Origin of the sequence: Stieleria sp. JC731 (assembly GCF_020966635.1) — a bacterium.
In the GTDB taxonomy this organism is placed as follows: domain Bacteria; phylum Planctomycetota; class Planctomycetia; order Pirellulales; family Pirellulaceae; genus Stieleria.
On sequence record NZ_JAJKFQ010000005.1, the window covers coordinates 461,370 to 519,040 of the forward strand.

Here is a 57,671-nt window from a genome sequence, read left to right on the forward strand (position 1 = left end):
AGGCTTGCAATAACGCTAAAGTCGAATCGTGCGTCGAGCGGTAGTCTTCGAAACCTTGGGTGCTGATGGCGTTGCGTTCATAAAGCTTCTTCGCACGATCAAAACGCGCTCGCGCTCCGTCATATTGTGCTTGCGCGGATTCAGCCTCTTGTCGTGCCGCATCTATTTCGCTCTGACGGGCTCCGGCGACAAGTCGCATCCGTCTTGCTTGTGCTGCTTCCAATTGAGCAGCAGCTAATTCGCGTTGTGCTTCATAGCGTCTGGCATCCAAACGGAACAAGGTCGTGCCTTCGGCAACACGGTTTCCGCGTTCGACAGGAATCGAATCGACTCGTCCGGGGAATTGTGGGCGAATAGAGATTGCTTCTGAACGACCTTCGACCCGACCCGCTGCATGGATTTGAGGGCCAATGGCTGAGGGATCGATTCCCAAGTTCAATGGCTGCAGGCGAGGCGGCAAATGTGACTGCTGTTGGTCAATCGCGATCATCAGTCCAGTGCCAGCAGCGGCAATGGTCGCGGCGAGGATCAACTGTTTCATATGAACCTCCCGTTTTCCATTTCGCAGATGCGGTCCGCATAGCTATAAATCCGCGGGTCATGTGTCACGACCACTGTTGATGTGTTGAACTCGTTGGTCAGTTCCTGAAGCAAGTCCATCACGCCTTTTCCTGATTGGCTGTCCAGTGCCGCGGTTGGTTCATCGGCCAAGATTAACTTCGGTTGCCCGACCACAGCGCGGGCTAACGCGACTCGCTGGCATTGCCCAGGACTCATTGACGACGGCAAAGCATTCACGTGGTCACCCAGACCCATGCGAGCGAGCAGTTTTGCTGACGTCTTTCTTGCTTCGTGAAGCGGAGTTCCATGCATCGACAATGGAATGGCGACGTTGTCTTGCGCATCGAGTCCGTCGATCAACTGAAATTTTTGGAAGACGAATCCAATCATTTCTCGTCGAATGATTGTCCTTTGCTGTTCGTCTAAACCATCAACGCGACGATTGAAAAAACAAAGTTGCCCGTCATCTGGGGTCAGCAATAGACCCAGGATTGAAAGGAGCGTTGTCTTTCCGCTTCCAGATGGCCCAACCAGAAAGACGCACTCTTTCTCTTTGACTTGAAAATCGATGCCATCCAAAATCGGACGAGGCGTCCCGCCGATAACGTAGGACTTCGTGATCTGCGAGGCATTGATCGCTGTCCGTTGCTGCGAAGACTTGTCAGTCGTAGGTGGCACGACTGCAGGTGCGATCGTTGATGGGAAAGATGTGTTTGTAATGTTCATGCTTGGAGCGCCGTATGAGGATCAATTCGACGCACTCTTAAGTATGGCAAGCCGGACGCAAACAGGCAGATGCAGAAAATCAGCACTGCACATCCAACATAAAGCATGTTCGGAATTTCGATCGTTGCGCGAGGTGTGCTCAGTAAGGCTTGCAAAATGACGGTAATGGCAATTCCGATGGCGATACCAATGGTTGCGACCGTTGCTGATTGAAGGATTAGGATGCTGAGCAATTCTTGCTCGCTCAGACCGATCGCGCGAAGGGTGGCGTATTCGGAAATTCGGTCCAAGACCATCGCGTAGAGGGTTTGCCCTACCATGACGAGACCGACAAGCAGTCCGAGTAGCGTGGCCGCACCGAAGCTAATTCCGAGTCCTGTTCGGGTCATCCAAAAGTTAATGCTGACCGATGCATACTCATCGCTTGGCATCGCTTCGACATCTGGAAGGATCGCTTCGATTTGGCGGCAGATCGCTGCACTGTCGGCACCGGGCGTGACTCGGGCAAGCAAATACGACGTTCGCGTCGGATCGCTACCCATGATGTCGAGTACACGTTCGTAGTTCGTGAAGATATAGGGCGTGACTAAAAAGCTGAGGATGCCGTTACACTTTGCCGCAATTCGCACTCGACGCCCATTGATCTCACGAGTCTCACCGATTTGAGGACTCATCAATTTGTCATCGTCACAAGCGTCGACCACGATCGCATCGTCGAGCTGCAATGCGTGTGAGGGGCCCTGTTCGATCTCGAAGGCTCTTCCAATATTTGTGGTCTCCGGAACGCCAACCAAAACAACGTTTTCGTAGCCGCCGTTCGGAAGACTCATCTCACTGAATTCAACCCGAAGTGGTTGAACGTCTTCGACTCCGTTGACGCCTTCAACAACATGTCGCCAGCGTTCTGGAATCGAGTGAGCGAAGTCAACGTTGTGCATGCCGCGGTGCCCGATCCAGATATCGGCGTTTCCACGGTCCACGAGCATGCTGGCCTTTTGGATCAGGCCAACGAACAGTCCACCTTGGATGTTTACCAAGACGACGGAGAAAATGACGCCAACCAAACCGGCAATCAACTTACCGCGATCGTGAAATAGTGTCCGGTAAGCAAGATTCCAACGCATCGTTTGGATCGGCCGATTGGCCGTTGATCACTTTATCGAGGGGACTTCGTAGACGGGCCGCTATAGTTCGCCATCGGACACCTATCCGTGGAACTTCAATTGACTCCCTCTTACAAAAGCCAGATGAGGGACGTCCAGCTCGATAAAGTCTAAAGACCGGGATAACCGGTACTTGAAACTGATATGGCATGGCCAGAGGCCGGTCTAGGATCTATGAAACATGAATGTTTCACGGGTTTCGGCCGAGATGATGACGCCAGTATTGGGGCATCGCCCACAGCCCCGTTGATGCTGCATCAGCGATTGATGTAGCGGAATGTGACGGATCAATCGCCGTAGGAATGATGATGTCAGTTCGATCGAATTCACGATGGAATCGGGCGACGACGAGATGACTTGCTTTATTACGGTGGTGAAGGTGTGGTTTCTGTGTTCGAGAGGGCGATTTGCTACCGCTTGGCCTCGGCCTCCAAAACCGACACTCGCTTCTCCAAGGCCTCGACGCGTTTGGTTAGGCGAATGACTACTTGTCGAAGATCGTAATCATTCATCTGTGGTGAGGTTGGTTCATCGGAGCCAGCTCGGAAAGGATTTGGGGCTGGTTCCCAAGCTTGCAATTGTTCCTCAATCGCTTCGATCTTAGCTTCGACTCCCGGACGGTTCGGGTGCTTCGATCCCATCGACTCGAGATTCTTTTTTAGCAGCTTTCGCTCTTCCCACAGCTGTTTGCCGCGTTCGGTTAGCAACGCGGCTTTCGGTGCTTCGTCGTCCGAAGGTGCTTTGCTTCCGATTTGAGCCTTCAAAGCAGAACCGAAAAGCAGCAAAAGTATCGCGACGTTGACGGTATGTGATTTGAACAATCGCTGAATCATTTTTTTATCGCTATGAGAGTGCGAAGACGGAGAGTTTCAGGTAGCCAGTGGAGCCCTTCAGTTTATACGGCAAACCAATAGACGATTAGCTTGACGTACTCAATCCAGATCGGGAGGTGGGTTTCGACGCTTTGGGATGGTGGGGCGGCCGAGTGAATCGAAATCAAACTTTGATCTGCGAAGACTCGCTGAAACGTCAGTAGGCTCCTCCGCGTATGCGGTGGAGAAGTCACGACGATGATCTTGCCGAATTCTTTGTCCAGATTCGCTAACGCGATCGCTTCGTCTCGGGAACTTAGCCAAGTCGCTTGCGCGGGAGGTACAAAATGAATCGCGTCGCTAGGAACGCCTCTCATTTCTAGATAGTCAACTGCTCGTTCAGTTAGCGTGTCATTTTTCTTTCGAATGAAGTTGTAGCACGAGTTGCGATCTTCTCGGAGGAGGAAAATCTTATCGACACGGTGCATGTGATACAGATCAGACGCAGAAAGCAGACGCTCCCAATAAGCTGCTCCATCGGCCATCACATAGGCAATATCACCTCTGGCGTCAGAATCGTGCCTGACCAGTGGGGAGATCAATAGGCCGCGAACGGTATCAGATGATAAGGCGATGTTCCAGCAAACGAAGAGTGCGACGAGGATCCAGAATCTTCGTCTCCACTTCGTTGCAGAGTCGATGGCCATCTATGGAATCCCACGAACAATGGTGGGCCCAATCATTCGTGTGAACCAAACGGGTAGCTTGGTCCAAAGTTCCACAAGGCGTTTTTTGCCTCCCGCATCAGGACGCATTTCATTGGGATCGCCTTTGCGGACGTAGTACTGCCATGTCGCTTGTGAAGGCACTGCACCCCACTGAGCTTTGAACTTGTATGTTCCGCTGTCTTCGCTGCTGCGACCGAAATCAAACGTATGGCTGCCGCGCTCGATCGAGCGTCGCAGTAGATGTCGATACATCCACATGTTAGCACCAAGGCGGTTGAATTCCCGAAGGCTACTTGCGCTGGGGACCTCGCTGACACCACGGTTATGGACCAACAGTCCGGCGGCGATCGCCTTTGAATCTTGACGAACAACGCACAATTCGGCGCTGTCTTTGAATTCGTCTAGGATCGCTTCAAAAAGCTGTTTCGAAAAAACAGGAGTACCGAGGTCACGCATGTTTTGCGCGAAAACATCGTAGTACTCCGGTAAAAGTTCTCGGCCGCCAAAATGAACCGTCGAGCCGTAGCTGCCTGATTTTTTGATTTGGCTTCGCACCTTGGATTTAAACGACTTGTCGAGTTCTTCGTCCGTTGCGGGAAGGGCCAAACGCATGTGAACTTTATCTGTTCGCGCAAAGTTCAGTTTGGCGTGCTCGATCGGTTCTTCGTGGCGTAGTTCTAAATACTTAACGTCATGTTCATCAGCTAACTCACAAGCAGCATCGACTAGGGTCTCGGCCACAGCTTGGTCTTTGGCCCAGACTCCACCTGTGTTGATGTATGGCAGGCTGACTAAAAACTTGCCAAAGATTGGCCCTTTGACCAACACCAGCGGCAGTATGCCGTCGGAATGATTCGATGATTCTGCCTTGATCAAGAAACCACGGTGCTTCAAACCAAGGCAGACGCTGTTTTGCCAGCGGACGTCATGCCCATTAAGGCACGGAATATTTCCGGATTTGATGGTTGGCCATTTGGTCGGCCAAGCTTCAACACGAACTGAGGTCAACTTTACTTTTCCGGCGGCGGAGACACGAAGCGCAAGTCAGGCAAGCAAAGGTTAGCAGCGCACTCGGTTCTGGAACACTAGAAAGGGAAAGGAATGCTCCCGGTGTTCCGGCCTTTGACTCGAAGCCTTGGTATCCTGCCGAATTTGGATATGCCGAGGCTGACCAACTTGATGCGAGGTGGTTTTGGTTGATCAGATGTGGCGCCACAAAGAGACTTTGATCAGGATCCGTTGACGGCCAAGTTGCCGTGTCAATGTTGACCACGTCTGACGCATTGTCTGTCGAAAGTGAGATATGGATGTTGGACGCGCCGTGGAACAATTCAAAGGGAGGTATTCCCGGCAGAAACTCAGGCAACGCCTGGACAAAAAGCGTACCGGCTGGTGTATCGGGCCAATCCAAAAGGAAATTCGCAGCAGGGTTGCTGCCAGATCCAACCGAACCGATGCCTCCAATGCCGGTCGGATTAAACAGGATCATAAAAGAGTTGGGGGCTAGTGCAGTCGCCGTTCCAGATTGTACCTCTGGCAAAAACACCTTCTGGGATTCTGCCCCATTGCTGAATACGATTTCCAACGAAGACAGGTCTTCTGCTGTGGAGCCGTTGTTGTAGATCTCGATCCATTCGCCACTGGTTGAGTCCACATCTAGCATTAACTCGGTGATTGCAAGGCCTGCTTGAGTCAGCTGCCCAACATGAAGAAGAATGATTCCACAAAACGTCAAAAGAGCTCGAAACACGCCAAAACCTCTCGCTATTTGATATCAATCACTATTCCTTGCGTAGGGATACAAACATCCCCCAAGTGAACAGTTTGATCAACACCAGTGCGGGCCGTCTGAGGCGGGGTGTGGCAATCTGCCACGGGGGAGGTTGTGCGGGGTCATCGGATGCTGTTCGCCCCAGTCGACTTAGGAATTGACGTGCCAGGCAAATGAAAGGGGACAACACGAGACAGAGAGTGGCTACGACGATTGCAAAACACTCACCGCCGCGTCATATCCCGCTTGAATCAGGGGATCAGGATTGGTGAAGTCGAACCATGCGACTGAACCGACTTGGGGACGTATGACCAAGTCGGCGAGTCGTAGTTGTTGTTCTCGGATCCGAGACTCAGCGAGTTCCTGGAATCGCATGATCGATTGAATTGCGGTTTTGCAACCTGCGTTTGCGGATTCAGTGGGGCTGACGTCAACAACAAACAGTTCGCCTTGGTTTTGCATCAGTTCGATCGCCATATCGCAAGGAACAGCGTCGTAGACTCCAACGTCACTGAGGCGTCTGCCTTCGATTTCCACTGCGGGAAAAACACCGGGTATCGACATCGACGCGCGTACTGCTTGCCGAAGCGGACCTTCGCTCATTGAAATCCTTTCGCCAGTTTTCAAGTCCACTGCGATCAAGTGAAGTGGCAGCCGGAGGTCTTCGATATTGATGTCTGGAAGTAGTTCTTCGGTGATGATTTCCAGAAGTGTGCTGGGCAACAGCGATTCTGTTCTTGCTGCTCGTGCGATTGCTTTTTGAACCCAGAAGACGCTTCGCCAACGCCGTAGCCAACGGTCGTTGGTTTCGTCTTTGCCGTGCGTGCCTACTGCAGCATCAAGGACTGTCTTTTGAAGTGTTCGGTAGCGGTCCGAAACCAGGAATTCTCGAGCGATAGTTTCCGCACGCTCAACATCACGTTCAGCGGCAATTAGTGCGGCCATTAATGCGCCCATGCTGACACCTACCAATCGTCCGATTCCAGTTCCGGAGTGGCCGATCGCGCGTACCGCACCAAGGTGCGCAAGGCCTCTAGCGCCACCGCCGCCAAGCATTACGGTTGCGTCTGCCCATTCGCTTCGCGGACGGCGAAGCATCAGTCGGCCATGCCAGTGTGTCAGATTCACAAAACCCCCCTGGTCAATCTGATGTCAACAATGACAAACCATAGGTTACGGATGCAGGCCGATGGTGAGGGTTAGCCTGCCATCGCTCAATAAACTTTGGACATCGACCATCACCCCATTGAGGTGGGCAATACTTGTGCAACCGCTATCAACCATCGCGGAAATTAAAACAGAAGGGCAACAGTCATGCGATCTAGGACTCCATTGCGCCGACGGGAAAAGCGGAACCTAGGTTTGCAACGTTGATCGTCCGGGGGGATGACCTTTTCAGTACGCGCTCGTCTCCGCACGCGCACGGAACTCTAATCTCCAAATTCGCTATCATGCGTCCGACGATAACTAGCTCGACGTCCTCGCGCCAGGTCGTTCCATCCGCCAGTGCGACGGCCTGTCCGCTGCTGCCCGATGCGAACAATCGCAAGGAGCAAAAGAAAGCTGCACCGGGGTTGCGTTACGAAATCGCAAACTCGAAAGATGATCTTCGCCAAGCGTTTGCATTGATCTACCAGTCATACTTACGTGCAGGATTGGTCCAAGCGAAAGAGTACGGGATACGCTTGACGCCATTCCATCTCCTCGGCTCAACGGAAGTCTTCATTACAAAGCTTGAAAACACGGTGGTCTCAACGGTCTCGCTTATTGGTGATGGGGAACTAGGGCTTCCGTTGGAATCAATCTATCGTGACAACGTGCGGATCATTCGTCGACGTGGTCTGCGGATGGCCGAGATTGGCAGTCTGGCTGATCGTCGTGAATCACCGGTTCGGTTTATTGAGACTTTCGCCGGTATGGGGCGGTTGCTCGCGCAGGTGGCCATGGCACGTGGATTTGACGGTTTGGTCGCAGCGACTCACCCCAAGCATGCACGCCTCTATTCACGAATTCTTCCGTTCGAACAGATTGGTTGCGAAGTTGCGTGTCCCTATGCCAATGGGAATCCGGCCGTCATGTTGGCGCTCGTCTTCGATGACCATCGCGGCTCGGAGCTCTATGAACGATTCTTCGGTTCACTCAGCCAACGTGGAGACACATCGGCACGACCTTGGACGGATGAGACACGCAGCTATTTTTCAAAATTAGTCGATCATCCGAGCGTTAAAGTTGATGCCGTCGTTGGTCAAACGCTATTAGCTCGATAGTTCGACGTCAGCCTCGATCGGCGATGTGCTTGTGATGACGTCTTGATCTTACGTCAGGGCCAGTTCGTGTCGTTTTCTGCGTCTTTCTATTCAGCGTAGACGGCTTGCACAATCGGTAGGACGCCTCGGACCGTGATAAATGCGAAGACAACCATCGCTAAGGCTAATAGGCTGGCGGAGATAGCCCAGCGGAACAATTGCTCACGAGAAGCTCGTTTGCTGGTCACGGAAATAAGCCGGTCTGTATGAGCGCCCGCCAAGTGGTCCAGGTTTGGCTTTGATTGGTTGATCAATGCGACACTCTGAGGAGGCGGCCCATCATCTTGAGGCGGCGGTGGTGGTGCCGATTTACCAAACCTCCGTGATGACATGTGTCCTTTCTCATTCGCCCAGATATGAAGGTCACCAACCCAGATAGATTCTCCTCCTGGGATCAGTTCCCGGACTAGCGGAGTATTCTCGGCAAGCGTTCTGGGGTTCAATTGAATTGCCCAAATTTTCTCACCTGTCGTGATGATGGCAAGTTCGCAATCGTGAAGACCAACGCCGTGCAATCGCATCAGGCTTGGGTGAGAGTCACCAAGGATTGTGACTGAACGGCTTAGTCGCCTCGTTTGTGATTCTCCTCCCCAATCCAAAATCAGGGTGCCACGAGGATTTTCCGGTTCTGGCTGGGGCAGCTCGCTAACGTCATTGACCGCGTCGCCGGGAGGCGGTGGCGTGGCATGGTCCCATGGATGATCACCGGATTGTGCAGACAGGTTGACTCGGATTTTTCCAATCAATATTTGGCGGCCTGGCTTCAGATTTCCCCAGGTCGGATAGGCAACTGCGCATAACGGCCAAACTTGAATTCTGTCGCCAACGATTGCAACGAAGTACACGACCTCCGGCAAACGCTTGTAGTCTAGACGGACGTGGCACCGCGGATGAGAGCCGATCAGCGCGAAAGGCTGGTCAAGTTCTTGGAAATCTGTTGCTTCGGGTCCGCAGCTGAATCCCCAACGGTTCGAAGGCCAGAGCAACATTGGGAATCGGTTAAATCCAACTGTGAAACGAGTTGAAGAGAGTCTGACGAAGAGGAGGGCGGCTTTTCGTGTCGGAAGCCGCTACAAAGAGTAGCTTGTTGTACCGATTTGTGTGCATTGCGAACGCGGTGTTCTCGTAAATCCGATCTTAGCTGATTTGCTATAACGCGCTAAGGTCGCTGTGAGGGTGATTGGATCCCTTCTGTGGTGCGGGTTCCGGCTGTATGGCCTAAGCAGGCTGGGCTTGCCGCGGCATTTTTAGTGTTCACTTGACTTGGGACGGTGCTTGCATATCCTCAGAGTCGATCTGAGCCCCCGAAATCGAGGGCTACTAAGCTAGGCCTGACGGCTTTGCGTCAGGTATGGCAATGTCCTTTTGGCAAGCTTCTTACGGCAAGCCATGTGCAGTGATTTGTTCAGCAAAAACATTGCTGATTGGACTAAGCGGACACCCCGTCTCCCCGCCCCGGGATACAGCGAATTTTAGATGTCTAAGCGAAAGAAAGTTGCAGCCTCCGCTGGCAAGCGACGTCGAGAACGGCCAACAGTGGCTGAGCAGAATCGAACGCTCGCCAGCGGTCGATCGACGTCGTTGCGTCCTCCTCCAAGGAAGCAAGAGACACTCTATCAAGTAGCTGGTCCTACCAGTTGGCCGGTAGGGGTATGGGCGACTTTGGCCGCCGCATGTCTTGTTCTAGCCTATTCCTACTGGCCCACGTTCAGTTGGGTTGTGGAGAACTGGCAAAATGAGCCTGACTATGGACACGGCTGGTTCGTGCTGCCTCTCGCAATTTACATGTGTTACCAGCGGGCGGAGCTGTTCCCAGGAGCGACTGGTAAAGTTGCTTGGTCCGGATTTAGTTTGCTCATCGTTGCCCTGGCAATGCGTATCATCGGTCGATTGGCATACGTTGACTTTTTCGACGCATACTCAATTATTCCCGCAATCGCAGGCGCGGTCTGGTGCCTAATGGGATTTCGGGCGATGCTTTGGGCACTGCCTGCCATCGTCTTTCTGTTCTTCGCGATCCCACTGCCTTATCAAATGGAAAGCGGCTTGAGTTGGCAGTTGCAGGGCGTTGCCACCGAGTTCAGCACGTTTTTCTTAAGGGCCCTAGGGCTGCCCGCAGTATCTGAAGGGCATGTGGTATGGATCGGAGAGGAAAAGCTATTTGTCGAAGAGGCTTGTAGCGGATTGCGGATTTTCGTTGGTATGGCAGCGTGTGCCTATTTTTGGGCGGTGCTCAATGATCGGCACTGGTCAGACCGCGTGGTGTTGGTGGTTACCGCACTACCGCTCGCATTGCTCGTCAATGCTGTGAGAATTGTGTTGATCGGACTGTTTTACCAATGGGTCGATTCGCCTTCTGCTCGACATGCGATCCACGATATTTCTGGTTACCTGATGATTTTGCTGTCATTTGGGGCACTCGGTGCGATTTCGGCGTACTGGCGCCAAGTTTACAAAAAGGTGCCAGTGATGACCGCAAGGGATACCTTACGGGGCTCGCTCCGGCATTCATGAAAATTGAAAAGCTGGTTGTGGAATCCCGCTACAGGATGGGTATCATGGCCTTAAATCTGTGCGGGGCCAAAAGAAGGAGTACGCGTAGGCAGTTGAACGCAACTTGTGAGACTTCAACTCCACTCGTGACTCCAATGAAAGTAGAACGAAATCGGTGGTTTCCAGTGTATTGGTCACCAATTGATTCGTTTGGAAGTGTGGCAAATGGTTGCTATCCGATCGACTCAAGCATGTGTAGATGCATGTTCACGCGATCGAGATGGAACTTTGAACTGTCACATGAATCGGAATAGTTAGCTCGTCCCCCGACACCATCGGCCCAATTTTTAAGGGTCGATTCCCCGGCGTTTCGCAGATTAGAAAGAATGCATCAACAACATCCGCGACAGAGTCAAGCAGCGTACTACCAGCCAGGTCCTGCAGTAAGTTCAGGTGCTGATAGCTCAAGTTTTGATCCATGGTTGATTTGGGTCACGTTCCGGCGGTGCTGGCACTGGGCTGTTCCGGCCGGATTGGTGCTAGCCGCCATCGCGGCTTTTGCGGTGCTCAATACCTTTGAGCCCCAATTTGAAGCTGTTTACCAGTTGGAAGCGAACAAAGACTGGTTGGTTGATCGGGGTGTGATGCCAACGCCAGACGACCTCGCTCGGACGGAAGGCCCGATGATCACGAACCAGATCGTTTTAACAAGCGTGATGGCGAACGAGGCCCTGCATAAGTTTGCGCTTTCAGATCCTGAAACCCGAGAATTGGCGTTGCAAAAACGCTTGAAGGTAAGGGGGTTGGGAGGCAAGTCAAAGATGGCTGTAAGCTACACCGATTCAAACAAGGAGTTCGCGGCACAAGTTTGTAATGCAGTGGTCGCGGCATATCTTCAAAAACGTGACGAATACGACAACCTCCGAGTGTCACGTCTATCGCAGTATCTAAGCCGGCAGATCGATGAGCTCAAGCGTCGCGTAGATGAACAGAAAAAATCTGTTGAGAAGTACGCAATTGAGACTGCAGGTTATTCTCCGAGCGACGGTGTGGCTGTTATTGAGTCGGCCGAGTCGTTTTCGTTGATCGAAGAGCTGCGTTCGCAGATCTCTGAATTGGAGATCGAATTGGCGATGATCGATGCCGGCGTTGTAATTCGAAACCCGTCATCTGGTGATTCGATCGATCACGCGTCATACGCTCGGTTCGTGCCGCCACATATCACGGTTCGGAAAGGGAAAATTGATGAAGGGCGTCTTCAGCTATTGATCGAGCGTGATGAGGATGTGAAGTTCGCTGCGGAACGCTATGAGCGGTACCGAAAGGTGGCTTTCGATATGGAAACGAGCGGGGCTTGGCGTACATCGCAGCAGTATTTCGCCGAGCAGAAAGCTGAGCGAGACAACTGGAAGGAAAAGCTTGATCTGGCCAAGGAAAAAGCATCGCTCGTCGCTGTAAAGATTCTTGAAGCTGAGTTGGATGAAGAATATCAGCAGCAACTGAAGGATCGGGAAGCCGAGATTGCTCGCCAACAGGAGGAGTTCGAGACACTCGCAAAAATTAAGCAGAAAGAGCTCGAAAATCGTGCTGATTTGATGACCGAGCAAGAATCGGAGGATATCAAGCAGCATCGCTATGAGATCGAGCAGAAGCTCTCTGTTTTACAGAAGAAATATGATGCTGAAGCTGATCGACTTCGCCAGCAAAATAGTAATAGTGTGGCTTTGGATTTTGCAAAAGCTGACCTTGAACAGTCGATGGCTATTTTGCAGAAAGTCAGTGACCGCTTAACTTCGATTCAGTTGGAAAGTCAGCGAGGAAGCTCCGTGGTGAGTGTTTCCGAAGCGACAGCGCCAAGCCGGCCAGTTGAAGATATGCCGTTCAAGAAGATGGTGTTGGCTGGAGGGGCAGGTTTTTTCGTTCCATTTCTTATCGGTTTGCTCTGGGAATTCCGGGTGAAACGGATCACCGATAGTCAGGATCTAGAACGCAGCATGGTGTTGGCTCCCGTAATTGGAGAACTCGCACGTGCACCGAGTGCCAACGTTGGACGCAATTCCAAAGGTCGTCGTGTATTCGAAGAGAGTGTCGATAGTTTGCGGGCTAACTTAGCGCTTTCGAAAGACACGCGAGATGCAAGGTCGTTTGCGATTGTCAGTTCGATGTCTGGTGAAGGAAAAAGTACAGCAACCTCGCAGTTGGCCATTTCGCTGGCGAAGGCCTGTGGAAAGACTGTACTTATCATTGATGCTGATATGCGTTGTCCTGACCAGCATGATGTTTTCGGGTTGCCATTGTCTCCAGGCCTTAATGAAGTTCTTCGCGAAGTGGTTTCGTTTGACGACGCGATCAACAAAGAATTGGGAGATCTCGTCCATGTCCTGCCCGCCGGGAAATTAAAGGCCAGTCCACACCGACTGCTGTCTACCAGTGCGATGCGAGAGTTGCTCGATAAGGCCCTCGATAAATACGAATATGTAATCGTCGATACCGCTCCTGTTCTATCGGCTGGCGAAACATTGGCAGTTGCTTCGAGTGTTGATTCAACATTGGTTTGTGTCATGCGAGATTTGACGCGAATGGAAAGCGTCGTCCGAACGACTCACCGCTTGGAAGCTTCAGGCGCAAACGTGGTTGGGACTATCTTCAGTGGCGTAACGCATCGTCAATACGCGTATCGCTATGGGGATTATCGGTATAGCGATTTCACAGAATTGTTGCCTGCCGGCAGTCCGCAAGAATAGTTCGCTCGCGATAGTGCCTTTTTGTTGCCTCTACTTTGACCGATGTGGAGGTGTCACAGCCGAGATCTTTTTTCTACTAGCAACATGCCAAGCTACCGTTCAACGATGGACAATGAGCGAACTCACAATGGTGACGACGTTGCCAACGATGAGTTCGATTCAGAGGATGCTTCCATCGATGGTGAGCAAGAAACGGATGATTTGCAGGCGGATGCCGTCGGCAATCCTGTTCCAGATGGCCCAGAAACCATCTCCGTCTCACACGCTGAAAAGTTGAATGAGCGTCGCTACAAATGGGTCGTTGACTATCGAAAGCTAGGTTGGGGAGTTGGTTTTTTGCTGGCTCTGACGATTCTTGTTTTTGCCTCATACTTCTTCAATTCAAAGCGGGTCGCGTCGACTTTTATCAATCGAGCCGATGAGGCTGCAGCGGAGAAGCGATTCACCGATGAAGTTCGATGGTTGCAAAACTACTTGCTTCTGCATCCAAACAACTTAGACGTTTTGGTGCGATCGGCGATTGCTGCAGACTCGGCCGCTGATCAAGCAACACGAAGCCAGGCCAATAAGCGTATCGAACTTGCCCGCAAGCGTTTGGCTTTAGCACTTTCGAGTCTTGGGGATGAGCCAAAGGGCAGCTCAGATACAAGCAAGTTGGTACGGGACATTCGCGAAAGGTATATCAACCGGCTATTGCAGCTTAAGGGCTACTTTTTGACGGATGCTCGTGACCAGGTCGTGCTGCTAGATGCAGATAAGGACGATCCGCAAGCACACATGTGGATGGCAGAGGCCGTAGCTGAAATTGTGCTTTCTGACCGATATCGCCCGATCGATCCAGAGAAAGCTGTCGAAATCAGTCAAGGGTACTATCGATGGCTATCGCAGCAGCAGCCAGGCTACATTGTACAGCGCGCAATTGAGCTGAATCCGGATGCGTTGGAAAGCGTTGATTGGCTTTTTCAACTGCTTGGGACATCACCAGATGCGTTTGGTGTTGTGTTGGCCAATGAGGATGTTGGTGTCTTCAGGAATACGCTCGAGGCTATTAAGCGTACCGACACATCGTACTACGAATTTGTTGAGGGAGTGGTGCAAACGCTTGGCCTCGCCAACGGTTCGCATGCGAAGCTGTTGCTGGCCAATTACCACTTAAATATCGGCGATAGCCAGACTGGACACCAGATCTTGATAGACGCCGCGGCTGTGGCATCGCAGTGGATCGAAAAGTTGGGTGCGAACGCGGTTCTAGGTGATGGGGATCAGCTATTCACAGATCCACCTTTCAAGCTAGATCCAGAAATGGAAGCCACGCTGATGGATTACTATTGTATCCTTCGAGCAGCAGGCAGCGTGGCGAATTCGGTCTCTTCTGCAAGCGGTTCTGCGACCAATATGGACCAGGTAACAGCTGCGAAGACTTGGCTTGAGCAGCTTCGATCATTGGAACTGTCGTCTATTCCGGTTCCGCGCTCTTACGTTAAAGAGCTTTACACAAATTCAGGCCAACTTGAGCTTCTGACAAATGATGGTGATCGAGCAGTTGAGCTCTGGCGTGAAGGGATGGAGATTCTCGGGAAGGGCGATTTGGACCTTTCTGGAAACGTGGCGTCAGGGCTTGCGAAAATGTATCTGCGTCAAAGTGAGATTGCTAAGCGAGATGCTGTTGAAAGTGATTTAGATGCGATTTCCAATTCGGCGAAGAAGGCAATCGATGAGTTTGCCAAGGCGATCGATTCCACTGAGCAGCAGTTGCGGCGTCAAAGCAGTGATCAGTTGGGGGCTGTAGGACGCGTCGAGACGGGGTTAGCAATTCGAAGCGCCGAGTGGAGATTGCGGATCGCAAAGGCCATGTTCATTTCTGCTCAATCGCTAAGCCATCAAACCGATATGAAGTTGATTGCTTTGCTTCGAGGGGAAGCTGTCGATGGCCGACAGGTGCTCGCAGGATCGCTTTTAGATCGGGAAATTAGGCTAAGCGATGATTTACGTTTCGCCGGTATTCAGTTGTTGGCATTGGCCTATCAACGTCAAAATGCGTGGGATTTGGTCGGTACGCTTTATTCTGAAGCTTCGGATTACTTCCATCTGAATTTAACACTGGCCCAGTCGTTGGTGCAGCAAAGCGGTAACGCTTGGCAAAAAGCCGGTAATCAATTGTTGGCAACTCAGCAATTTCAACGCGCTCGCCTTTCCGCGGTGCCAAGCATTCGTCTTGCCGCAGTCGAGGCTGACTTCAGGTACCAAACGAGAATTCTTCCCAATCAACGGAACTGGCCCGCTCTGCGATCGCAGATTAATGAGCTGGGTAGGTATCTTGATCAATATGAAAAGCAATTTTCAGAAGACTTAGCTAACGAGAAGGTTCAGTTGCAGGTGTTAGAGGCTCAGCTGCCTCCCGATGACATCTCGATCGATGCGTATCTCGAATCCGTCGAATTGGCAGACAGCATTACAAAACTTGCAGAGAAGAATCCGGACAATTTGCCTCTTCAGGCGTTCGCCGCAGAACGTCTTGCCGCTGCTGGTGAACTGGAGCGGGCCAACAAAGTTGTCGAGAGTCTGCTAGCTGATGAGAAGATGACCGACAACGAGAAGGTATTGCTCCGTGCACGCGTTCTCAGTCAATCAGATGCGCACAAAGAAGCAGCCGAAGTGTTGTTGGAAAGGATAGATAACGCTCCGACGACAGCAGCGGTTTTAGCGCCAGTCGCTGCAGATTTCGCCCTTCGTGCTGGAGATTCGCAATTGGCGGAGCGGATATTGCTTCGCATTCCAGATGGTGAGCAAACACCTGCCAACCTTTATTCGCTCTACCGGATTGCGAATCTTGAGGGACGCGTGAAAGACGCTTTGTCATTTTTGGATCGGTTGCATACGAAGGAAAACTATCGCCAGGGCGGGGCTGAGTCCAGTCAGGCAGTTTACTCATTGCTGATTGATGTTCAGCAGCGGATTGAAGGCTTGCTCGATCGGAAGCAACAGCTTCAATCCGAAGATCCCTCACTTGCGAAGGCACGCGCGCAAATCGCTCGACTGCTATCCATCAGGCCCAGATTGGGTGAAGCTGTCGCGATGAAGGGTTGGGTTGCATTCGCAGAGCAGAACTATGGCTTGGCAGTCGACCTATTAAGAGCGGGGATTGCTTCAGGCGATCGACGCATGAAGACGCGTCAAATGCTATGGCGTGCTTTGATGATTCAAGAGCGGTTTTCCGAGGCTGAGCAGGAGATTCAGCTTGCGAGCCAAGCGATGCAGGCTGATGTTGATCCATATGATGAAGTATCCAATCAAAAGGCCATCCACGAAAATCAATTCGCTCGAGCTTTAGAGTCATCTGAGCAAATTGCAAATGAGAATCCAGAGGATGCTTACGCTTGGCTAACTTTCGCAAAATTTGTCCTAGCCGTCCGCGAGCAGGCAGTGTCAGGGAACGAGGCGGCCGGCGATTTGAACCCGGCTGAATTGCTAGACAGGGCAAAGACTGCGATTCAGAAGGCGGAAGATGTTGCTTCGGACGACCGGCAAAGGTTTGCTGTTGAATCTTCCCGAGTAGCTCTTGCGATCAAATTGGACGATGTGGAGCAACTAGAGTTGGAGCTTGTTCGTGTCGAAAAATTGGAATTGCCTGCCAAGGATCGTTTTTATCTTGAGGCTCAAGTTTTTATCGCGTTAGGCCGTAAGGGCGAGGCGATCGACCGTCTTCGAAAGGCAAACGAACTGGACAAAGATGCGAATGTGCAGCGTCTGCTTGCGGAAATGCTTCGTGCGAACGGAAACCATGACGAATCGGTCAAGGTATGGCGGCAGGCTCTGGCCGCAGATCCTGACAACCCCGTCGTCCGGACACAGCTGGCAACAACAATCGTTTCCAGTGGCAACAATGTTGATTGGGATGAAATTGCTCGATTGCTGAACGACCGAACGAGTTCAACGAATCAGAATCGCTTGGTCTATGCGATGTTGTTGATGTCGAAGGGGGATTTCTTTCAGCGTCTGGAGGCAATCCGGCAGTTGCGTCTTCTGGCGGGAACTTCTACTGCGATTGGAATTGAAGCATCGCGAATGCAAGCTGCGTTATTGGTTGACATGATAAGAAATGTCGAACAGTTGAAGGCTGAGCACCGAGAACAGTTGGATTTGGAAAAGATGGCTGCCGAAGCCAAGCAGATTCTTCAACGTTTGGCAGATCGATCTGACGCCGGCCTGACTGACCAAAGGAACCTTGCAATCTTTTTGATCGGGACTGGAGTCTCTGAAGATTTGGAGAAAGCAAAGGGGATTATCGATACGCTGAAGCGCGACCCAGAGGCTGTCTACGAAGTCCTCAGATTAGAGATGTTGATAGCGCAGTCGAGTGATAGTGCTGACAGTTTGCCATCGGTCGTTGACGATTGGGCTGAAGGGTACGCTGGGCAAGCAGAGCAGGTCGAGGTTGTTGCAGGGGAAGCCTTGATGAGGGCGGGCTTCGTGCGTGAGGGCCTGCAGTGGTTTCGAAAGGCCTATGAGAACGATGAGGCGACCTTTGGCAATTACATCGTTGCGTTGTCACTGGCTCAACAACATAAAAAGGCGGCGGAGATTGCAGCCAATGAATACGAAAAGTCTGCTACCGCAATCAAAGCGGTGTTATTGCTCGAAGCCCTGCTGGCCCTTGATCCAGTGAACGTTTCTGGGCGATATGAGTCGATTATTGAAGATGCTGAAAATCGCTTTCCCAATGATGCAGCGGTTCTCGAGTCGATTGGAACTTGGGCGATGCAGAAAAGGAAATCGGAGCGGGCTATCGCACTGTATATGAAAGTTCTGAGCAGGGATCCGCTCCGCCTTCGTGCACTTAATAACTTGGCGATGATTTTTGCTGAGACACCAGGGCGTGAAATTGAAGGGCTGCAGCCGATCAATCAGGCGATCAAGATCTCGGGTGAAAAACCTGAACTGCTAGATACGAAAGGTACGGTGCTCCTGCGAAGCGGTCGGGTTGTTGATGCAATTGAGACGTTCAAGCAAGCTATCGAACTATCTGATGAGCCACGATACAAGTTCCATTTGGTTCAGGCTTTAGTTGCGCAAGGGAGCTTGGATGATGCGAAGCGAATCTGGAAAGAAATCGACTTTGCGGCGATTGATGTTAAAGCATTGACACAGTCCGAGAGGGAGGACATGCGGAAGCTGCATGAGCAATTCGGTACGAACAACGGAAATGTCGGGCAAGGTCTGAGCACAAACGCAGATTATGAGCGTTATACCGAGAGGGTCGAGTACGTTTCAGCCAGCTGACTATCCAGATTTGAAGCCTGCCGCTTTAAGTTTAAATCATTCTGATCACAATTCTTCAGTTCAATGCCACCCACGTTCAAGTCACGTCTTCCGATCGCCTCCGTGTTAATCGCGACAACACTCCTTACAGGGATTGTTCATGGCTATCTCGATGGTCGCTGGGTTGGACGGGATTCACGAGCCACGCAGGTCGAATTGCTTTCGCAGATACCGACCGAATTTGGCGAATGGAGAATGGTGCACGAAGGTGAGTTGGGAGAAACGGCCCAGAGTTTGCTGAGGTGTTATGGCGCAAGTGTGCGTGACTACAAAAATGTGACCACTGGCGCAACGATCAAGATGGCGCTCACGTTCGGGCCGCGAGGTCCAATCGCGGTTCATACTCCGGATGTTTGCTATACCTCGCAAGGAACGAAGCCGGCTGCCCCGCGATCGGTTCGGTCTTTCAATACCGACAGTGGTAGCCATCGGTTTTGGTCAGTTGATTTTATACAAAACGGTGAGAATGTTCCCTCCTTGAATGTGATTTATGGATGGTCGAGCGGTGATGATTTTGAAGCCGCTGATAATCCTCGGTTTTGGATGACCGACGATCTGTACAAGATCCAGATTGCTGGCGATTTTACTGACGCAGCAGTCATGCCCAGTGAAGCGTTTCTTAAAGCGTTTTTGCCCCACCTAGAGAAACTTACTCAATAAAGGATTTGTCGTGTTAGATTACGTCCCGCCTCACGACGATGATCAGTTCAAAAGCGAAGAAGATTCAACTGTGTCGACTGTCGCACGTGGTGATTCGATCACTGCGTTAAGAGATGAGCAGCCCGTGAAGGCATCACGGAAACTTGCTGTCGCTCGTGCGAGGTACTTCAGACGCAAGTACGCGGCAGAACGGTTTTTGGCGCTAGCGATGTTCGTTGCGACCGGCCCTGTCATTGCCGCATTGATTTTGCTTGTTCGCGTAACCTCCAAGGGTCCGGGCATCTACAAGCAGAAGCGACTTGGGCTGCACGGCGAAGTGTTTGACGTTTACAAGCTTCGTTCGATGTACGTTGACGCGGAGTCCAATGGAAAGCCAGTCTGGTGCACCAAGAATGATTCACGAATCACTCCTCTAGGAGCGTTTTTGCGAAAGAGTCACTTGGATGAGTTGCCGCAATTGTGGAACGTCGTGCGGGGCGACATGTCGCTTACCGGTCCCCGACCAGAGCGTCCAGAAATCTGCGAAAAGCTGGCGGTGATTATCGACGACTACTACAGCCGCAATGCTGTTCGTCCCGGCGTAACCGGGCTTGCGCAGATCAACTTGGAGCCGGACCAAACGGTCGGCGATGTTCGACGAAAACAGTTCTTAGATATGAACTACATCGAAAACGCGGACTTTACCCTCGATGCTCGAATGTTGCTGGCAACCATGCTTCGCGTTGTCGGGATTCGTGGTGGCGTTGCGATGCGAATGCTTGGTTTGTGCAGACTAACATTGGTTAGAGACAACGTTATCGAGCGACCAGGTGACGATTGTCGCTTATTTGCGATCCAGACGCCTGCGAAAGTTGAACCACCTCGTAGTCCTCGGTAGTACCGGCGGCGGTCATTGAATGGATAGTGCGTCGAGGATTTCGAATCGAACGATCCCTGGGGCAGGGTGAGCCTTCGAGGTAGAAATCATTTGCAGCTGTCGTTGCTAAGGCATTCAGGTGTTCGCGGTACACACCGTGGAACCTCTGAGACCGTCAGCGTTTTTTGGGGAGTCTCTGAAGGAGGTGTGAAGGCTCTGTTGCAATTTCGCCACAGCCATTGCAATTTAGATGCTTCCACCCAGAATGCCAGCTGGCTTGACGATGTCCGTTTCGTTGGACAAGTGACGGTCAAGTAGGTGATTGCCTTCACTGGCTTGGAGTCATCGAACGAAATTGTTTGAAGTTTCGAAAGACAAAACCTGCCCAAAATGAAGTCTGTGATTAAGCACGCGTTTACGGTTGACGTTGAAGACTATTATCAAGTGTCCGCGATGGAACACCGTGTCCAGCGTTCGGATTGGGAGCAGCTCGGTGGTCGTGTCGTCAAAAGTACGGAGCGGATCTTGTCGATGCTGGATCGGCACGAAGTGCGCGGGACTTTCTACATTCTAGGTTGGGTGGCAAATCGCTTTCCTTCGTTGGTGCGGCGAATCGCGGAAGCTGGGCATGAAATCGCATCTCATGGCTATTGGCATCGTCTGATCTATCAGCAGACGCCTGAGGAGTTTGCGAAAGATTTGCAGGATAGCATTGATGCAATTGCAAGTGCTTGCTGCATTCGGCCTACCGCCTATCGCGCCCCGAGTTTCTCGATCACTGACAGAAGTTGGTGGGCCCTCCAGATCCTTGTGGAGCATGGATTCACCGATGACAGCAGTGTGTTTCCAATGCGTGGACACAATCGGTATGGCGTTGCGCGAGCCAGCAAAGAAATCCACGTCATCGAAACGGAATCAGGGCCTATCCGCGAATTTCCGCCTGCACCAGGGCAGTTTGGCAAAGCGACGCTGCCGATTGGGGGCGGATATTTTCGGTTGTTTACGCTGAATCTGACATCGGCTGCGATACGATCAATCGCACGAAAAGGGCATCCTGCGATGTTCTATATCCACCCATGGGAAATTGATCCTGATCAGCCGAGGATGAGTGGGTTGAATAGAACGACCAGATTTCGTCACTACGTTGGTCTGAAAAAGACTGAGCACAAGCTGGAAAAGCTCTTGGAGCACTTTTCATTCACGACGATGAGTGACGCGATTGCGTCGTCAGAGACTGCAACCGCTACAGTGTGAAACCTTTTGACAGTTCGGCTGTAAATTAGTCTCGAAATTGTTGTCAATGCGTTGCCTCAATTCTGAATGCACCGAAGATTGGTCGCGTTCCTGAGGGCTCGCCCTTCTCTGTCGCAAGTTCCGGAAGCTTGTAGGGATCAGACTTGTCCATGGATGGTGGCTACCAATAGCTGCTCGTGGTTGGCGTCATTCAGAAATGGCGTCACCCAAGGGGACGAAGTCCGCGCAGAGCACCGACCGTCTCATTTTGTCTGGCTGGAACGCATTTCAATCTGCGTCGTATCGGACTGCTGTAGTGGACACGAGGATCGTGCGGATTTTGAAAATTTTGCGGTTTTGAAGCTCGGCCAAGATTAGTGCGATGAAACTATTAGTCACCGGTGGTGCGGGATTCATTGGCAGCTGCTTTGTCAGGGAGACGCTCGCTCTTGGCTTCGCTGAGATTGTCACGCTCGATGCGCTTACCTACGCCGGCAATTTGGATTCGATTCCGTCGCCGAATGGTCAGCACACGTTTGTACGCGGAGATGTAAACGATTGCGAACTTCTGAGGCAGATTCTTGAGACTCATCAACCAGACGGTGTGATTCACTTTGCAGCCGAGTCTCACGTCGATCGTTCAATCGATGGACCGGCAGCGTTTGTAACCACCAATATCAATGGGACGTTTGCATTATTAAGTGAATCGCTCCGATATTGGCAGTCACTTAGTGGAAATCGAAAGACACAATTTCGTTTGCTTCACGTTTCAACGGATGAAGTTTATGGATCCCTGGGAGAAGAAGGCCTGTTTAGTGAGTCAAGTCGCTATCAGCCTAGTTCACCTTACGCTGCATCGAAGGCTGGTGCCGACCATCTAGTTCGCGCATGGCATCACACATACGGGTTGCCGACCATCATCACGAACTGCAGCAACAACTATGGTCCTTTTCAGTTCCCGGAAAAGCTAATTCCTTTAATGGTGCTATCAGCGGTGCAGGGCAAAACGCTCCCCGTTTATGGTGATGGCTTGAACGTGCGTGACTGGCTTTACGTGAGTGACCACTGTGCAGCGCTCCGGATTGTTTTGCAGTCAGGGGTATCCGGAGAGACGTACAACATCGGTGGTAATTGTGAAAAGACAAACATCGATGTTGTTAGAACGATCTGCAAAGTCGTCAATCAGCTTGATCCGAGTTTGCCACACGACTGCGAATCGTTAATCACATTCGTCAAAGATCGTCCTGGCCATGATCGTCGGTATGCGATCGATTCGACAAAGATCCAAAATGAGCTCGGCTGGAATCCCGAGCATACTTTTGAAGATGCGATCCATGAAACCGTCCGGTGGTATCTCGAGAACGATACCTGGATCCAAAGAGTGCTCAGTGGCGATTATCGCCTGCAGCGGCTTGGCAATTGGTAATTGGCGAGGCTCGTTTGTCGGCGCCCCGAGAATTACTAGCTGGTAAATCATTGGCTGTCTCAGATGGCTAGATACTTGAACAGCGAATCACATGTCTGAGAGCCAGCGAAACAACTTGGCAACAGAAGGTTCGACGACGCGCAAAGGCATCATCCTGGCTGGTGGTGCGGGGACTCGATTGCATCCGATCACTCTGGGTGTTTCGAAGCAATTGATTCCGATCTATGACAAGCCGATGGTCTATTATCCGCTTTCGGTCTTGATGCTAGCGGGAATTCGCGAAGTGCTGCTAATCTCGACATCCGAGGATTTGCATGCGTTTGAGCGTTTGCTTGGCGACGGATCGAAATGGGGAATCGAGATATCGTACAAAGTTCAAGTCGAGCCGAATGGCCTCCCTGAAGCCTTTCTCATTGGAGAGTCATTTCTTGATGGACATCCCTCGGCACTGATTCTTGGCGATAACGTTTTTTATGGTCACGGTTTTTCTGCCCAGCTTCGGCGTGTTAGCGACCAGCAGACCGGTGCGACAGTGTTTGCATATCCGGTGAGCAACCCTCAGCGATATGGAGTTGTGGAGTTTGATCACTGTGGAAAGGCGATTGGTCTTGAAGAGAAACCGAAGGACCCTAAGTCGAAGTTTGCAGTGACTGGACTATATTTTTTCGACTGTAGAGCGAGCGAGATTGCTCGTCGGTTAACGCCGTCGGCTCGTGGCGAGATAGAAATTGTCGATCTGATTCGACACTACCTTTCACTTGAACAATTGGCTGTCGAACAATTCGGGCGAGGGTTTGCTTGGCTCGACACTGGGACTCGCGATAGTCTTCTTGATGCTTGTAACTTTGTCGCCGCAATTGAAAAGCGGCAGGGGCTCAAGATCGGTTGTCCAGAAGAAATTGCTTGGAGAAACGATTGGATCGATGCGAACGAGCTGAAGCGTTTGGGAAGCCAAATGAATAATGACTACGGTCAATATCTCGTTGAACTAGTTAGCGGTTCCTAAGTTCGTTGGATCTTATGGATCTTTGTAGTAGCCCAGTCGTTGCTGTTTGCGTTTGGACGTCAAGGCATTTGATTGCCATGCGTCCACACCGTTTGCAAAAACAAGCTTAATCGTGACCACGCAACTTGTCTCAGGTGACGACACCGCGGAGTCGATGGTGAACGGCTTGCGGCCGAGGTTGTTATTCCTGTGCCATCGTTTTCCGTATCCACCCAATCGTGGCGACCGGATTCGATCGTACAATCAGATTCGCGTCCTCTCTGAATCGTTCGATGTGACGTTGGCTTGTCCTCACGATGAAGTCGTGACGGAGCAACAATTGCAGCACATGCGATTGTATTGCTCCGAAATTTTTTCTGAGCCAGTTGGGCGGTCTCGTTGGGGCAACGCCGCATTGTCGGCAGTAGCCGGCAGAAGCCTAACTGAAGGATTGTTTTCCAATCGGAATCTGAAAAAGCTTGTTGTCGATTCGCAGCAGTCGAAACCCTACGATAGTGTCTTCGTCTTTTGCAGTAGCATGTTTCCCTATGTGGATGACGAAGCATTTAGCCGAGTGCGAAAAGTCATTGATCTCGTAGATGTCGACAGCATGAAGTGGGAGCAGCTCTCTCAAGAGTCGACTTTACTGAAGCGGCCCATTTATGCATTGGAATCACGGCGTGTGAAGCGGCTCGAAGAAAGGCTTGCCAATGAGGCTGATGCTGTTGTCCTGGTAAGCGAGAGTGAGGCTGGCGAGTTCCGCGGACGAGCACAGACTGCAACGCCAATCGAAGGTGTTTCTAATGGAGTCGATACAGACTACTTCTATCCGAAGTGGATAAAGCAGGGTGTTGTTTATGATGACAGCGCATCATCGAGTGATAGACAGAAATCGAATCCAAATTCGGAACGATGCTCCGAATTGAAGTCGAATCCAGCGGTTCAATATTCGACAACAACCTGTCAACTTGTCTTCACCGGGGTGCTTGATTATCCACCCAACGTCGAAGGGATGCGGTGGTTCTGTCGAGAGATACTCCCAAAGCTTCGTCAGCGACTTGATGTCACATTGAACATTGTTGGTCGACGTCCCAGTGCACTCGTTAAGCAACTGTCCGAGATTGAAGGTGTCGTTCTTGTTGGCGAGGTGCCTGATGTGCGACCCTACTCACATGCCGCGAACATTGCGATTAGTCCGCTAACGCTTGCTCGTGGGATCCAAAACAAAGTACTCGAGGCAATGGCGTGCGGATTGCCCGTGGTTTCGACAACGCAGTCGGCTGAAGGTATTGATGCAGTCGATGGTCATGAAATCATCATTGCCAATACGGTAGATGAATGGATCGAGGCTCTCGTTCAATTGGCGGGCGATTCAGAACGCCGAGATTCGATCGGTCGCGCCGCAAGGCAAGCTGTCGTGCAGCGTTATAGCTGGCAGGCGAAACTAGCAAAGTTAAAGACGTTAGTCGCTGGTTGTGAGTTGCCTTGAGCCCCCGCTGCATCAGCGTTGAATCATTGTTTTCAACCGTCGCTAGCGCGATTACGGCTCAGTTCAGTACCCTTGAGCCGCACGGCGTTAGCCGCGGTTTCCCGGTTTCTCAAAACCTACGCACCCAACCGTCGCTATCGCAAATGCGGCTCAGTTCAATCACCCCTGAGCCGTAACGGCGCTAGCCGCGGTTCCCCGATTTCTCAAAACCTACGCACGCAACCGTCGCTGTCGCAAATGCGGCTCAGTTCAATCCCCCTGAGCCGCAACGGCGCTAGCCGCGGTTCTCTGGTTTCTTAAGATCTATGCGCCCAACCGTCGCTATCGCAAATGCGGCGCAATTCAATCACCCTTGAGCCGCAACGGCGCTAGCCGCGGTTAACTGAAACCTCACTGCCGGCCTTTTCAAAACACAAAATCCCTTGTCTGAATCACCAAACCAATCCACTATTCGCGTCGGCTTCGTCATGCACAAGATGCAGGTGGCTGGCGCCGAGGTCTTGGTCGAGCAGATCATCGATCGATTGGATGGAAGGATTGACGCAACGGTGTTTTGCCTCGATGACGTTGGCGAGATCGGATACCGACTTCGGGATAACGGTGTGCCGGTGATCGTATTGGGGCGACGTCCGGGGATGGACTTGTCGGTCGCGAGCAAACTGGCGACGGAAGTAAAGCAGCGTGGCATCCAAGTGTTGCACGCGCACCAGTACACTCCGTTCTTTTATTCAGCTATCGCGCGAATACGCTACGGTGCGAAAGCCAAGGTGATATTCACCGAACACGGGCGACATTACCCCGACGTGGTCTCGTGGAAACGGCGGCTCGCCAATCGGGCGCTGCTGCAGCGGTACGCGGACATCACCACCGCCTGCTGTGACTTCAGCACCAAGGCCCTACAAACGATTGAAGGCTTTCCGAAAGCATTCACGCTGAACAACGGTGTCGACGTCAGTGACTTAGTCCCGCGTGGAGATGCAGCGGAACGCGCAGCACTACGTGATCGATTGGGACTGGATCAAGATCGGCCCTATGCGGCTTGCATCGCCAGGTTTCACGAGGTGAAAGACCACGCAACACTGATCCGAGCCTGGGCCCGAGTCCACGAGCAGCTTCCCGAAGCTGAATTATTGCTCGTCGGTGATGGTGAAGAGCGAGCAAACATCGAAAACCTCATCACCAAACTGTCATCAACGGGGAATTCGCAACTCGCATCTCGAATCTCTCTTCTGGGGATCCGAAATGACGTCCCCGACCTGCTGCGTGCGATCGACGTATTCACACTGACCAGTGTGAGTGAAGCGGCATCGTTGACGTTGCTCGAAGCGATGGCGAGTGAATGTCCCAGCGTGGTAACCGATGTCGGCGGGAACTCCGAACACTTGCGGCACGGCGTCGACGGTTACCTGGCCCCGCGAGGCGACGATCTGAAGTTGGCTGAGTGCCTTTTGGCGTTACTACGCAAGCCTGCGAAGGCGCAGGAGTTTGGGCGGTCAGCAAGAAAGCAAGTTTTGCAAAAGTTTGATCTCAATGACGCGATCGATCAGTACTTAGAACATTTCAAGGCATTGGCGGGCACCGCCTGAACCTCGAAGACGATATCCCCGCTTTTGCAGCAACCTTGACCTGAGCCGCAGCTATGTGCCAACACGATTATGAGCCGCAACGGCGTTAGCCGCTGTTAAGTGATTGCTATTCATTGAATTAACCGTCGCTAGCGCGAAGACGGCTCAAAAACCAAGACCTTAGCCACGGTTTTGCACCAATACCATCCTGAGCCGCAACGGCGTTAGCCGCGGTTAAGTGATCGCTATTTATTGACTCAATCGTCGCTAGCGCGAATACGGCTCAAACACCAAGGCCTTAGCCCCGGTGATGCACCAACACCAACCTGAGACGCAACGGCGCTAGCCGCGGTTATGTGATCGGCATTCATTGAATCAACCCTCGCTAGCGCGAATACGGCTCAAATCCCATGACCTCAGCCACGGTGATTCACCAGCACCATCCTGAGCCGCAACGGCGCTAGCCGCGGTTGCTTGAAACTCAGGAGCCACCTGCAGTGCTCGATCAAAAAAATTTCAACTTCCCTCTAAACGCCGAAATTTTCGATCGACAACCTCTCCCAAGCCGGCTCCTACCCTAACCAATTCAAATTGAAGGAACTTGCAAAACGAATCGTCCGCGGACTAGCGATCGTCGCGGTCTCGCCGCTGCTGCTAACCCACGCGATTGCATCAAAGGTGTCTGGCCGAGACAGTTCGCTCGAATCGCATTCGCAGTTGCTCTCTCTGATCCCCGGAACGCTCGGAAGCTACCTCCGTGTTGGCTTCTATCGTTGCACGATTCAGTACTGCGACCCGACAGCGACGATTTGTTTTGGGGCGTTACTCAGCAAGGCGTCCGCTCGAATCGAAAAGAATGTCTATGTCGGTCCGCGTTGCATGCTCGGGTGGGTCAATTTGGAGCAGGATGTCCTTCTAGGTCCAGCGGTCCAAATCCCTAGCGGTCCACACACTCATGGAATAGAAGATCTTTCCGTCCCAATCCGTGAACAACCGGGCAAACCTCGACGGATCACGATCGCGAGGGACAGTTGGATCGGGGCTGGGGCATTGGTATTGGCCGACGTTAGTTCGCAATGTGTCATCGGAGCCGGAAGTATCGTGACCAAGCCGACCCAGGCGCGGACGATTTCTGTCGGTATCCCCGCAAGAGAGATTGGCAAACGGGGAGAAGCGACTACCTTGCCCGAACGTGCTGCGGTGATGTCACCACCTGCCACCCAGGTGGACGAAGTCCGCGCTGAGACCACGCAATAAGCATCCATCGCCGCTTCAATTGCAAGATTCATCATCAGCCGCAGGACGTTAGTTCGCGGTTCACAACACCATCGATTCGGTCTCCTTTTCTGATTCCCTGTCGGCCGCGCTGCCTCTGGGCGGCGCCCACACCCGCCGTAGTCACCGTATCAGCTACGAAACGCCCCATTTCGCATTTGGGCGATCATCGCAACACTGCTGAAAAAGCAATTCCAACGCAACTGATTTCAAACCGTGTCAACCATCGAAGCACAAACCAACCTGGACTCGTCTGACTCGAACCTCAGCGACGGGCCATCGGCGTCTAGCGGTTACGAGCTGATTATCGAGCCGCGGAAAGGCTTGCAGTTATTTGATTGGAAAGAGTTAGTTGCTTACCGCGACTTATTTCGCTTTTTGATTTGGCGTCAGATCAAAGTTCGCTATGCACAATCGGCGATCGGCATTGGTTGGGCAGTCATTCAGCCACTCTTTTCGATGGTGCTGTTCACGGTCATCTTCGGCAAGCTGGCAGAGATCGATTCCAACGGTGCCCCCTATGCGTTGTTTAGCCTAGCGGCGTTATTGCCTTGGACTTACTTTAGCAACGCGATTACCGATGGGGTGGCAAGTTTGGTGAGTGAAGCGAACATGCTTCGCAAGATCTACTTTCCACGGCTGTTGCTGCCACTGTCGGCAGTGTGTGCAAAGCTTGTCGATTTTGTCATAGCGGCGGTGATGATGGGGATCCTGATGGTGATTTATCAGCATGCCCCGCCGATTCAGATTTTAGTGCTGCCGCTAGCAGCGGCATTGATGATTATCACTGCGAGTGGTGTCAGCGTATGGTTGACGGCGCTTGCGGTTCAGTATCGTGACGTCAAGCATGCGATGAGCTTTTTGGTGCAGTTGGGGATGTACGCCAGCCCGGTGGTATACCCGGTTTCGCTGATCCCGGATCAGTACCGTTTGCTCTACGCCATCAATCCAATGGCGGGTGTGATTGAAGCGTTCCGTGCGGGCCTTTTAGGGACACAGCCGATCCCATGGGATTTACTTGCCGTCGGTACGGTAAGTAGCTCGGTTCTCCTGCTGTCTGGATTGTTGTTCTTCCGTAGCAAAGAGAAAATCTTCGCGGATGTTGCGTAAGTAAATCGAGGCATGTGAAGCGTAGCGGCGGTCTGCTAGTAGAGCTTGGCTCGTGTTCCATTTTCAGAATTTGAAATTGAGATATTCAGCTTTCCGGCTCGACGGATCTCTCGTCGAGCGAATTCAAAAGATCTATCGCGATTCGTGCTTTGGTCGTAGCTATGCAATTGCGTGATGAGATGCCAGGTTGGGGCTTGGCTTGGAGCTGATGTGGCGTTACGCCAATGGTTGTTGTCATCCACTGTCAGACAAATGCTCGGCCGAAGATCATCGTGGCGTCAGAGGCGGACTCACTATGAAACTCTACTATTACCAAAGTAAGTCAGGAAACGTTGGTGACGATCTAAATCCGTGGTTGTGGCCCAGGGTCCTTGATAGAAGGTTGGATGCGGATGGCGATCATCTCTTAATCGGGATTGGTTCGATTCTGAATAACAGGATTCCCGTGGCGCGTGAGTACACAGTTTTGGGAGCTGGTTTGGCAGGGCAGCCACCCCGATTAGACGTAGGACGGTGGGATTTTGTTGCACTTCGTGGCCCATTGAGTAAGGCGGGAGTGGAGGTCGACTCGAACATACCTCTGTTAGACCCCGCGTATCTAATGGTTTCCGAATTTCCTGCTGGCAATCGAGAGTCTTGCGAAGAGATTGGTTATATCCCCCATTTTCGTAGCATTGACATTGGGGCTTGGGAATCTGTCTGTGACTATTCAGGATTAAAGTTTATTGATCCTAGGTGGCATGTTGAAAAGTTCTTGAAAGCCTTGTGGAAATGTGATCGAGTCATAACTGAAGCAATGCACGGAGCGATTCTCGCTGATGCGTATGGAATCCCTTGGTTGGGCGTCAAGGCTCATGGGCAAGTAAATAGCTTTAAATGGAGCGATTGGGGCCAATCGCTCGATCTAGATTTCAATTTGCAGCTCATTCCCGCAACTTGGAAGGGAGAAGGCGGGTTGTCGATCACTAAGCGGTCGAAAATTGAATTGAAACGATTCGCAAAGTTTATTGGGGTATTTCAGGATGGCTGGTCTCCGATTGAATCTCGGAGAACGAAAAGCAGTAGCGAGGAGATAAAAGAGACTGCCTCGCTCTTAAGGCGTATAAGCGAGTCAAGCGATTTCTTGCTTTCCGATCAGCGATTGCGGGAGGCGAAAACTGAGCATTTGCGTGAAGCGATTGTAAATTGGCTAAGGACACGAAGCGAGTGAGTTCAGTTTCGCAGTAGCTGCTGGTACCGCTAAGTTGCAAATCTGGCATGGTAATGAAAGTATGCGTTAATCAATTGCCTGTGCGTGTTTTGTTTGGCTAAAGCCTAGTTTTAGAGTCTAGGCAAGCCGTTGCAATCATTGCCGAATGTGATTTCTAGCCCATTCTTCTGTGATTGTTGGTAACTCCAAAGGCATCGTCGAGAAAGGATAGGACTGGGTTATGTCGTCTAGGATAGGAATCGTGATACCCTTGAAGTCGAGGAAGGTTTCACGGGATTGGGAAGGAGTTTGTGGATCTCTCGCTGCAACTCTGCGCTCTGTGGCCGGACAGGCTTGTCGTGATTTCAGGTGTGCCGTTGTAGGCCACGAAGATCCAGAGTGTGTCGCAGAAGCCGATCCAAATATTATCTTCCATTCAGTCCAGGGATTAGATGTCCCTGATTATTCAGGATGGAAGCCAAGCGATCGGCAACGAGCCATAACAAAAGATAAAAACACCAAAATTTTTGAGGGTGTGAAGCTTCTCGAAGGAAAGGGGATCTCGCATTGGTTTGCACTCGATGCGGATGATCTTCTGCGGAATGATTTTGTGGGGAATGTCCTGGATCGCAATTTGAAGTACGGTGCAATTTTGCAGAGTGGCTACATGCTCGATCGTGCTTCGGGGAAAATTTGTCCAAAGCGAAATTTCTATGAAGCTTGTGGTTCGTCTTGCGTGTTGTCGAGCCGAGTGGTTTTCTCGAAGGGCAAGACGATGGATGCAATTCCTTGGTGTAGGTACTCGCACCTTAAGATTGGTCAGTTTTTCGAGAAAGAGCTGAACGTGCAATGTGAGTGGATTTACGATCCCCTTGTTTGCTATGTCGTTGGTCATGGGGATAACTCCAGCGCAGATTATCGCCGCAGTGCTATCGGGCGCCTGAAACGGAAGGTGTTGTGGGCTACGCTGGGAAGAAAGTTTAGCGGTAGGCGAATGTCCAATTTTTCGCAGGTGGAGTACCCGTTCGTCCCCGCCGAGATGAATGTTTAGCCGGGTTTCAGCATTGATGGTTGTTCTTGTGATTTAGCGTGTAGGTTACAGCTTCCTATCAGTCGTTGTCTGCTGAGTGTGTAGCAGCAGAAGAGTTTTTGCTTTTTGTGTTCACGTTGTAGCGTATGTCGTTAAAGCAACTCGGCTTTTAGAATGGTTGGGGCGCGGTCTGGCCGGTTTCTGTTCCGTCATAGAAAGGCGGTGGTGTGATTTGGTCTTGGTAGGGACTGCCCGAAGTACCAAAGGCGTAGGTCAGTGAGCGCAATGCTTTAGTTGATCCACTTTAGTGGTCGATTTCGAGTGTTGTCTCGATAGTTGTAGGTGTAACGGGCTGGGGTAGCGGCTTCGCGTGCCAGCATTGCGTTTTTTTGAAATCAGTAGAAAAAGCTTCGGTTCGTTAAGAGCGAGCAGAATTGTATGTCAACTCCGATAATATCCGTTGAAAATTTGTCCAAAGCCTATCGAGTCGGGGCGAAAGATGAGATGCCCGATACTCTTGTGGGCGCGGCTAAGGGCATGTTAACTGCGCCCTTGAGAAACCTGCGATCTTTGCGGCAGCTTGATACAGCTAAATCGGGGAAATCGAAGTCGTCTGAAGATACGCTTTGGGCGCTGAAAGACGTGTCCTTCGAGATTAATCGTGGGGATGTTGTTGGGGTAATAGGCCACAATGGAGCCGGTAAGAGCACCCTCCTGAAAATTCTTAGCCGAATTACGGAGCCAACAGAGGGGCGAGCGGTCGTCCGAGGAAGGGTTAGTAGTCTCCTTGAAGTGGGGACAGGGTTTCATCCAGAGCTTACCGGTCGTGAAAATGTATATATGAACGGGACGATTCTCGGGATGACAAAGAAGGAGATTGACCGGAAGTTCGACGAAATCGTCAGTTTTAGTGGTATCGGAAAATTTCTGGATACTCCAACCAAGCGTTATTCAAGCGGTATGCAGGTTAGGTTGGCGTTTGCTGTTGCCGCTCACCTAGAACCAGAGATATTGATTATTGATGAGGTTCTGGCTGTAGGGGATGTTGAGTTTCAGCGCAAATGCTTGGGGAAAATGCATGAAGTCGCGAGGGGGGGGCGGACTGTTGTGTTCGTGAGCCACAATATGACCGCTGTGGAGACATTGTGTACGTCTTGTCATTGGATGGAGTTAGGGCAAGTCAAGGAGAGTGGTGAGACAGGCAACTTGCTGCGCAAATATTTCCAATCGATGAATGAGCGAAGCCAGTCTGGTGCGGCAGAATGCAGCAGGATGGAAAACGGGTTTCAGTGCTGCAGGGTTCAGCTCCGTGACCAGTCCAGCGGCTTTGCCAACGTATTTGATAATGGTGATGAGGTGACCGTTGATATTGATCTGAAATTCGAATTGCCTGATATTCCAGTTGTTCAGTTTGGGTTAGATGTGTTTTCGCCAACGGGAGTGTTGGTCGGTAACTGGAATAACCGATTGGCTGGAGTCGATGAGGTCGTCCCGTCGTCAATGATGAATGTGAAGTGGAAGTTTGGAACGGCAGGATTTACACCAGGGAACTACATTATTGGGTTGCGTGTGAAAGATCCAAGATCTGGTAGGATGATTTCACGAATTGAGAATGCTGCTTCCTTCGAAGTTCTTAATAGGAAGGTGGCTGAGTTGGACCCGTCTTTCGGCAATGGGAACGGTTTCATTTCACTAAATGCTCGAATAGAAGTGGAGAGCGTTTGTGAGTAAAGTCATTGTTGTTGCGGGAATGCATCGGTCGGGGACCTCTCTAGTTTGTCAGCAGTTGGCTGAGTTGGGTGTGCGATTCAATGGAGACCTCCTGCCTCCATCGAAACATAATAAGCGAGGGTACTATGAAAACAAGAAGCTTATTTGTTTCCATGATCGCTTGATTAAAACTCATGCGAAAAGTTGGAGAGACTATCGTTCGCTGCGCTCCTTGAACGCTGGCGAAGTGTTTGATTATGAAGGTGCTGTGTCAATTGCAAGGGAATTAAGAGGGGGGGGCGGGGTTGTTGCTTTAAAAGATCCTCGCATTTGTTTTTTTTTAAAACAATGGGTTGATGTTCTTGGGGACTGTGTCGTTGTCGCGCCAGTTAGGGATCCTTCGGAGGTTGTGGACTCTTTGATGCGCCGGGGAGACTTACTTCGAGAGTATCGTGGGAAAAGGTTGGCAGCGATTCACGCAGGGTATTCGCTTTGGAAAATGTATAATGAAGCGTGTCTTGCGTATTTGCAGGCAGTTCCAGGCTCAGGTTTCCTTGTGAATTCAGGTGCTGGCTTTAGTGTGGCTGCACTTAGTTCAGGTTTGAAGGATTTTGGGTTGGTGTTACCCGGTAGTGGGAATGACTCTGAGTCATCGAGTGTGCTTGACGAGAGTTTGGTAAGTACGCAGCCGCACAGGCTTGTAAGGTTCGTACGGTATCTTCGGCCGGATGTTTTGAGGCTCTATTCAGCGATTCTTGGGATCTGTGATCGTGCGGCTGGTGGCTCGTGAGATATTTGGCTGGAAGGCATTCGATCCAAGTTAAGTGGTTGGGTTGATTTGCGATTCTCCTTATAGTTTTCTTGATTGTCACGAGTTGGTTTGGCCTTTTCTCAGATTGTTAGGTCGGTGTGTTTTAGTTCTTGCGGCAATTGCAGTTCTTACTTTAGATAAACGCTCTTGAAGAAAATCTGCATTTTTCAGCCTTCGGTCAATGTCGCATCGGAGACGTTCATCAAGGCCCATGGTGAGCGGTTGCCAGGTGTCGTTGGTGTCGTGTGGAGTTCAAACGGGCTCCCTTGTCTTGAAGGGAGTGTGTTGCCCAGGCAGTCGGTGAGTCGGCGCGGTGCAAGGAAGCTTTCCAGGCTCGTAAAAGGCGAGGGGTGGAAAGCGGAGGTTGATCAGGGATATTGTGATGCGATCCGGCAAACCGGAGCCGAGGTGGCTTTGGCGGAGTATGGGCCGACGGGCGTTGCGATCGCTGATGCTTGTAGGAAACTTGATTTGCCGCTCGTCGTGCATTTTCATGGGTACGATGCGAGTCAGACTGATACGATTGATCAGTATTCCGATCGCTATAAGAAACTGTTCGATCAAGCTTCTGCCGTAATCGGTGTTTCGCAAGCGATGGTGTCCCAGTTGCAGCGACTGGGGTGTCCTGAAGAAAAGGTTGTGTACAACCCGTACGGAATCGATTGCGATAGATTTCAAGGTGCATCGCCTCTTGATTCGGAACCGGTTTTTTTAGCGGTCGGCCGGTTGGTGGAAAAGAAAGCTCCGTACCTCACGATTCTCGCGTTCAGGGAAGTTTTGGCTCGATGTCCTGAGGCAAGGCTGCGAATCGTCGGAGACGGTCCGTTGATGGGAGTGTGCCGTGACATGGCGATCGGCTGTGAGGTAGAGCATGCCGTTACATTTCTTGGGCCGTTGTCGCATGAAGATGTGCAGCGCGAAATGGGGATGGCGCGTGCATTCGTGCAGCACTCAGTGGTCGCGTCCAGCGGGGATAGTGAGGGCACGCCGCTAGCGGTGCTGGAAGCAGGTGCCACTGGGATTCCAGTTGTTGCGACGCGGCATGCTGGGATCCCTGACGTTGTTGTCGATGGAGAGACGGGCTTGCTGGTTGATGAGCGAGACGTCTCCGCCATGGCTGCGGCTATGGTTCGATTGGCTGAGAACCGCTCGTTGGCTTCAAGTCTAGGTGCTAATGCCGCGAAACACGTACGAAGTCGTTACACCATGGATCATCACATCACTCGCTTGGCAAGCATCCTTGAGCTTTCCGCCACTGGCGGTGATATCGTGGCTGAAAAATCTAAGATATGCCGCGAGCTTCTCGGTGATGCTTATGAGGATTCATTGTTAAGCTCTAATGCAAATTGATATGTTGAATTATGGTGATTCGACGTTTCACGCTCGTATAAAGAACGCTCACTAAGGCTGGAAGTTGCTTTACTCGGAGGAATGGATCGCGCCACCTGGGTTTCGTTTGCCCGGGTTTATTATTTGTGGTGCGATGAAGTGTGGCACAAGTACCGTTCATGCGCTGCTGGAGAAACACCCGGCTGTGTTTGTACCGAAGGACGAGGTCAACTTCTTTGATATTGACGACATCTTTCAGCATTCCGACTTTTTTATTAACGGAAGCGAGCGATGGCATGTCCCAAATATCCTTGATGGCTCAACACGCTATTGGGAATGGTATCAGCGGTTCTTTCAAGAAGCTCCCTCGGATGCGATCTTAGGAGAAGATTCCACTTGCTACCTAGCTTCGCCACGTGCCTTTAAGCGTATCGGGATGCAAGAGCAGCCAATTAAGCTTGTGGTGTGCTTGCGGCAACCTACTCAGAGGGCTTATTCCCAGTACTGGCACATGCTGCGAACAGGACGTGCCATGTTTACGTTTGAGGATACGTTGCGATTTATTCCGTCAATGGTACTCGCACGCAGCATGTACCTTGAGCAGGTCCGGCGGATGCTCGAGTTCATTCCTCGTGAGCGAGTATTTTTCTTTGTTCTGGAAGAATTTGTTTCGGATAAGGCCGGTATCGCGAAGGGGTTGTCTGACTTTCTTGGGATCGACTATTCCCTCTTCCCCTCGGATGCTCTGCAAACACATACAAATAAGGCAAAGTTTCCTCGAAGTGTGCGATTGCAAGCGTTGAAGAATCGGATGTTGCGATCAGCGGGGAACCAGCAGTACGTCGGGCGGTTGCCCTATTCAGTCGATATCGGTTCGCGCCAAATGCCGCTCGCTGCGCGTGCGATCGAATGGGTGCATAATCGTATCAACCCATCGCGGATGGGAGCTACGCCCAAGATGGAAGCGAGTACAAAGGAGTTTCTGGACGACTTCTTCAGGAGGGAGTTGGACGGGCTGTCAGAGCTCGTAGGGAAAGATCTAGAAAAGTATTGGTATTAATCTTAGTCGCGGTATTTTGGCAGCGGGGGGCGTGACATTGTCTTCCCTAGGGCGGAGCCAAGTGCGGTTGTTCTGTTGATGGTCAGTTGGGAAATGAATCGACAAGAGGGTCAGAATACAGAGGAGGGTGTCGCGGTCTCTGTAGTGATCCCCACCTTCAATCGTGGTCATCGCATCGTTCGGGCTGTGGAGAGTGTCCTTGCAAGCGATGGAGACGTTGTAGGCGAAGTAATTGTTGTTGATGACGGTTCATCCGATGGGTCATGTGCAAATCTTGAGCAGATCGACAATAGAGTCCGCTTGGTAACGATTGGAAATCAGGGCGCTGCCAAAGCGAGGCTTGTTGGCGTCGAAAATGCTTCGTGTGATTTCGTCAGTTTTTTGGATTCCGATGATACGTCCTGCGATGGGCGCGTGAAGTATCTTCTAGAAGCCTTGCTTGATTCACCTGGGTGTATTGCAAGTTTTGGAACAATCACTGATAGCCCCGGGGGGTTGCGAGGGATCGCTGAGGAGTTGCCCGGGTTGTCAGCTCAGTCCAATGTGTACGAAGGGTCGTTCGGAAAGCTGCTGAGGAATGGTTGCTTCGTTCCTTCGATGAACTTGTGCACCAGGAAGGTTGTGGCGCTTCGAGCGGCTCGTACCCAAGGCTTTTTTCCATCTGCCAATGACTATGATTTCGTATTAGGGATTGCTCAGCAAGGTGATTTTGCGTTCTGCTCGAAAGCCAAGATCTGCTGCGAGCGTCTGGCGGATGGTATTAGTCTTTCGAATAAAGACACGCAGATGTGTTACGCATTGCTGGCAGGTGATTTTCGTCTGCGGCAATGTGGTTCTGATGCTCGAAGATGGAAAGCGGACTTTCGGTTTAGGGTTGTTCAGCGTTGGCCTCCTGCGTTGGTGCGGTCTTGGCGGGCAGGACGCTACGGTATGGCCGCAAAGGTCGCGGCGATTGGGATCAGATACGGCTTGGCGTCAAGTAATCTCAAGCAGCTGTACTGGAGTTGGGACCACGCACGCCGGACTCGGGGTACCGATTCGGTTCAGAGAATGGTTGATGGATCGGCTGTTGTTGATCGCAGCTCAATTCATGAATCGCAATCCTGATTTCGGGCTCAGGGTTTGAGCAAATGCGGATTGGAATCTTTGTTCAGCCGGTTGCGGTTTCGCAGAAGACAGGTATCAGTCGATACACCGTCGGTCTCGTCGAGGCTCTGTTGGAGCTTGGCACCGACGATCTGTTTTATCTGTACTATCGAAGACAGAAGAATGATCCGGTTAAGGATTGGTTGGCCGGGCATCCACGCGTCGTTCATCGTGGCTTTGCCTTTCCTGATATCGATGAGCGGCCAAAGTGGTGGTGGGATTATTATTTGCCCGCGAGGTTAGTGCTTGACCGAATTTCGGTCTTTCATAGCCCCAGCCACATCGTTCCCTCTTTCGGACCGCCCTCCGTCGTCACCATTCATGACTTGGCGTATTACTTTATGAAGGTGAAGGGCGAGGGGCTCGATCGCTATCTGAAGCGATGGACCGATCGCTCGATGAAGCTCGCAACGAAAGTCACCGCGGTGTCGCAATCAACTGCGAATGATTGCATCGGCCAGGGGGTCGATCGCGAAAAGGTCCACGTCATCTATCAGGGGTTTGAGTCGGCGGTGAGTGATCCGGCCTCTGTCCTGTCAGAGGATTCAGCGTTTCCCGACTCGCAAAGTTTGTTGCAAAAAGGCTACGTGCTGTTCATGGGGACGATGCAGCCTAGGAAAAACGTTCCTTATTTAGTCGAAGAATATGCAAGAGTCGCAAGTCAAGTCTCTTGGGACCTTGTTCTTGCCGGAGCACCTGGTGAATCGAGTGACGACGTGGCCCGATCGATCGATCGATTCGGTGTGGGTGATCGGGTTCACCAGCTCGGCTTTGTCGATGATCAACAGCGGGCAAGTCTGTATCGAAACGCAGCCGTGTTCGCCTACCCGAGTCGCTATGAGGGGTTCGGGCTGGTTGTGTTGGAAGCGATGTCGTATGGCGTGCCTGTGGTTGCTTCCAGCAACAGTTCATTGCCCGAGGCGGTCGGTGGCGCCGGGACCCTTGTCGATGTGGATCGCGAGGGATCCCTGGCTGAAGCAATTTTGGAACTCCATGATCGTGCAGAGCTACGGCACAGTCACGTTGAGAAGGGCTACAAGCACGTGCAGCGGTTTTCATGGGAGGCATCTGCGGCGCAGATGCTGGAGCTGTATTATCAAGCCGCGTCGGCGCGGCGTTAGCCAGTACATTTAGCTAATGGCTTTGCAGCAGAGCCCGCGAAAAGTCAAGGAGTGTTTGTTTGCTCGACAGGTGGCGTGCTAATCAACGCAGACGCTGGTAGTGGATAGTGCACTGGGGGTTCCGGTAGACGCAGTTGCAGTCACCACGTTTCTCCGTCATACCAGTCAGGATTCCAAAGTACCCATCACGCTCCGACGTGATGTCAGTCAAATTCAAAGCAGTCGCACCACCACCAGCAATAGCAAATCTCCAGAACCAAGAGCATTCGCTGCATTAACGCCCAGGCCGATAAGCAATTATTCCCGTAGGCCGCTTAAGGCTGTGTCAATTTTGGGAAATGGTGGCCAGACGCCGGCACTGGGAATCGTGAGCTAATCAGCCGTTCGCTTCACTTGTTGGATAGTTTGGTGTCGTCGGAAATTAGCTCGGCTGAATCGATGTATCTTGATTGTCTCATGCCATAATTCTGTGGCTCGTTGATCAAATGTTTTATTTCTCTGTTTGCCGGATGTGTCTCGTTGGCATCTAAAAAGGATTCGCAGCGTCCCTCGGTCGATTGTCTTGTCGTCTCGGACATCTTCCCGCCTACAATTGGAGGGAGTGGTCGATGGCTGTGGGAAGTGTATCAGCGTCAGGATGAAGGCACATGTGTTGTCGTTGCAGGGTGTGCCGAAAACTCCAAGCGAGTGGATGAGGTTTACCCGCAAACGGTGATTCGTCAAAAGCTGATGATGAAGTCACGCGGAGTTTTGAACGGCAAGGCGCTTCGTGATTACTATCGGATCTCATGGGTCCTGCGGGGGATCGTCAAACAGTATCAGCCGAGGATCATGCATGCCGCTCGTCCTCTGAATGAGGGTTTGGCGTGCCGGTTGACTTCAATGCTAACAGGGGTGCCCTATGCGTGCTATGTGCATGGTGAGGACGTCAATGTCGCCAAAACCAGTCGCGACTTAACATTTGCAACACGTTTCGCGATTAAGGGTGCGGTTGCGCTAATTGCCAACTCAACTTTTACCAAGCAGTTATTGATTGATGACTGGGGCGTGTCGCCGGATCGGATCGTGTTGATGCATCCTGGCGTCGATACGAAGCGTTTTGCCAATGCCAATGTGGCTGTCGAGGGATCGAAATCGCTGAATTTATTGACAGCGGGGCGTCTGCAGAAGCGAAAGGGGCATGATGTTGTCATTCAGGCGTTGCTCGAGCTTATGAAGCTATTTCCCGAGGTCTCCTATACGGTCGCCGGTTCTGGTGAAGAGTTGTCTTCGTTGCAGTCGCTGGCGAAATCGCTTGGGGTTGATGATCGGGTTCGTTTTGCGGGTGAGGTTGATGACCAACAGTTGGTGACCCTTTATCACGAGTGTGATATTTTCGTGCTGGCCAATCGTGCGGTAGGTCAGGATGTCGAAGGTTTTGGGATTGTGCTGTTGGAAGCTCAGGCATCGGGCAAGCCGGTGATCGCCGGGCGCAGTGGTGGAACCGCCGATACGATGGTCGAAGGGCAGACCGGGTTTCTGATTGACGCGACGACACCAGACGAACTGATTCAGTGCGTGCGTGAAAACTTGGCCACAGCAGGTCAGCGCGAGGCGATGGGGCAGGCTGCGGTGCGTCACGTCCAATCGAATTTTGACTGGGAGCAACTTGGAAAGCAGGCCAAAAGCCGTTTTGAAGAGATCCTTGCGAAGTGCTAGTGTTCGCATTTGATGTCAGTCTTGAAGGCGGCGAAAGCGAGCGATCCGAATTGACGCAGATGATTTAAAGTCCAACGCTACTTAAACGTACATGGCGAAATTTCCATTTTTCGTGTTAGGGACCCAGCGGTCGGGGACCACCCTCCTGTACAAGATCCTTTCGGCATCAGGGGAGGTTTTTTGCTGGAATGAGATGTTCTCCGTCCACGAAGCCTTGTTTGGGAGTCAGCAAGGAGGTGTCGATGCCTTCGCTAGGCAGCTTTCGAAGCGTTTGAGGTTTGCGGATGTTCAGGCGGGTGAAAGTCGGACCGACGTGTTTCGTCGGTCGATGGTGCGAGCCGCAGGGGACGCGGGATTCTCACGGTGGTGCTTAAAAGATCCTCGTATCACTTACTATCTGCCACAGTATGCCGAGGCGTTTCCCGATGCGAAGTTTGTCGTTATCGTCCGCGATGGGAGGGCTGTCTGTCGGAGTTACTTAGATACCAGTACTTTTGCAGTCGGGCGTCCTTCGAATGCCGTTGCGGCTGGGATCAAATGGCGAGACGAGGTCAAGCGACAGCAGCAGTTCCTGGGTCAGTATCCGGATCGCACTCTTGTGGTGCGCTACGAAGATTTGATCACTGGGTTTGAAGCCGAGGTGCGGCGTCTGGCTGACTTTCTTGAGCTAGACGAGCTGGATCGAATGCTTCGGTACTACGATCAGCCCTCTGAGACCGCTATTCATGCGGGGAATAAAAACGTGCTAACGCCTCCGGATCCAAACCGGATCCATGACTGGAATTCAAAGCTGAGCGAAAAGCAGATCCGGACAATCGAATCGATTTCTGAAGAAATGTTGACGCAGTTTCAATATGAGCTGCTTTACGAGCCGCGTCAGGTAAGTCGTCTGTATTCCCGCATCGCGTGTCTATCCGATCGCATCGTTCAGGAAATACGCTGGCAAAAGTACAAGCGAAGCCGGTGATCAATCAAAACTATTCTATTCAATGCTCAAAGTGGAGCAGGTTGCCTCGCATCCTAAGTGCGTGACACGGACCGAAAATGTCGATTGGTAGTTTCGTAATTTTTCTATTGTTCTTGTATATCGTCGTGGGGGCGATACGAGATTCGTGGAAGGGCTGTGTCGGCTACAATTTCTGGGCGGTTTTGTGCCCGACATGGAATTGGCGGTGGGCAATACCAATCATTGCGTACCAAAAATACATATCCGCCGCTGCATTTTTGGGGTTTCTTTTGTCTGGGATGAAAAGACAAAAGTTACCTATGTCAGGAAATTTGGCAATTGCTGGGCTAGTTTTGTATTTAGTCTTGTCATTTGTTAGCGCTCAGCAAAGCTTGAATCCTGCAAAGTCTGCATTCTTTCTGGATGTGACATGGAAGATTGTCGTGATGGCAGTTCTCGCGTGTTGGACCATCGATTCCCCAAAACGATTGAATCTGCTTTGCTGGTCGATTGTTTGTGCGCAGGGGTGGAATGCGTTTAATATCAATCAGATGTTTTATCAGTATGGTATTAACGTGACGTATTTTACGTGGAATTACCTTGATAATAACGTTTACTCGATATCGTCAGTTCCCCCGATGGCAATCGCATTCGCTTTCATGCTGACAGAGCGAAAGCGACTTTTGATTGGTCTGTCGGGCGTAGTGTTTGTCTTGCAGATGCACCAACTGATGATCTTGCAGTCGCGTGGAACAATGCTCGGTGCTATCGGGATGGTCGGTGTCGGGGTGGTTGCCATGCCTAAGAATCGCCAAACGTTTAGTCTGGTGATGGCCGGATTGATCGCAGGCGCGGTGCTAGCAGGTCCCTCTGTTGTCGAGGAGTTTTCGTCCGCATTTTCGGCAGAGGGGGAGAGAGACACTTCGGCGGAGAGTCGCTTCGCTTTGTGGAAAGCCGGCGCTGCTATCATGAAAGATTATCCGTTGTTGGGGGTTGGGCCATGGGCAGGGGAAAGAATGGTGCCACGGTACTACGAGGGCGGTTTAACTAGTCAAGCCAAGGCTCTGCACAATTTGATTTTTGAGGTAGGTACTGGTAGTGGTACACCAGCACTAGTAGTGTATCTGGCTTTCTTTTTGCTGCCGTGGTGGGTGCACTTTCGGGTTTGGTGGCGCCACCGGCGTAGTTTTCCGGATTGGTTTCGAACCTGTAATTTGGCAATTCTGGCGGGCGTCCCTGGCTATATGCTTAGCAGTATGTTTTCAAGTGGGGCATTGATTGAGAGTCCTTATTTGCTAATGGTTGTTGGGATAGCGTCGCTCGCGATTTATCGTTTTCATTCTGGTAATCCGGTTTTTGTGCCTGTCCCACCCACAGTGGCTGGGATGGGGCCTGCAGGAAACGGTGGGCCCGAAGACTTGAAGGGTGAAGTTACCGATTCGAGAACGGTACCCCAGCGGAGGCCATAGGATGACTGACTCGAGTACCCCTTATTCCGTTGTCGTGTTTGCGTACAACGAAGAAAAAGCGATCGAACGGTGCGTCGATAGCATTTTTGAAAATGCAGGTGAAGGACTCGTTTCGGTCCGCATCGTCGCCAATGGCTGCCGTGATCGCACCTGTGAATTGGTTCGTGCGATGCAGGGCAAGCATCCTAGTCTTGAACTGACGGAAATTCCGATTGGGGACAAATGTAATGCTTGGAACCAATATGTTCACGAATTGGCAGATCTAAGTGTTCCAGTGCATTTCTTTGCCGATGCTGACGTCTGGTTTACAGGGAATGTGTTTGAGGTGCTTGCGGGAAAACTAGGTCAGTCGTCAACCGCGAACGCAGCGGCTGGTCTGCCAATGTCCGGGCGGAACCAAGATATTTACCGTCAGATGCTAGTCGAGCGCTATTGTCTCTTTGGAAATTGTTATGCGTTGACGGCCGATTTTCTGCGTCTTGTACGGTCGCGTCAGTTTCGTCTGCCGAAGGGTTTGTTGTGGATCGATTCCGCTATTACCAAGGCCGTCAATTCAGATATCGGCGACCCTCATCAAGGGCATAGCGACCGTATCGTTTTTGAAGATGGGTGTGGCTATGCATTCCCAAGCTTATCACCCTGGAAGCTGGGGGATATTTCGGTCTATTTCTCTCGCATCGCCCGGTATGAAGCAGGGAAATTGCAAGAGCGATTGCTACGGGAGCTCAGTTTTGACGACTGGCCGGATCAGTGTAGGGAGATCAATCACAGAGTTCTGGAAAAGATCGATGCGGGGAAATGGAAGACGACTTGGTATCTCCGCAAGATGATTCGTAGAAAGCTCCTTCGCAAACTTTAGGCGAAAGTGAGCGATGGCATTGCGTTGTTTTCTGTAGAGCAATGCAGATTGGGGTAGGCTCGGCGATCGCTCCGTCCCCGAAAGAAAGGTTCTCCTAGCTCTTGATGGGAGGGCCGTCGGACTCAAAATTGGAAAATCAGAAGATTCGCAATCGATGAGCATCGAAAGTACTCCAGTTGAGACGAACACGATCTGGTTCGAGCGAGCAAGCTTTTGGTGCTTGGTCGTTATCAGTCTCGCTTACTTCGCGTTCCCCAATGCACGGCTCGACTTTACACCTTATAACTCACACGATTCTGAGAGCTATATTTCGCTTAGCAAAAATCTGCTCGAGGGGCGTGGTTACACGCGATCTTTGAATCAGGAAGAGTACGTCCCGCACACGCTCTGGCCGCCTGGGATGGCGATCCTGTTGATGCCCTCCGTGGCGGCCAGCGGTGATACGATCAGCTTGCTATTGGTGAAACTCACCATCATTGCAACATCGTTGGCCGGCGTTTGGCTTGCTCGCTTCTATCTCATTCAACTTGCTTTTTCACGCAGTCAGGCGAATGCGATCGCACTCATGGTTTTGCTCAATCCATTTGTCTGGCACTTCAGCCGCATCGCGATGGCCGAGATGCCAGTTTTTACCTGGCAAATATTAAGTTTGCTTCTGATCCACCTTTGTTTTAAGGCTCAACGGTCCATTCTGACCGTTTCAGCGTGCGGCTTCCTGGTCGGGCTAGGCATGTTGATAAAAGGGGCCCTTCTAGGGATTCCGCTTGCGATCCTTCCGTATCTCTATTCACGTGGGCTGTTTAAAAAGGAATCAATCGCAAGGGGGGTGGTTTTTGGCGCTGCGTTCAGCGTGCCTTTCTTTGTTTGGACGATGCGGAATCGGGCAATTGACACCAGCGGACTTGGGCTGGACGGAGTCAACCAAGTTCAGATGATTACCAAGAAGGTGATTGAAGACCCGGATAGTGAATTCAAAACGACGGGTGAGATCATTGCTACGGCAAAGCAGAATATCCTGTGGCACGCCATCTATCATGTTCCTAGGCACACATTGCCAGTAGCCTGGCTAATGGATCTATCAAGGATCCCTGCCGGCAACCTAATCGCTCTTGCCGGCACGTTTGCAGTCTCTTTATTGATTTTGGCTCAATTTCAACGTTTCTCATCCGTCATCTTAAGCGTTCTTCCCGCGATGGCCATTGTGGCCGTCATGACGATTGGCGGCGCCGAGCGATATTGGTTTAGTCTGGTCGGCAGCCTGTTGATGATTGTCTATGCTTCACCGGTGCTGTTTAGGCGACAAAGTACTCAGCGATGTATTTTTGCGACGCTGGCTATTGTGCAGTTCATCTCACTGGGCTTGTTTGTCGTTAGACACGAAACGCATCCCTTTTCTCCGGTTGAAGGGCGAGACGACTTGGCAGCTCTCTTTATGGAGATCGGCGAGTCTCCGCTCGAAAGCTCTGATCCGCAAGCGACGAACGTCTGCACGATAAACAACCACGGCCTACAGCTGACGACTGGACTTCGAGCGTCGATGGTCAATACGAATATCGATCTCGACCCTAGGTTCACTCACGCGGTGCTTGACCGGGAGGCACTTTCGAGTGGAGTGCGCAACCCGCTGATGGAGCGTGGACGTTATATGATCGTCGAGCTTCCCACGAGCATGACACGTAGTGAAATTCGGCAGCGTTATTATCGCAACTCAGAAGCAGTCAGTCGCTAGGCTGCCAAAAGGTTTGGATCCAGTTTTATGCCCATTGGTTTGGTCGTTGCAGCTCACTTGATGTTGCTTCTCAGCGAATTTGGTGAAATACGGTGAATGCGTTAGAGTCCGTACTCGAAACACCGCAAAGCAGTTCCGCTGGAATTCCGCTCTACGTCGACTTGGATGGCACCTTCATCAAGTCGGACATGCTTATAGAGACGTTTCTCGCAGCGGTGAAGCGGAGCCCGTTGGTCTTGTTTCAGTTTGCCTTCTGGTTATTTCGTGGGAAGGCCTTCCTGAAATATCGGCTTGCCGAAGCAGGGGCGTTTGACGTCGCGACGATACCTCTCAATCTTGAAACTTACGAATTTCTCAAGCAAGAGAAGCAGCGTGGCCGTCGCCTGGTTCTCGCAACAGCTTCGACCGAGAAGGTCGCGAAGGCATTTGTCGCCGCCTATCCGATCTTCGATGGCTACATCGCATCTTCGGCAGATCAGAATCTCAAGGGCTCCCGGAAATTAGCAAAGGTACTCGAAGAAACGGCGCGTTTCGGCTATCTCGGGAACAGCAGTGAAGACTATGTACTCTTCGACAAGGCAGAGGAGGCTTATTTGGTCTCTCCGACAAAGCGGGCAGCTCGAGCGATTCCGCATGACAGCTTCTTCAATGGACAGCTTGATACCACGAAGGGGGCTGGTGCCAAAGTCTGGGTAAAGCAGCTCCGAATTTACCAGTGGCTTAAAAATGCCCTGATTTTTGTGCCTTTGCTAGTCTCGGGACGCTACACCGATCTCGCGGCCGTTGGCATTACCTTGATAGCGTTCATTGCTTTCGGCCTTCTGGCGTCGTCAACATACGTACTGAACGATCTCCTTGATTTGGAGCCTGATCGTCGGCACCCCCGCAAGCGGTCTCGCCCGCTCGCCGCATGCAGCATTTCTCTGGTTGCAGGAGCATTGGTGGCGCTCGTGCTCTTTTGGGTTTCGTTGGGACTGGGGGCGTACGTCGCGACGCCCTTCTTGGTGATTCTGCTAGCGTATCTCGTCTTAACGCTTTCATACTCACTTAAACTGAAACGCTTCTTTGGGATGGACGTGATTGCGCTTGCATCGCTTTACACTATCAGGATATTTGCGGGAGCGGCGGTGATCGGAGTCACTGTCTCGTTTTGGCTGCTCGGTTTCTCTATGTTCGTCTTTCTCAGTCTTGCTCTAGTGAAGCGAGGGGCGGAGCTAGTTTCCCTTAGAGAGAAGGGGCAACACCGCGTTTCTGGCCGCGACTACCAATTGGCGGACCTGCATGTGGTTACTAGTTTTGGGACCGCGTCATCGCTTATTTCCCTGCTGATGTTTTGCTTTTACCTTGATAGCGATGTCTTGAAGAATCAGTACCGGGATCCACAGTTGCTTTGGCTCGCAATCCCATGCATGTGTTACTGGCTGATGCGGATGTGGTCAAAGACTCTCCGGGGGGACATGGATGACGACCCAATTGTGTTTACGCTCAAGGATCGTGCCAGCGTTTTGGCGATCGTAGTGGTGTTGTCTCTTACCGTTGTCGCGCGTCTTCCGTGAAGTGTTGTGTGCCATGGAGGCGTTAGAGGCCATGTGTCTTATTCGATGCCTGCCAAGGACGGTTGAGTTTTCTATCGGGTATTCGCTGCAGCCTGCGTAAAAATGAAACTCTGTTTGCATATCGGTAGACACAAGGCAGGCTCTACATCCATCCAGAGACTATCTGGCTGACAATCAGCGTTATTTGCGGGAGGATGGGTTCCTCGTGATCGACTGCCTGGCCTCTTCAGGCATTGGGAAATGGCAGCATGGGCCGGCTACCCCGAGACCGAAATTTACTTTAGTGAAATCTTCAAGGTGTTGACCGGCGATGGCTTTTCGTCGACTCAAGCAATCGTTTGAGTTGGACTTCCTGAACGCCATGCATGAGGAAGCCAACGCGTCGTGCTACCATACCCTCGTTGTTTCCTCAGAGGCTTTTTACGGCCAATGTCTCACCTCTTCCTCGGTTGAAAAAGTCCGAAAGCTAACTAGGCAAGTCTGTAATCAAGCGTCGATCTTGTTTAATTGTTGTGACCAGCCCGAATTTGCGAAAAGTTTTTATGCGCAATTGGTCCACGGCCCGGTAACTCATCACAGAACTCTCCAACGGTACATGGAAAGTATTTCACTCGAAAGCGAGTTCAGCTTCCATAAAAGGCTCGAGATGTGGGGGAGGCATTTTAGTTACGAGAATGTCTTCATTGGTCAGGCTCCGGACTGTCTACGTGGGCCGGCACTGCTTGAGGACTTCATGGAAAAGAATTAGAGCGTCCCAGCTTCGCGACGGTTTTTTCTTCCGGAAGAAACGTTCCAATCGGTCGACAGGTTACAACAACCTCTGCCTGCTGCGTTTATTGAGTCGGTTGCTTGCAGTGTTCCCATTATGTCTCGACTATCGCAATCACATATTCCGGTCGTTGATCAAGCGACTGCCACTCGGTGGGGATTTCCTATCCGGATCTCAGGTCACCAGTCTCGTGCAGGCCGTAAATAGAGCATGTGCCGAAGATTGCGGGTTGCCAAATGGGATAACTGCGAGGAGAGCCGACGGAGTGATTGAAGAAATCGCAAAAGAGTTTCCCGAGGTCTCTCGGCTCAATCGTAATGCTTACACAATGGATGCTTCAGGGCAGACGTGTTTTGCAATTGATGAAAAACTGAGTAAGTATTTTTGCGATTACGGCCACCACACTCTTGCTGGTGCGAAGATTTTCGGCGGCCAGGTAGATCGGCTAAGGCCACTGATTGAATACCATTGATTTTCGCTCATTTCTCATCGCTGCAATGATCTTTGCTAGGGCTGGCGATTTAATGACCTGTGAAAGGAACTAAACGAAGTATGAATTATCGGTCCTATCAAGACTTGAACCAAGTCATTCTGTCGAAGCTACATACCATTCCAGCGGATGTTGATCTGGTCGTTGGGATACCTCGGAGCGGCCTTATTCCGGCTAGTATTATTGGCTTGGCTCTTAATAAACCAATCGCGGATTTGGCCGGGTTTCTGGAGAACCGTCGCTTCGCTTCTGGCACGTCGCGGAAGGCGGACTCACGTTTCCCAAATTCAGTCTACGAGTCGAAACATGTGCTGGTAGTGGATGATAGTATTGGCACAGGGCACTCGCTGGCAAATGTGAAAGACAGAATCAAGAATTCGAATATACCGGACTCGATCAAAATTACATACGCGGTGGCATACGCCGCTCCAGCAACCAAAGATCAAGTAGACATCGCTTTCGAAGTCGTCAAGATGCCTCGAATCTTTGACTGGAACATCTTCCACGTACACGCTCAAGATATTTGCTTCGACATTGACGGCGTGCTCTGCCATGATCCATCCGTCGAGCAGAATGATGATGGTCCCAAATATCGGGAATTCCTCAGCAATGCGACACCGCTAATCCAGCCGCATGGAAAGCTCGGATATCTCGTCACAAGCCGGCTCGAAAAATATCGCAGTGATACGGAGCAATGGATGAAGGCTTCCGGAATCGAGTTCGGAGAACTCCATATGCTCAACCTCGATTCGGCTGAAGAACGACGCCGGACGCAAGCCCATGTCGCCTTCAAGGCAAAGACTTACCAGCGTCTCAGCGGCGCTAGGCTGTTCATTGAGAGTGAAGTTGATCAAGCAAAACGGATCGCACAGCTTTCTGGCAAGAAGGTCTACTGTGCCGGAAATGGAACCATGTATTACCCTGGAACCGGCTTGAAAACTGCTTCGAATGAAATTGCAAATTTCACTTTTCGAATTAAGAGAAAGCTCAAGCAAATTTTCTTTCAGCTGAAGGGCAAATAGAGAGCTTTTGTAGCTGTAGCTCATGTCACCATGTCGCTCATTCAAGTAAAACAGTGTTGCTAGATAGATTAAAGCGAGAACTGCTGGTTAGGTGTGCCGGACAGAAGTTCCAAGTGTCACTTCCAGCATCAGGGGCCACAACACCCTATTCGCTCCCGATTGAGGTCGGCACACAACTCCTACCTGAGGGAGATTGCTGCTGTCGCATTGAAATTGTCCTGCGTAATCCACAGCCGTCTAGCCATCCCGGAGGAAATTGGGATCTTGGAGGGGAGGGTTCGCTGCTGATTGACGAGTTCTCGCTTTCATTGCGTCCTGCGGCGGGTGAACGATTCTCGGATCTGTGCGTCGAACTGTCGCGTGAACAAGGGGCCGTGACGGCCCGTGAATCCATCTCGGTTAAACAGTTTTCAAGTGGCGGTGAAAACTGGCAAAGCAAAAACCACCTCAATCAGCACGGCAAAGTCGACTTGGTCCAGAAAGGCTATGAGGTCGAAATCGACGGTGAAAAATCGACGGGACTGCGGGCCTCGCCGATTTGCCATGTCACGCTGGGAGACGAAGTGGTGTCGGTGTATCTCCGAGACTTCTGGGAATGCTTTCCATCTTCATTGGAAGTCACTCCGGATGGTGTGACTGTGGGGCTTCTGCCTTCCGACGCAGGCTTGACGGAGCTACAGGGCGGAGAGCAGAAGACATTTGAAGTGGTGGTTGAACAGCGGTCTCGCTCAAGCACGTCGTCGATTCAAGATCATTTGGCACTGTCGGTGGATCCCGCTAACGTCGACGATCGTCTTCAATCGATCCTCAAGTTTTTGAAGCCTCGCGGAGAGCAAAGCGATTCTCGCTATGAGTCGCTCGTCGACCTTGCAATCGAAGGTGACGATTCTTTTTTCGCTAAGCGCGAGAAGATCGACGAGTTCGGTTGGCGACATTTCGGTGATGTCTGGGGTGATCACGAGGCGGTCTATCATCGTGGGGATACCCCGATGATTTCTCACTACAACAACCAATACGACTGCACTCTTGGTTTCGGTATTCAGTATCTCAGGACGCGTGATCCTCGATGGCTGGAGCTAATGCTCCCCATGGCGGACCACGCATGGGATATCGATACCTATCACACCAATCAAGATAAGCTGCTCTATAACGGCGGACTGTTTTGGCATACCTATCACTACGCTGACGCCCATACGGCTGCACACCGAAGCTATCCCCGCCAACTACGCGTGAGTCAATCGTTCGATGGAGGAACCGATCTTGAGGAACTGGGGGAAACCGGAGACAAGCTTGCAAAGACCTATCAGGTAGGGGGCGGACCGGCGGCAGCCCACAACTACAGCACCGGTTGGATGCTGGCGTATTGCCTGACCGGTAAAGAACGCTACAAGGAAGCTGCGATCAACGCGGCGGATTATGTGATGCGTATCGATGATGGGGCGCAAACCCCGTTTCGATGGCTTTCGCGATCCGACACCGGATACTCCACTTGCAGTAGTGAAGGCTACTATGGTCCGGGGCGAGCTTCAGGGAACTCAACGCATGCTCTGCTGACCGGTCATGAGTTGACCGGCGAGCGGAAGTATTTAGATCGGGCCGCGTTGCTGATGCGGCGAACCGTTCATCCGAACCAAGATCTCGATGCGTTGGACTTGCTCAATGCCGAGCTGCGCTGGTTCTATACGATGTATCTGCAGGCGCTCGCCAGATTCGTTGACTACAAGTTGACGCTGGGTGAAACCGATGACGACTTTCGCTACGGTGTCGCGTCACTTCGGCACTACGCGCGGTGGATGGCAGCGCACGAGCGGCCGACTTTGGACGAGCCTGAAAAACTGCAGTACCCGACGGAAACATGGGCAGCACAGGACATGCGGAAGTGGCAGGTGCTTGAACACGCGGCGCGATATGAGAGCGATTCAACCTATCGTGAAAAGATGTGGGAGAAAGCCGAATACTTCTACAATTACTGTGTCGACTATCTGAACGAGTCACCGACGAAAACGCTTTGTCGACCGGTCGTTTTGATGCTGAATTTTGGTTGGCAACGGCCTTGGTATCTCCAGCATCGTGATCAGCTCGCGTTTGATCAGCCGATTGAAGATGATTTTGGCCAGCCGGTCGAGTTCGTTCCACAACGAACCATCGCGATCCGGCGATTTAAACAGCTCGTTGTGGCCGGTGGTTTGGTCGGAGTTCTCTTCGTTGTCTTGCTGCTGCTGTGGTTGCTTCAGGGGTAGGTGATGGAATGATCCGCAAGCGATGTCTGACAGCGGCGGCTTGTGAGCGGAGAGTCTGCAATGAACAGCGTCGTTGATCGATCATACCGCTGATCACAGCACATGATCGCGATACGATTCGGTTGATGATCAACAGCGGTTATTCGTTGCAGTGATTGTTTAGCCCCACGGGCTGCTCGTGACTGGCTATGATCAGGGGTATGTCAGATCCCCCTTGGTCGGTGGCGCCGTGTCGTATTTCTTGAAATCTCTTGTTTCGCGACCTCTGCTTCGCGCGTCTTGTCGGTTCTCTCGAAGCAACTGCTTTCAACTGGCGCACGCGGATTCTGGTGATGCGGTCGTCGAGCGTCGCCTGGCAAGCTTGCTGAATCATGCCCGTCAGCACGTTCCGTTCTATGCCGATCGTCTACGCGGTCTGCGGGCTCCGCTGGCACCCGATTCTCCGCTGGGACTCGATTCGCTGCGTGAGATCCCACTGCTTCAGAAGTCTGATGTCGAGGCCCATTTCCCCGAGGGGATCACCGATGGCACTGATCCTGGCGATTGGCGGATGATGTCCACCCGTGGCACGGCGCAAAGGTTGATCTTGATCCAAGGCTTCGGCAAGCGTGACGCCGTCCGTGCCGCCAACTTGCGAATGTTGGAACGATCCGGCGATTACGGTCCAGGGTATCCGATCGTCGAGATTCCACCGGAAGTCTGCGAAGAAGTTTGCGGGGAGCTAGGTGAAATCGAGACAGGCGTTACTTCGCGTTTGTGGCAGATGATCCGAGGCGGCAAGCTTCGCGACGGAAAGTCGATACGCGATTTGCGCGGACAGGTGGAGAGGCATTGGATCTACAACCGCAAAACCTATTCTGGGTTTGGGTTGCATGGGTCCAATCCGCCGGGTGATGTTCTGCAATCCTATGTGGATCGCTTGCGAAAGGACCGGCCCTATGTGCTGAAAGCTCTGGCGACGTATCTGATCGCGATCGCGCGCTATGTCGAATCGACTGGGCAGGACCCACTGCAGATCCCCGTGATCAAAACATCCGGCAGTCGAATCGCACCGTGCTGGATTCCAGAGATCGAACGTGCCCTCGGTGGCACATTTTGGAACGACTATGGCAGTGCCGAATTCGGTTCAATCGCCTGTGATTGCAAGGAACACGATGGCATGCATGTCTTCGACGATTTCTTTATTGTTGAAGTCGTCAATGATGACGGGATCCCGCTTGGCGACAATCAAATTGGCAATGTCGTCGTGACCGATTTGATGAACCACACCATGCCAATGATTCGCTACAAGATCGGCGACTTGGGGCGTCTCGACACATCGCCATGCGTTTGCGGCCAGGCGAGTCCACGACTTACCGTGTTAGGTAGGGAGAGTGATGTCATTCGCGACGGGGCGGGAAAGGTGCGTCTTGCTGATCAAGTGATTGAGCGGATAGAGCAAATCGATGGTGTCCTGGCGGCACAGGTACAGCAAAAGGGGGACGCTTGGTATGCGTTGTCGATCGTTGCTGGTAAAGGTACAGCAGATGGTGGTACAGGTTCTGAACATAGAAGTTCTGAACATACAAGTGTTGATCGTGATCAAGTCGCTGCGGAATTCAAAAACTGGATCGGCAGTGATGCCCGAGTCGACGTCCGTACGGTTCGAACGCTGCGTCCCGAATCCGGTGGCAAGTTCCGGTACGTGAAAAGCCGGTTGAACTAAACGTCAATGTCGCTGTGCGAAGGCAAGTTCGTACCGCCAGCGAACGTATCGCAGTCGACTCTCGCATTCATCAAAACCTCGCGCTCTTATCCCACGATCCCAAATGGATGTTCGAAGTGACTTCCCTGCACTTGATGGCCCCAGAGGGAACGTGTGCTATCTTGACAGCGCGGCGACGACACTGAAGCCAAGTTGTGTGATCGACGCTGTCAATTGGTTTTTGCAGGAGGGGACTTCGGCTGTACATCGAGGGATCAATCCGCGCAGTCTGAAGGCGACGGAACGGTTTGAGTTCACTCGTGAAAGGATCGCGGAGTGGTTTTCTGCGGACGTCGATGAAGTTGTGCTAACCTCGGGCGCCACCGATGCGATGAACCTGGTGCGCCGCGGGATGAGAAACCTGAACTCTGTGATCTTCACCGTCATGGAGCATCACAGCAATTTCGTTCCTTGGATGGATGTTGCGACGAATCGCTGTATCGGTGTCGACGCCGAGGGACGCGTTGACCTTGGGTTGTTGAGCGATCTGCTGGCCGGTGGTGGAGTCGACTTGGTCGCATTGACACACCAGAGCAATGTCCTGGGAGCAATCACCGAGCTTGAGAGCATCGTCGATTTGGTCCATCAGCACGGGGCGATGGTCCTTGTCGATGCGGCTCAGTCAGCTGCTCATGACCCGCCGGATTTTGGTGGCTTGGCGATCGATTTCTTGGCATGCAGTGCTCACAAAATGTTGGGGCCCAGCGGGTCGGGGGCGTTGCTTGTTGCCAGGCATGCACGAGACCGCTTGCAGGCGGTGCGATTCGGTGGCAACATGGTTTCAGCGGTGCATCGCGATTCGTTCGAATTGCAGTCGGCGCCACATTGTTTCGAAGCTGGAACCCCGGCGATCGAAAGTGTGATCGGATGGGGAGCGGCGATTGACTATCTCGATCAATTGTCAACCGCCGCGGTGACGAGGCATCTATCGAATTTGACCGATATCGCGGCGGAGCAATTGAAGGCGATTGATGGTGTCCAGCTAATCAGCGTGGACAATCAAAGTCGTGGACCGTTGGTGGCATTTACGGTCGCTGGTGTCGAATCCAATGCGGTGGTCAAAATCTTGGGGAATGATCAAATATTCTTACGAGCTGGTTTTCATTGTGCCCAGCCACTGCACGAGCACCTTGGAATCGGGCCGACGGTTCGAGCCAGTTTTCAGGTCTATAACACAGCTTCGGACATCGATCGATTCACCGAAAGGATCGCCAGCCTCGCAAAAATCGGCTGAATCGTTACTCTGATCGATCGTCTAGACATCGCCCGCAATCACTCTCTTCATGTCGCTTCGCAACCAAGATTCGAGCTTGAAATTTCTTGTATTCTCTGATGATTGGGGGCGGCACCCTTCGAGTTGCCAACACTTGATTCGGCAGTTGTTGCCGGACCATCAGGTGACTTGGGTCAATACCATTGGCATGCGGCCGCCTCGGTTGGATTTGATCACGCTGCGCCGTGGCTTTGAAAAGTTGCGTGGCTGGGCTGGGACATCCGCTGTGGCTGGCGGGCAATCGCACGACGATCCTATCGCGAGCAATTCAGTCGATGTTGCGTCGGATCGTGTCGACGCTGCGGATCCGTTATCGCAGGCAGCCGAGCGCGGTCAAGGCCCCAACGTCATCGACGCCAAAATGTGGCCATGGATGTCGCACAGCTGGGACCGCTGGCTGAACCGCTGGCTGTTGAGCAAGCAACTGCGTCTCGCTTCGGAAGACGCCATCGTGATCACCACCATCCCCATCGTGGCCGACTTGGTTGGACGTTTGCCCGCAGCGCGATGGGTGTATTACTGCGTCGATGATTTTTCAGTCTGGCCTGGCCTCGACGGCGAGATGCTGGGGCGAATGGAAGACGAGTTGGTTGCCAAGGTCGATTGCACGATTGCTGTCAGTGACACACTGATGGAAAGCTTGCGGCGACGAGGCTGTTCACCCCATCTTCTAACCCATGGGGTCGATCTCGATTTCTGGCGAACGAAGGAAGTGGGCGGGAAGGACAATGGTCTAGGAGTTGACGCGACACCAGCGAACGAAGAACGAGATTCATCGTCCTCTAAAGAACCTGCATCCAATGATGTTTACGCATCCGAAACGCCCGGTTCAGATCGAGTCCTGTTCTGGGGGGTCGTCGATCGTCGGATGAACGCTGATTGGGTCCTGGCGCTTGCGGATTCGATGGACAGCGGCAAGGTCATTTTAGCTGGCCCGCATCAAGATCCCGATCCTCGCTTGCTCAGCCATCAGCGCGTTCGAACTCTGGGGGCATTGCCGTTTGAAGAATTGCCGCAGCTGGCAGCAACGGCAGACGTTTTGATCATGCCGTATGCTGATCTTCCCGTCACGCGAGCAATGCAGCCGCTGAAGTTGAAGGAGTACCTTGCCACCGGTAAGCCCGTCGTCGTCTCGCCTTTGCCTGCGACTGCTGCCTGGGAAGATTGTCTTTATATAGTGCATGATCAAGCGAGCTTCATCGCAAAGGTTCATTCACTGATGGACCGCGAGCATCAACCAACGGGTGAGCGAACGTTGCTAAACAAGACTTTCGAGCGTCTCAAACACGAATCGTGGTCTGCGAAGGCGGCGCAAATGCTCGGTGTGATTGGCGAGGTTTCCCAGCGAGCGAACTCGATCGCTTCTGGCTGACCGGCTGGAACGATCGGAAGCTACTGGCCTCAAGTAGGGCATGCCCTAGACGTAACGTAAGTTGAAACCTTTAGTCTTTCGTCCACTGGCAACATGCTACTTTGTTGCAGTGGCTTGCCAAGTCGTTTGGTACTTATGGTGCTCAAGCCAGCCTATCGTAGGTGGGACCTCGCTAGGTTGGATGCCAATGGGCTATACGCCCCCGTTGGTCGGTAAGGTTGTTGGTGTCTGTTTGCTACTGAGTTCGGCGATCGGCATCCGCTACCCGATCGCCGCAGCCGTGGCGGTCACATCGACTGCGTTCGGTATCGCAAGGTACTCTGCCGAGTTGGAGTGGGCCTGGGGTAATGCGTTTCAGGCCTGCGTGATCTTTGACAGTGCGATCGCGTTGATCTTGAGCCCTCAGGCTCGAGTGTCTTGGTTGCGTCTCCGGAGGGAACAGTTCAAAACCGGAATACTGCTCGCCGGGCTTTTAACTTGGGCCATCGTTTCAGAATCGTTGGCGATTGTCTACGAAACAGGCGACCCCGGGCCGAAGCACAGCCTTTTACGGCTTGTTGAGTCGGTCATTCTTTGTACGGTCATCATGGTTTCGGTTACCGATTTTCGGCGTTTCGTGATCGTCGTTGGTGCATCTGTTGTTGCTCTTGGCGGTAGCTACTTGCAGCTTCGACGATTGGAGCATGCCTCCGACTTTGCTTTCGCAGCCGCGCCGCTTTCTTGTTTGCTTGCGGGCTCTGCATCAGCCTTGAATGCATCCTACTTTGTGTCAGGAGTGGCCTTGTCGTCGCTACTTGCAGCGGCTTCGTTTTTTACTGCCAACCGAGGCGCAAATGTAGGCTGGTTGATGACAATGATTTGCATGGCCATCGCGCAATTAAGAAGCCTTCGGATATGGACGGCAATCATTGGCCTAGTCGTTCTGGCCTCGTTCGTTGCTTATCGATCGCCACTTCGTCCCAGGATTCAAGAATGGATCGACAATGGTTGGAGCACAACGACGTTGGCTTCTAGGGTTGAGTTCTGGAAGTCGAGCTTATCCCGATTGCCCGATCACTCGTTGACTGGGATCGGTCCGGGGCGAGGCGGGCAAGACATGTCCAGAGACCTTCAGCTCAAAAAATGGCGAGCGACCCACAATAGCTTTCTCGAAATACTCAGCGAGCAGGGGATCGTTGGGGGGCTGCTCTGGTGCGGTCTCTTATTCAACGCATTCGCAATCTGTCTCTCAAAAGTTGGTGGAGAAACGGCTTGCGAAAGAGCGATGGCGATCGGAATTGGTGCGTGTTTGTTGGCAATGGTCATCGCAGGCATGGCAATTTCTCGGCATGACGATGTGCGACTCTTTTGGGCGATTGGCTGTGCGTTTGCGCTAAAGACTGCACACTTCGATAGGCCCAATGGTTGTGGCGCAGCGAATTAACCCAGTGCGTTGCAAAATTTGTCGACGTACTGACAGGATTCAGTACGTACCTGCGCTCGAAGGTCTGCGAGCGGTCGCGGTGTTGGGGGTGTTCTGCGTTCACTTGCAACAGAATGCGACAATCGATTGGACGGTTGGTCCGATCAGTTTTCAACTGATGTGCATCAACGGGCGAGTCGGGGTCGCTCTGTTCTTTCTTCTGACAGGCTACTTCTTGGCCGCGCCGCTTTGGATGCACGGTGAACGAGAGGGTCTAAAGTCAGCACTGCGGCACTTTTGGCGTAGAAGGCTGATAAAAATTGTCCCTCTGTACTACGCGGTGTTAACCGCACTCACGCTGTTGCGTTTCCTACAGACCGGGAAGATTGACTGGTCGGATGTAATGGCTCACGCATCGTTCATTCATAACTTCGATTCATCGACGCTTTATTCGATCAGCGAACCGATGTGGGCGTTAGCGGTG

42 protein-coding genes (2 of these 42 cut by a window edge) are annotated in these 57,671 nt (G+C 52.0%); 33 read left to right on the top strand and 9 right to left on the bottom strand.

Features of this window, described 5'->3' with window-relative positions:
* From LOC67_RS12805 to LOC67_RS12840, 8 genes are all read right to left on the bottom strand, one after another.
* On the bottom strand, positions 1-541 hold the 5' portion of the coding sequence (locus LOC67_RS12805; protein ID WP_230262999.1) for an HlyD family secretion protein. The gene continues 512 nt to the left of window position 1, outside the view; 541 of the gene's 1,053 nt are visible here — the first part of the coding sequence; its start codon is at positions 539-541; its stop codon lies beyond the left edge, outside the window.
* The gene (locus LOC67_RS12810) at positions 538-1,287 is read right to left on the bottom strand and encodes an ABC transporter ATP-binding protein (RefSeq protein ID WP_230263000.1); all 750 of its coding nucleotides are present in this window, start codon (positions 1,285-1,287) and stop codon (positions 538-540) included. The genes LOC67_RS12805 and LOC67_RS12810 overlap by 4 nt, the downstream gene beginning before the upstream one ends.
* On the bottom strand, positions 1,284-2,411 hold the full coding sequence (locus LOC67_RS12815) for an ABC transporter permease (RefSeq protein WP_230263001.1): 1,128 nt from the start codon (positions 2,409-2,411) through the stop codon (positions 1,284-1,286). The genes LOC67_RS12810 and LOC67_RS12815 overlap by 4 nt, the downstream gene beginning before the upstream one ends.
* Before the next feature lie 449 nt (positions 2,412-2,860).
* On the bottom strand, positions 2,861-3,283 hold the full coding sequence (locus tag LOC67_RS12820) for a hypothetical protein (RefSeq protein WP_230263002.1): 423 nt from the start codon (positions 3,281-3,283) through the stop codon (positions 2,861-2,863).
* Between the two features lie 62 nt (positions 3,284-3,345).
* Positions 3,346-3,969 carry a YdcF family protein gene (locus LOC67_RS12825; protein WP_230263003.1) on the bottom strand — a complete coding sequence of 208 codons (624 nt, stop codon included), beginning with the start codon at positions 3,967-3,969 and terminating at the stop codon, positions 3,346-3,348.
* On the bottom strand, positions 3,970-4,998 hold the full coding sequence (locus LOC67_RS12830) for a FemAB family XrtA/PEP-CTERM system-associated protein (protein ID WP_230263004.1): 1,029 nt from the start codon (positions 4,996-4,998) through the stop codon (positions 3,970-3,972). It abuts the gene before it with no gap.
* Entirely contained in the window at positions 4,979-5,740 is a 762-nt protein-coding gene (locus tag LOC67_RS12835) for a lamin tail domain-containing protein (RefSeq protein ID WP_230263005.1), read from the bottom strand. The genes LOC67_RS12830 and LOC67_RS12835 overlap by 20 nt, the downstream gene beginning before the upstream one ends.
* A gap of 225 nt (positions 5,741-5,965) precedes the next feature.
* Positions 5,966-6,889 carry a patatin-like phospholipase family protein gene (locus LOC67_RS12840; protein ID WP_230263006.1) on the bottom strand — a complete coding sequence of 308 codons (924 nt, stop codon included), beginning with the start codon at positions 6,887-6,889 and terminating at the stop codon, positions 5,966-5,968.
* A gap of 323 nt (positions 6,890-7,212) precedes the next feature.
* Between LOC67_RS12840 and LOC67_RS12845 the strand changes: the two genes are divergently transcribed.
* Positions 7,213-8,028 carry an N-acyl amino acid synthase FeeM domain-containing protein gene (locus tag LOC67_RS12845; RefSeq protein WP_230263007.1) on the top strand — a complete coding sequence of 272 codons (816 nt, stop codon included), beginning with the start codon at positions 7,213-7,215 and terminating at the stop codon, positions 8,026-8,028.
* Between the two features lie 86 nt (positions 8,029-8,114).
* On the opposite strand, the gene LOC67_RS12850 is transcribed toward LOC67_RS12845, so the two are convergent.
* The gene (locus LOC67_RS12850) at positions 8,115-9,056 is read right to left on the bottom strand and encodes a hypothetical protein (protein ID WP_230263008.1); all 942 of its coding nucleotides are present in this window, start codon (positions 9,054-9,056) and stop codon (positions 8,115-8,117) included.
* A 487-nt stretch (positions 9,057-9,543) separates the two neighbouring features.
* On the opposite strand from LOC67_RS12850, the gene LOC67_RS12855 reads away from it, so the two are divergent.
* From LOC67_RS12855 to LOC67_RS13010, 32 genes are all read left to right on the top strand, one after another.
* Positions 9,544-10,581 (top strand): exosortase/archaeosortase family protein, encoded by a 1,038-nt coding sequence (locus tag LOC67_RS12855; protein ID WP_230263009.1) that lies wholly within the window; start codon positions 9,544-9,546, stop codon positions 10,579-10,581.
* Positions 10,582-10,946: 365 nt separating this feature from the next.
* Entirely contained in the window at positions 10,947-13,304 is a 2,358-nt protein-coding gene (locus tag LOC67_RS12860; protein ID WP_230263010.1) for a polysaccharide biosynthesis tyrosine autokinase, read from the top strand.
* Between the two features lie 105 nt (positions 13,305-13,409).
* Positions 13,410-18,584 carry a tetratricopeptide repeat protein gene (locus LOC67_RS12865; RefSeq protein ID WP_230263011.1) on the top strand — a complete coding sequence of 1,725 codons (5,175 nt, stop codon included), beginning with the start codon at positions 13,410-13,412 and terminating at the stop codon, positions 18,582-18,584.
* A 63-nt stretch (positions 18,585-18,647) separates the two neighbouring features.
* Positions 18,648-19,283 carry an exosortase-associated EpsI family protein gene (locus LOC67_RS12870; RefSeq protein ID WP_230263012.1) on the top strand — a complete coding sequence of 212 codons (636 nt, stop codon included), beginning with the start codon at positions 18,648-18,650 and terminating at the stop codon, positions 19,281-19,283.
* Between the two features lie 10 nt (positions 19,284-19,293).
* Positions 19,294-20,160: a sugar transferase gene (locus LOC67_RS12875; protein ID WP_230263013.1), complete on the top strand. Its 867-nt coding sequence runs from the start codon at positions 19,294-19,296 to the stop codon at positions 20,158-20,160.
* Positions 20,161-20,529: 369 nt separating this feature from the next.
* Complete coding sequence (locus LOC67_RS12880) at positions 20,530-21,393, top strand: XrtA system polysaccharide deacetylase (RefSeq protein WP_230263014.1); 864 nt, start codon at positions 20,530-20,532, stop codon at positions 21,391-21,393.
* A 361-nt stretch (positions 21,394-21,754) separates the two neighbouring features.
* Entirely contained in the window at positions 21,755-22,798 is a 1,044-nt protein-coding gene (gene rfbB, locus LOC67_RS12885) for a dTDP-glucose 4,6-dehydratase (protein WP_230263015.1), read from the top strand.
* A gap of 91 nt (positions 22,799-22,889) precedes the next feature.
* Positions 22,890-23,804 carry a glucose-1-phosphate thymidylyltransferase RfbA gene (gene rfbA, locus LOC67_RS12890; RefSeq protein WP_230263016.1) on the top strand — a complete coding sequence of 305 codons (915 nt, stop codon included), beginning with the start codon at positions 22,890-22,892 and terminating at the stop codon, positions 23,802-23,804.
* A 112-nt stretch (positions 23,805-23,916) separates the two neighbouring features.
* Positions 23,917-25,272, top strand: coding sequence for a glycosyltransferase (locus LOC67_RS27590; RefSeq protein WP_230263017.1), 1,356 nt, complete (start codon positions 23,917-23,919; stop codon positions 25,270-25,272).
* A 422-nt stretch (positions 25,273-25,694) separates the two neighbouring features.
* Positions 25,695-26,858 carry a glycosyltransferase gene (locus LOC67_RS12900; RefSeq protein ID WP_230263018.1) on the top strand — a complete coding sequence of 388 codons (1,164 nt, stop codon included), beginning with the start codon at positions 25,695-25,697 and terminating at the stop codon, positions 26,856-26,858.
* A 570-nt stretch (positions 26,859-27,428) separates the two neighbouring features.
* Entirely contained in the window at positions 27,429-28,094 is a 666-nt protein-coding gene (locus LOC67_RS12905; protein ID WP_230263019.1) for an acyltransferase, read from the top strand.
* Positions 28,095-28,328: 234 nt separating this feature from the next.
* On the top strand, positions 28,329-29,222 hold the full coding sequence (locus LOC67_RS12910) for an ABC transporter permease (protein ID WP_230263020.1): 894 nt from the start codon (positions 28,329-28,331) through the stop codon (positions 29,220-29,222).
* A 295-nt stretch (positions 29,223-29,517) separates the two neighbouring features.
* Positions 29,518-30,432, top strand: a complete 915-nt coding sequence (locus tag LOC67_RS12915; protein WP_230263021.1) for a polysaccharide pyruvyl transferase family protein — start codon at positions 29,518-29,520, stop codon at positions 30,430-30,432.
* Positions 30,433-30,673: 241 nt separating this feature from the next.
* Positions 30,674-31,462 carry a hypothetical protein gene (locus tag LOC67_RS12920; RefSeq protein WP_230263022.1) on the top strand — a complete coding sequence of 263 codons (789 nt, stop codon included), beginning with the start codon at positions 30,674-30,676 and terminating at the stop codon, positions 31,460-31,462.
* A 417-nt stretch (positions 31,463-31,879) separates the two neighbouring features.
* The gene (locus LOC67_RS12925) at positions 31,880-33,172 is read left to right on the top strand and encodes an ABC transporter ATP-binding protein (protein ID WP_230263023.1); all 1,293 of its coding nucleotides are present in this window, start codon (positions 31,880-31,882) and stop codon (positions 33,170-33,172) included.
* A 937-nt stretch (positions 33,173-34,109) separates the two neighbouring features.
* The gene (locus LOC67_RS12930) at positions 34,110-35,312 is read left to right on the top strand and encodes a glycosyltransferase (protein ID WP_230263024.1); all 1,203 of its coding nucleotides are present in this window, start codon (positions 34,110-34,112) and stop codon (positions 35,310-35,312) included.
* Between the two features lie 106 nt (positions 35,313-35,418).
* Positions 35,419-36,351: a sulfotransferase family protein gene (locus LOC67_RS12935; RefSeq protein WP_261366928.1), complete on the top strand. Its 933-nt coding sequence runs from the start codon at positions 35,419-35,421 to the stop codon at positions 36,349-36,351.
* 93 nt (positions 36,352-36,444) lie between these two features.
* A complete protein-coding gene (locus tag LOC67_RS12940; RefSeq protein ID WP_230263026.1) occupies positions 36,445-37,458 on the top strand; it encodes a glycosyltransferase family 2 protein in 1,014 nt (337 codons plus the stop codon).
* 23 nt (positions 37,459-37,481) lie between these two features.
* Positions 37,482-38,618 (top strand): glycosyltransferase family 4 protein, encoded by a 1,137-nt coding sequence (locus LOC67_RS12945; protein WP_230263027.1) that lies wholly within the window; start codon positions 37,482-37,484, stop codon positions 38,616-38,618.
* Between the two features lie 519 nt (positions 38,619-39,137).
* Positions 39,138-40,316, top strand: coding sequence for a glycosyltransferase family 4 protein (locus tag LOC67_RS12950; RefSeq protein ID WP_261366892.1), 1,179 nt, complete (start codon positions 39,138-39,140; stop codon positions 40,314-40,316).
* Between the two features lie 91 nt (positions 40,317-40,407).
* Positions 40,408-41,283 carry a sulfotransferase family protein gene (locus tag LOC67_RS12955; protein ID WP_230263029.1) on the top strand — a complete coding sequence of 292 codons (876 nt, stop codon included), beginning with the start codon at positions 40,408-40,410 and terminating at the stop codon, positions 41,281-41,283.
* A 77-nt stretch (positions 41,284-41,360) separates the two neighbouring features.
* The gene (locus LOC67_RS12960; RefSeq protein ID WP_230263030.1) at positions 41,361-42,731 is read left to right on the top strand and encodes an O-antigen ligase family protein; all 1,371 of its coding nucleotides are present in this window, start codon (positions 41,361-41,363) and stop codon (positions 42,729-42,731) included.
* Between the two features lies 1 nt (position 42,732).
* Positions 42,733-43,590, top strand: coding sequence for a glycosyltransferase (locus LOC67_RS12965; protein WP_230263031.1), 858 nt, complete (start codon positions 42,733-42,735; stop codon positions 43,588-43,590).
* Positions 43,591-43,810: 220 nt separating this feature from the next.
* Entirely contained in the window at positions 43,811-45,319 is a 1,509-nt protein-coding gene (locus tag LOC67_RS12970; RefSeq protein ID WP_230263032.1) for an ArnT family glycosyltransferase, read from the top strand.
* A 92-nt stretch (positions 45,320-45,411) separates the two neighbouring features.
* Positions 45,412-46,875, top strand: a complete 1,464-nt coding sequence (locus LOC67_RS12975; RefSeq protein WP_315861054.1) for a UbiA family prenyltransferase — start codon at positions 45,412-45,414, stop codon at positions 46,873-46,875.
* Between the two features lie 1,345 nt (positions 46,876-48,220).
* A complete protein-coding gene (locus LOC67_RS12980; protein ID WP_230263034.1) occupies positions 48,221-49,156 on the top strand; it encodes a phosphoribosyltransferase family protein in 936 nt (311 codons plus the stop codon).
* A 113-nt stretch (positions 49,157-49,269) separates the two neighbouring features.
* Complete coding sequence (locus LOC67_RS12985) at positions 49,270-51,396, top strand: hypothetical protein (protein ID WP_230263035.1); 2,127 nt, start codon at positions 49,270-49,272, stop codon at positions 51,394-51,396.
* Between the two features lie 229 nt (positions 51,397-51,625).
* Positions 51,626-53,101, top strand: coding sequence for a phenylacetate--CoA ligase family protein (locus LOC67_RS12990; RefSeq protein ID WP_230263036.1), 1,476 nt, complete (start codon positions 51,626-51,628; stop codon positions 53,099-53,101).
* Between the two features lie 103 nt (positions 53,102-53,204).
* Positions 53,205-54,374: an aminotransferase class V-fold PLP-dependent enzyme gene (locus LOC67_RS12995; RefSeq protein ID WP_230263037.1), complete on the top strand. Its 1,170-nt coding sequence runs from the start codon at positions 53,205-53,207 to the stop codon at positions 54,372-54,374.
* Positions 54,375-54,450: 76 nt separating this feature from the next.
* On the top strand, positions 54,451-55,785 hold the full coding sequence (locus LOC67_RS13000) for a glycosyltransferase (protein WP_230263038.1): 1,335 nt from the start codon (positions 54,451-54,453) through the stop codon (positions 55,783-55,785).
* Positions 55,786-55,972: 187 nt separating this feature from the next.
* Positions 55,973-57,208 (top strand): O-antigen ligase family protein, encoded by a 1,236-nt coding sequence (locus LOC67_RS13005; protein WP_230263039.1) that lies wholly within the window; start codon positions 55,973-55,975, stop codon positions 57,206-57,208.
* Between the two features lie 4 nt (positions 57,209-57,212).
* Positions 57,213-57,671 carry the beginning of an acyltransferase family protein gene (locus LOC67_RS13010; protein ID WP_230263040.1) on the top strand. Its footprint extends 699 nt past the window's final position, so the window shows 459 of its 1,158 coding nt (coding positions 1-459); the start codon lies at positions 57,213-57,215; its stop codon lies beyond the right edge, outside the window.

Coding starts and splice junctions, on each gene's coding strand:
- LOC67_RS12810 (WP_230263000.1), bottom strand. CDS start 1,287: ATGAACATTACAAACACATCTTTCCCATCAACGATCGCACCTGCAGTC.
- LOC67_RS12815 (WP_230263001.1), bottom strand. CDS start 2,411: ATGCGTTGGAATCTTGCTTACCGGACACTATTTCACGATCGCGGTAAG.
- LOC67_RS12820 (WP_230263002.1), bottom strand. CDS start 3,283: ATGATTCAGCGATTGTTCAAATCACATACCGTCAACGTCGCGATACTT.
- LOC67_RS12825 (WP_230263003.1), bottom strand. CDS start 3,969: ATGGCCATCGACTCTGCAACGAAGTGGAGACGAAGATTCTGGATCCTC.
- LOC67_RS12845 (WP_230263007.1), top strand. CDS start 7,213: ATGCGTCCGACGATAACTAGCTCGACGTCCTCGCGCCAGGTCGTTCCA.
- LOC67_RS12850 (WP_230263008.1), bottom strand. CDS start 9,056: ATGTTGCTCTGGCCTTCGAACCGTTGGGGATTCAGCTGCGGACCCGAA.
- LOC67_RS12855 (WP_230263009.1), top strand. CDS start 9,544: ATGTCTAAGCGAAAGAAAGTTGCAGCCTCCGCTGGCAAGCGACGTCGA.
- LOC67_RS12860 (WP_230263010.1), top strand. CDS start 10,947: ATGCATCAACAACATCCGCGACAGAGTCAAGCAGCGTACTACCAGCCA.
- LOC67_RS12865 (WP_230263011.1), top strand. CDS start 13,410: ATGGACAATGAGCGAACTCACAATGGTGACGACGTTGCCAACGATGAG.
- LOC67_RS12870 (WP_230263012.1), top strand. CDS start 18,648: ATGCCACCCACGTTCAAGTCACGTCTTCCGATCGCCTCCGTGTTAATC.
- LOC67_RS12880 (WP_230263014.1), top strand. CDS start 20,530: ATGAAGTCTGTGATTAAGCACGCGTTTACGGTTGACGTTGAAGACTAT.
- rfbB (WP_230263015.1), top strand. CDS start 21,755: ATGAAACTATTAGTCACCGGTGGTGCGGGATTCATTGGCAGCTGCTTT.
- rfbA (WP_230263016.1), top strand. CDS start 22,890: ATGTCTGAGAGCCAGCGAAACAACTTGGCAACAGAAGGTTCGACGACG.
- LOC67_RS12915 (WP_230263021.1), top strand. CDS start 29,518: ATGAAACTCTACTATTACCAAAGTAAGTCAGGAAACGTTGGTGACGAT.
- LOC67_RS12925 (WP_230263023.1), top strand. CDS start 31,880: ATGTCAACTCCGATAATATCCGTTGAAAATTTGTCCAAAGCCTATCGA.
- LOC67_RS12940 (WP_230263026.1), top strand. CDS start 36,445: ATGAATCGACAAGAGGGTCAGAATACAGAGGAGGGTGTCGCGGTCTCT.
- LOC67_RS12945 (WP_230263027.1), top strand. CDS start 37,482: ATGCGGATTGGAATCTTTGTTCAGCCGGTTGCGGTTTCGCAGAAGACA.
- LOC67_RS12955 (WP_230263029.1), top strand. CDS start 40,408: ATGGCGAAATTTCCATTTTTCGTGTTAGGGACCCAGCGGTCGGGGACC.
- LOC67_RS12960 (WP_230263030.1), top strand. CDS start 41,361: ATGTCGATTGGTAGTTTCGTAATTTTTCTATTGTTCTTGTATATCGTC.
- LOC67_RS12965 (WP_230263031.1), top strand. CDS start 42,733: ATGACTGACTCGAGTACCCCTTATTCCGTTGTCGTGTTTGCGTACAAC.
- LOC67_RS12995 (WP_230263037.1), top strand. CDS start 53,205: ATGGATGTTCGAAGTGACTTCCCTGCACTTGATGGCCCCAGAGGGAAC.
- LOC67_RS13005 (WP_230263039.1), top strand. CDS start 55,973: ATGGGCTATACGCCCCCGTTGGTCGGTAAGGTTGTTGGTGTCTGTTTG.